Raw genomic sequence first — 57671 nt, 5'->3', positions numbered from 1 at the left:
ACAACGCCACGCTGGTCGCGGTGGGTGATATCACCATGGATGGACTGGTGCAGAAACTGGAAAACCATTTTGCCGACTGGCGTGCGCCCGAAGCCGCCCTGCCGCAGAAGAACCTGGCAAAAGTCGCGCACCCGCAGCAGGCCAGTGTCTACCTGATCGACAAGCCGGACTCCGAGCAGTCCATCATTATCGGCGGCCTGCTCGCGCCCTCGGAGAAGATCGCCGAGCGCGAGGCGCTGCATATGATGAACGATATCCTCGGCGGCACCTTCACCGCGCGCATCAATATGAACCTGCGCGAGGAGAAGCACTGGGCCTACGGTGCCTACTCGTTCATGACCGGCGCCAAGGGGCAGCAGCCACTGCTGGTCTACGCACCGGTGCAGACCGACAAGACCAGTGAGTCCCTGGCGGAACTGCAGAAGGAGCTACGGGCCTACATCGGCGATAAGCCGGCAATGGCCGCAGAGCTGCAGAAGGTAAAAGACAAGCGCATCAACGAACTGCCCGGGCGCTTCGAAACTATCGCGGCGGTATCCGGTGCAGTTTCAGACATGATCACCTACGAGCGCCCACTGAATTATATGGATGGCTACGCGGAGCAGATTCGCGGCGCAAATCTCGACAACATCCACGCGCTGGCGCGAAAGACGATCAAGCCGGAGCAGTTTATCTGGGTCATCGTCGGCGATAAGGCAAAAATCGAGGCAGGTGTTCGCGATCTGAATATCGGCCCGATCGTGGAGCTGGATGCAGACGGCAAGCAGGTTCCCAGCCTGGCATCGAATTAAACTTCTTACAGCAGCGGCCCGTGGCGGCGGTCGAAAGCGGTTTTTTACTGCGGACGACCGTGCGGCCATGGGCCGTTTTTTATTTTTGAAGTGACACCGGGGTAAACCAGAACCGGCTGGTATCAGGATGTACAAATGTACCAAACTTATCCGAGACCCCGATAAGTTCGACGATACTAACGATCTGTTCCTCAGCAAAACAGGCGCCAAAATTCCACCACATTCTAAGTTTGCCAACCCCGTCACGACTGCTAGATTTTCTAGTTGGCGAAAGCCCGCAAGTTGCTATTTTTCGATTTCCTCCACCTGCAGTCGGCACCGTTGCTCCCAATGACCCTTTAGGGAAAAAAGGTCGCCGGGTGGCCACAACATCAATAACGATAGAAATTCAGGCCTATTCTGGAGCTTTTCTAATGAGAAACACCTTGTCGATATTTGCCGCTGGCGCAATTGCGCTGGCCGTATCTGCGCAAGTAAACGCGGCAGACGAGCGTTACATCATCAAATTCAAAAATGGCAAAGGCGCTGCCGTCAAAGCGCAAATGCAGCAAAACGGTGGCCGTTCGGCCCTGGCGCTGGACAAGCACAATGCGTTCGCCGCGCACCTGCCGCAAAAAGCGCTGCAGGCGCTACAGAACAATCCCAACGTCGAATACGTCGAAGAGGACGTGAAGCGCTACCTGCTGTCCCAGGAAGTTCCCTTCGGCATTCCGATGGTACAAGCGGACCAGGTCAGCGACGGCGTAGCCGGCAACCGCACCGTCTGTATCATCGACTCCGGTTATGACATTTCCCACGAAGATCTGTCCGGCAACGCCGTTTCCGGCAGTAACGATTCAGGCACCGGCAACTGGTACGAAGACCAGAACAGCCACGGCACCCACGTGGCGGGCACCATCGCCGCGATGAATAACGGTGTCGGCGTCGTCGGCGTACTGCCGAACAGCAATATCAACCTGCATATCGTCAAGGTGTTCAATGCCGACGGCTGGGGCTACTCGTCCTCGCTGGTGGCAGCCGCAGACGCCTGTGTCAGCAACGGCGCCAATGTGATCAACATGAGCCTCGGTGGTGACCGCGCCTCCAAGACCGAAGAACGCGCCTTCGCCGACATCTACGCCAACAACGGCGTCCTCTCCATTGCCGCCGCCGGCAACGACGGCAATACCCGCCACTCCTACCCGGCCTCCTACGACTCCGTGGTTTCCGTTGCGGCCATCGACAGCAACAAGGTAATTGCGGACTTCTCCCAGCAGACAGACCAGGTCGAAATGGCCGGTCCCGGCGTCGATGTACTGTCCTCTGTGCCAGTAGGCATGGGCCTGTCCACGACGCTGACCGTCGGCGGCGGCGATATTGAAGCCACCGGCATGGAAGGCAGCCCGATGGGCTCCGCGACCGGCGCCCTCGAAGACTGCGGCACCGGCGAGTCCGCCTGCACCAGCGCCGCCGGCAAGGTGTGCCTGATCCAGCGCGGCAATATCAGCTTTGCCGACAAGGTGCTCAACTGTGAGGCCGGTGGCGGTATCGCTGCGGTGGTCTACAACAATGAGCCGGGCATGCTCAACGGCACACTGGGCGAGACTGTCACCAGCATCCCCTCCGCCGGCATCTCCGACACCGATGGTGCGGCGCTGCTGAACCAACTCGGCGCCAGCACCACACTCGCCATCGAGGCGAGTGACTACGCCTACTTCAACGGCACCTCCATGGCGACACCGCACGTGGCCGGCGTGGCGGCTCTGGTGTGGAGCCACTACCCCAACTGCGCGCCGGGCGAGATCCGCGCGGCCCTGAACGCGACCGCCGAGGACCTCGGTGCAGCCGGCCGCGATAACGCCTACGGCAACGGTCTGGTACAGGCCATGGACGCCGTTAACTACCTGGGCGCCAACGCCTGTACCGGCACCAACCCCGGTGACGGCGGCGGCACCGGTGGCGGCGGCAATGGCGGCGGTGGCAAAGGGGGCGGCAAGCCCAAGAACCGCTAACCATTTCCTGCTGAAATAAAAAGCAGAAACTTAAGGGGCCCTCGGGCCCCTTTTTCAATTCTTTTCCCTGCTCGCTCCGACGCGATAATCACCGGCAATGCAGCGGATATGGTTTAATAGCCGGCCGAATTTTCTACCGAACAACACTATGCAACTGGAATTCCTTACCGCCACCCTGTTCAACCTGGGCATCAACCTGCTGTACACATTGCTCGCCCTGTTTATCGGCATAGTCGCGCTGATCGCGATCGACAAGAAGCTGCTGAAGCATGTCGATATCGAGGGTGAACTGAAAAACGGCAATATTGCGGTGTCGATATTTGCCTCGACGATTCTGATTTTTGTCGCGATCATTATTTCATTCGGGCTGAAAGGTTAACGGCGTGCGCCACTGGATCGTTCCCTGTTTGTTGGGCGTCGCGCTGCTACTGCCGGAACTGCTGCGCAATGCCGCAGAACAGCCGCGGGAAAGCCGCGCGCCGACACAACAGATAGAAGGCGAAATACACCGCGACTTTGGAAGCGACTCGACCTCAACGGAGAACTACCGGGACCGCCAGCACGGCGTGGTACGCGTAACCGGTACCAGCCAGCCGCTGCCGGAAGAAACCATTCAACAGATTGTCGCCAAGCGCAGCACCGAACAGAGCGCCTATGTATCTGTCTGGAACTGGCAGGGCATCCCCATGGTGACCGCCTCCGCGCGCGGCCTCGACAGCAAGCACCACTTCGCCAACAGCTATCTGGTGGGCTTCCGCCCATTCAAGACCAGTCAGCTGTGGGTACCGCTCTATACCCTGGCGATCCGCAAGGAGTACCAGTACGACCACCTGCAGTACGCCGGTCTTTCCGATATCTGGCAGACCTCGCGCCAGGCGTTTTACCAGAAGCGCGGCGACTGTGAGGATCACGCGATACTGCTGGCGGACTGGCTGATTGAACTGGGGGTCGATGCGCGGGTGGCGCTGGGAACCCACAACGGCCAGGGGCACGCCTGGGTAGTGGCGATCGTGGACAACAAGGAATACCTGCTGGAAGCCACCAGCAAGCGGCGCCAGTCCAGCTGGCAGGCCATGCCGCTGGCGGAACTGGCCGAGGGCTATGAAGCGGAATTTCAGTTCAACCGCAATTTTTTCTGGGCCAAAAAGGATTCCGGCCCGACGCGGAAATATCGCGGCAGCCACTGGATCAAGAAATCGCAGTTTATCCGCAGCTGATGCCCGCCCATTTGTAGGAGGCTGTTTGCAGGCGAATATTCGCAAAGCCTCCCTGGCCTTCCATTCGCCTGCAAGCAGGCTCCTACCAGCTCTTCTCGCCTTCCATTAAATAGGCGAGCCCGGCGGCATTGCCTTCAGGTCTCCGGCTTCCACTTTTAATTCGCCATCCATAAAGGCACCGATGCGCTGCGCCTGGTAGTAGTAGTGCGCGCTGTAACCCTGCGGATCGTCACCAAACAATTTCATCCGCCCCATGGCCTGCTGGAATTTCGCCAGCTGCAGGCTCGCCTTGGCGCGCACGGATTCGGACGCTTTCTTGTCGCTCGCCAGCAACATCAGGCGCTGGATATACACGTGATTGACGCGCTGATGGATAGTCGCCTGCAGCCCGGAGTATTTGCCCGAATCCAGTGCCAGCCCGGTCAACTTGTCGAGCAGAAAATCAAACCCGGGAATTTCACTGCTGCGCGCGTGTTGCTGGCCCATGCGCGCAGCGCGCTGTGGATCGAGCAGGATCGCGAGGGTGTGACCGGCAGCGGCCTCACTCATGGCCACCGCATCGAAGGCGACACCGGTGTAGGACGGGAAGCTCTCGTCGGTGCGCGCGAAGCCATAGGACTTGGGTGGCAACAATTGCAGCACTCGTTCCGGCAACGTCAGGAATTCAGGGTTCAGGGTATTGAGCAGCGCGTCTATCGCCTGCTGCTGCCGCTCTGCCGGCACCAGCGTATAGCTGTTCTGATCGGCGCTGTTGTACAGATAGTCATAGTCAAGGCCACCGATCAGTTTGCCGACGGCTTCCGCCTGGTAACGGTGCCCGTAATAGACGGGTACCAGTGTCTCCTCGAGGGAGGAGCGCGGTGCATCCTGTGGGTTGGCCGCAGTGGAGAAGTTGTCCAGCGCGTGGCGGCGCAGCTCGACCATACGCGCGAATTCCGCCAGCGGCTCCTGGCCGTTATCCCACAGGTGGGAAACCGCGTGCGCGTTGTTGATCGCGCGGGAATCCGGATCGGAGATGAAACGTAGCTTCTGCGCCTCCGCTTCGGCAATCACGCCCGCGAGGTACTTCTGTTCGTCGGCGCCATTGCCGTAGCCACTCTCTCCATAACCATAGCGAATCGCCAGCTTGTCCCAGGCGCCGATACCACTGGCGTAGGCCTCGGCCAGTTCCAGCTTATCCCCCTGCAGCGATACCAGCGGCGCCGGGTAGTCCATCACCGAGGCGCGCGCATCGATGCTGGCGGCGAAGTTGTGGGCCAGTCCCAGCGTGTGGCCGACCTCGTGGGCCGAGAGCTGGCGGATGCGCGCCAGCGCCATTGCCTTCAGTGCCGCGGTATCGGCACTTTCGTTGCCGTACGGTTGCAGCAGGCCCTGGGCGATCAGGAAGTCCTGGCGTACCCGCAGCGATCCGAGGGTGACGTTGCCCTTGATGATCTCGCCGGTACGCGGATCGGCGATCGAGTAACCGTAGGACCAGCCGCGGGTGGAGCGGTGTACCCAATTGATGACGTTGTAGCGCACATCCAGCGGATCGACATCCTCCGGCAGTATTTCCACCCGGTAGGCATTCTTGTAGCCGGCGGCCTCGAAGGCCTGATTCCACCAGCTGGCCCCCTCTACCAGTGCGCTGCGCACCGGCTCCGGCACGCCGGAATCCACGTAGTAGACAATCGGCTCCACCGCTTCGTCACTGCCGGTTTTCTTCTCCAGGCGGTGCCGGTAGATCAAGCGCTGGTCCAGCGGCTGATCGATCGCGGTGGCGTAGTCCCGGTACTCGAACGGGAAGTAACCGCTGCGGCTGTGGAAGCGACGCGGCTGATACGCATCGTCCGGCAGCTCGACCAGGGAGATATGCTGGCGCAGAGACACCAGTGTCGGCGTCGGCACCACCTCCTGCAGGTACTTGCCCGGCTGGCTGCCGGCAAAGGTCAGCTGCGCCTCGAATTCACTGTTGTTGGGGAAGTTCTTCGTGCGCGGCAGGTAGATCGCGGACTTGGACGGATCGACGCTGTAGGCGCCCTGCTCGGTCTGCTTCAGGCGCGCGGCGATACCGTGCTGATCACTCAGCAGGAAGGGGGTGAAATCCACCAGCACACGCTCGTCGTCCAGTGCCAGCGCCTCGAAGCCCCAGAGTACCGACGACGCAAACGCCTCCGCCACCGCGCGCCGCTCGGCGGCATTGTCCGACTGGGCGCGGTACTTCAGGTTCAGCTGGTGCAGCAGCACCTTGTTGCCCGACCGCTCGAACTTCACCAGACGGTTGTCCCCCACCTGGTTGCGGTCCAGCCCCACCGGATTGGAACCCAGCCCCTGGGCCAGGCCGGTCAGCAGCAGGAACTCGCGATCGAAGTCGGCGATCTCCAGTAATATGCGGCCGGAATCGTCATCCCAGTAGAAGTCCTGGTAGCCGGCATGCTTTTCCATACCGGCGGTGTACTCGGTGATGGTTTTGGCCTGGGTGGCCAGGCTGAGCAGTGCCAGGCATGCCGCGAAGATCATCCTGCGTATCGACATATGCTGTCCCCAACTTATTAGATTTCTAGGAGAGCCCCGGCCTGAACCAGGGGGGGCATTCGGGTAGTCCGGTAGGTTAACATTTAATCTGCCATTGGTGGCATGCCCCGCCTGACCGTCCATAAGAAAGGGGGAGCAAAAAAATGCATCCGCTACTGCATCCGAATCTGCACCCCACATCGTCCATCAGGTAATAAGGAAAATCCGGAGACCAAGTTCATGTGGAAGCCACTGGCCATCTCAACCCTGATCGCCACGAGTGCCGCGGCACACGCCGGGGACATTCACCTCAATATCTCGGATGAGGAACAGTGCAACGCCGAACTGAACTACTCAGTCCGGGTCGGGCCAGACTTCTTCGAGGCGCGCAAGGACAAGGGCGACGCCGCGGTAATGGTCCGCTACCAGTCTCCAACAGAACTGGTTGTCGACGGCGAGACAGTGCAACTCAATGAACAGCAGCAACAGCTGGTACGGGATTACCAGCAGCGACTGCACGGTACCGGGCGAGAGATACTGCTGATCTCCCTGGAGGCCGTGGATATCGCGCTGAACGGCATGTCTGCGGCAATCACCGTACTCGCCGGCAAGGACCACCCGGACAATATCGAACTGAAACAGACCTCTGACGAGATCCTGCGCCGCGCCGAAGAGCGCCTGAACCGCGAGGGCGAGATCTATACGCTTGGCGACCCGGATATCGATGCCTTTATCGAGCAGGCAGTCGAAGAGGAATTCGAGCCGAAAATCGAAAAGCTGGCGATGGAATCAGCCGGCACCATTGCCTGGCATGCCTTAAAAGCGGTATTCACCGGCGGTCGCAGTATCGAGCACGAAGCCGAGCAGATGGCGGAAGAGATTGAGCAAGAGGTGGAGCAGCGGGCCGAGGGCCTGGAAATGCGCGCCGCGGGACTGTGCCAGCAGCTCGAGGCCATCGACCGTATCGAGAGCGAACTGCAACAAACCATTCCCGCCCTGGCACCCTACGATTTCGTCGCGATTAGATAGTTGACCCTACCCCCCAAGCAAGTGGTCGGCCGCCCCAGGGCGGCCTTTTTTTAAGGCCCGCACTACGAGGCGAATTTGGCCAATCGTTGAGCCACATCCAACATTCGATTCGCAAACCCCCACTCGTTATCAAACCAGATCAGGATCTTCACCAGCTTGCCACCGGCCACGCGAGTCTGGCTGGCATCGACGATGCCTGAGCGGGCATCGTGATTGAAGTCGCAGGAAGCGAGGGGTTCTTCGGTGTAGCCGAGCACGCCGGCAAATTCGTTTTGCGCGGCGGATCTGAGCAGATCGTTGACCTCGGCCTGGGTGACCGACTTGTGCAGCTGTACGGAAAGGTCAATGGCCGAGACGTTGACCGTGGGTACGCGCATAGCCTGGGCTTCGAACCGGTCGGCCAGGTGCGGCAGAATACGCTCGATACCCCGCGCAAGCCCGGTATCGACTGGAATGATGGAAGTCACGGCGGAGCGGGTCTTGCGCAGATCGGTGTGATGGTAGGCATCGCTCACCGGCTGATCGTTCATCGCCGAGTGAATGGTAGTAATTACACCGGCGTCGATACCGAACGCCTTATCCAGTGCGGCGATCACCGGCACACTGCAATTGGTGGTGCAGGACGCGGCGGAAATAATTTTCTCATCGCCGGTCAGGCTGGTGTCGTTGACACCGTAAACGATGGTCGCATCCACGTCGCGACTGGCGGGCTGTGAAAACAGCACTTTCTTCGCACCGGCTGTCAGGTGCAGCTCGGCGCGTTCGCGCTCGCTGAAGCTGCCGGTGCACTCCAGCACAATATCCACACCCTCTGTTGACCAGTCCAGGTCTTCCAGCCGCTCGCAGTGGGTCACCGCGATACGGTCGCCGTTGACGATCAGGACATCCGCCTCAACCGATACGTCGCCGAGGAAGCGGCCGTGTACGGAATCGTATTTGGTCAGGTGGGCAATGGTGGCGCAGTCGGCCAGTTCGTTGATGGCCACTATTTGCATACGATCGCGGCTGCCGGACTCATAGAGCGCACGCAGTACGGAGCGGCCGATGCGGCCGTAGCCATTAATGGCGAGTCGGACAGTCATGGGGCAGTAGCCGGTATTGGCATGGGATACAGACTCCGGTGCAATCTGGATTCCGGCCTGCGCCGGAATGACGGCTCCAATCAATATTGGGCGTCATGCCGACGACTGCCGGCATCCAGATGTACTAGAAGCAATTACTTCAGCAGTTTGTCCACAGCTTCCGCGACCTTGTCGACAGTAAAGCCGAAGTACTTCATCAAGTCACCGGCCGGCGCAGATTCGCCAAAGGAACTCATGCCGATAATAGCTCCGTCGAAGCCGACGAACTTGTACCAGTAGTCCTTGTGACCTGCTTCGACCGCGACGCGCGCGCGCACCGCGGACGGCAGTACCGACTCGCGGTAGGACTCGTCCTGTTCCATAAACAGCTCGGCACACGGCATGGAGACCACGCGAACCTTTTTATCGCCCAGCTTTTCCTTCGCCGCCATCGCAAGTTCCACTTCGGAACCTGTGGCGATGATGATCGCATCCGGTGTGCCGTCACAGTCGGCCAGGACATAACCGCCCTTCTCGATCTGCGCCAGCTGCACGTCGTCGCGCTGCTGCGGCGCCAGGCCCTGGCGGCTGAAGATCAGCGCGCTGGGGCCGTCCTTGCGGGCCACGGCCGCTTTCCAGCTCACCGCGGATTCGGTGGCGTCGCAGGGGCGCCAGGTGTGCAGGTTCGGCGTGGCGCGCAGTGCGGTCAGCTGTTCCACCGGCTGGTGAGTGGGGCCGTCTTCGCCGAGGCCGATGGAATCGTGGGTATAGACAAAAATCACACGCTGCTTCATCAGCGCCGCCATGCGCACCGCATTGCGGGCGTATTCCATAAACATCAGGAAGGTCGCACCGTAGGGCACGAAGCCGCCGTGCAGGGCGATACCGTTCATGATCGCGCTCATGCCGAACTCGCGCACGCCGTAGTAAACGTAGTTGCCGGACGCGTCGTCGGCGGTCACGCCCTTGGAGTCGGACCAGATGGTGAGGTTGGAGCCGGCCAGGTCGGCGGAGCCGCCGAGGAATTCCGGCAGCAGCGGGCCGTAGGCATTGAGCGCATTCTGGCTCGCCTTGCGGGAGGCGATCTTCTCGGCGCCCTGCTGGCACTGCTTAATGTACTCGTCGGCTTTCAGCAGGAAGTCTGCCGGCAGCTCGCCACTCATGCGGCGCTCGAATTCCGCCGCCAGATCCGGAAACTCCTCGCGGTAGTCGGCGAGAATGTCTTTCCACTCATCTTCCTGAGCTTCACCCTTGCCGCGCGCATTCCAGGATTCGGCAATGGCTTCCGGGACTTCGAACGGCGCATATGGCCAGTTGATGGTTTCGCGTACCAGCGCGATCTCGTCGTCGCCCAGTGGCGCGCCGTGACACTCCTCGCGACCCTGCTTGTTCGGCGAGCCGAAGCCGATCACGGTCTTGCAGCAGATAATGGTGGGCTTGCCTGTTTCCGCACGCGCTTCTTCAATCGCCGCCTTGATGGCTGCGGGGTCGTGGCCGTCGACGCCCGGAATCACGTGCCAGCCGTAGGATTCAAAGCGCTTGGGTGTGTCGTCGGTGAACCAGCCCTCGACCTCACCGTCGATGGAGATGCCGTTGTCATCGTAGAAGGCGATCAGCTTGCCCAGGCCCAGGGTGCCGGCCAGGGAGCAGGCCTCGTGGGAGATCCCCTCCATCAGGCAACCATCGCCCATGAACACATAGGTGTGGTGGTCGATCAGCTCGTAGCCGGGGCGGTTGAACTGCGCCGCCATCACCTTCTCTGCGAGCGCCATGCCCACCGCGTTGGTGATGCCCTGCCCCAGTGGACCGGTGGTGGTCTCGACCCCCGGCGCGTAGCCGTATTCCGGGTGACCCGGGGTCTTGGAGTGCAGCTGGCGGAAGTTCTTCAGCTCGTCGATCGGCAGCTCGTAGCCGGACAGGTGCAGCAGGGAATACAGCAGCATGGAACCGTGACCGTTGGAGAGCACAAAGCGGTCGCGGTCGGCCCAGTCGGGGTTGGCCGGGTTGTGTTTCAGGTAGTCATTCCACAGCACTTCGGCGATATCCGCCATGCCCATGGGCGCACCGGGGTGGCCGCTATTGGCTTTCTGGACCGCATCCATGGACAGGGCGCGGATGGCGTTGGCCTTTTCTGTGCGAGACGGAGTAGAAGACATAGGGGAGCTCTCTGGTTCTCAGATGGGCCGCGGACTGGCTCTTGATGGTCCCGAAGAACCAGAGAGTCCGCAACGACGAAAATGGGGGCGTATTTTCCCGTAATCGCCGGGCGGGCGCAAAGGCCGCAGGATCGATTTCTGCCTCGTGGCGACAACATTCTCCTAACCCGGCACTCAACTGCATGCTCCGCACAACTGCATCAAAATAATTTTATGCAGCTATATCAAAATATTTTGATATAGCTGAACATGACTGCTAGACTCGCGGCCATGCCCGAGTCCAATAGCACCCCTAATAGCACAGCGGAATCCAGCCCCGGCGCCGAGATCCCGCTGCTGGCGGCGACCCTAAAGGCCGCCGGCGACCCGCTGCGGCTCGAGATTCTGCGCCTGCTGAGCCAGGACTCCTACAGTGTGCTGGAGCTGTGCCGCATCTTCGACCTGCGCCAGCCGGCACTCAGCCACCACCTGAAGGTTCTGGCTCAGGCGGGGCTGGTGAGCAAGCGCCGCGAGGGCAACAGCCTCTTTTACCGCCGCGCCGGTAACAGCCCGCTGCTGCTGCAGCTATTCGCCAGCCTGGACCAGCTGCCGCTGTCCGCCGAGCGGGCGCTATCGGTGGCGCGGATCGCCGAAGAGCGCGGCGAGGCGTCGCGGCGCTTCTTCGCCGACTACGGCAACCGTTTCCGCGAACAGCAGGAACTGATCGCCAGTTATAGCGTTTACGGCCCCCAGGTGGCACAGCTGCTGAAGCCGGGCCGTCACGCCATTGAGGTGGGCCCCGGCGAGGGCGAGTTCCTCGAGGAGCTGACTTCTCGGTTCAGCACCGTCACCGCCCTGGACCTTTCGTCCACTATGCTGGAGCGCGCGCAGGCCTTCGCCGACGAAGAGGGGCTCCGCAATATCGAGTTTGTCTGCAGTGATACCCGCGCTGCGGCTGCGCGCCCGGGCAGTGCCGACAGCATCGTCGTGAACATGGTGCTGCACCACACTCCGGAGCCGGCGCAGATCTTCCGCGATCTGCACACGGCGCTGAAAGACGGCGGCCAGCTGCTGGTGGCGGAACTGCAAGACCACCGCCAGGACTGGGCGCGGGAAGCCTGTGGCGACCTGTGGCTCGGATTTACCCCGGAGCAGCTGACCGACTGGGCTGAGTATGCCGGACTGGTCAACGGGCGCAGCGTCTACAGTGCATTGCGCAATGGCTTCCAGATCCAGATTCGAGAATTTATCAAACCCTGACGGGGCACCGTCAGAGCCGGAATATTGAAATAACCGCCCGCGGCGGAATAAATGGAGCGCAAAGCAGCGCTATCAACGGAGACCATCACATGAGTGAATACAGACTGTTTACCTCGGAGTCCGTATCCGAAGGGCACCCGGACAAGATTGCCGACCAGATTTCCGACGCGGTACTGGATGCGCTGCTGGCGCGCGACAAGCAGGCGCGCGTGGCCTGTGAAACCCTGGTGAAGACCGGTATCGCGGTCATCGCCGGCGAGATCTCCACCACCGCCTGGGTCGACCTGGAAGACCTGGTGCGCAAGGTAATCACCGAGATCGGCTACACCTCTTCCGACGTCGGCTACGACGGCGAGACCTGCGGCGTGATCAACGTGATCGGCAAGCAGTCCGTGGATATCGCCCAGGGCGTCGACCGCGCCAAGCCGGAAGACCAGGGTGCCGGCGACCAGGGCCTGATGTTCGGCTATGCCACCGACGAGACCCCGACCTTTATGCCGGCGCCGGTCTACTACGCCCACCGCCTGGTGGAGCGCCAGGCGGAAGTGCGCAAGTCCGGCCTGCTGCCGTGGCTGCGCCCGGATGCCAAGAGCCAGGTGACCTTCCGCTACGACGAGCACGGCAAGCCCTGCGCCATCGACGCGGTGGTTCTGTCCACCCAGCACAACCCGGACGTCAGCCAGGATGACCTGCGCGAGGCGGTGCTGGAGTTGATCGTGCACCACGTGCTGCCGGCGGAGTGGCTGCACGAGGACACCAAGTACCATATCAACCCCACCGGCAAGTTCGTCATCGGCGGTCCGGTCGGTGACTGTGGTCTGACCGGGCGCAAGATCATTGTCGACACCTACGGCGGCTCCGCCCGTCACGGCGGCGGTGCCTTCTCCGGCAAGGATCCGTCCAAGGTGGACCGCTCTGCCGCTTACGCCGGCCGCTACGTGGCAAAAAATATCGTTGCCGCCGGCCTGGCCAAGCGCTGCGAAATCCAGGTGTCCTACGCGATCGGCGTGGCCGAGCCCACCTCGGTATCCATCAATACCTTCGGTACCGGGGCGGTGAGTGAGGACAAACTGATTGAGCTGGTGCGCGAGAACTTCGACCTGCGTCCCTACGCCATCTCCAAGGCGCTGGACCTGCTGCACCCGATGTACCAGCTGACTGCCGCCTACGGCCACTTCGGCCGCGAGCCGTTCACCCACACCTACAACTGGGTGGATAGCAATGGCGAGGAGCGCAGCGAGACTTTCACCGCCTTCCCGTGGGAGAAGACCGACAAGGCGGCCGCACTGCGCGAACAGGCAGGTTTGTAAATAAGAAATCCGCGCGATTGTGCGGTAGGAGTCTGCTTGCAGGCGAATGGTTGCGGCGTTACGCCTCTTTCGCCTGCAAGCAGGCTCCTACAAGAAAAGATTGAGTTAATTGGAAAAAAGATGAATCAGATGAGCACCGAATTCAAAGACTTCAAAGTAGCCGACATAACACTCGCCGACTGGGGTCGCCGTGAAATCGAAATCGCCGAGGGCGAAATGCCGGCACTGATGACACTGCGCGAAAAGTACAAGGCCGAGCAGCCGTTAAAAGACGCGCGCATCATGGGCTGTATTCACATGACGATTCAGACCGCGGTACTGATCGAAACCCTGGTGGCCCTGGGTGCGGAAGTGCGCTGGTCGTCGTGCAACATTTTCTCCACCCAGGACCACGCCGCCGCAGCCATCGCCGCCAGCGGTATTCCGGTATTTGCCTGGAAGGGTGAAACCGAAGAGGAATACGAGTGGTGCCTGGAACGCACCGTGGGCGCGGACGTGGCCGGCTGGCAGCCGAACATGATTCTCGACGACGGCGGCGACCTGACCGAACTGCTGCACCGCGAATACCCGCACATCCTCGACAAATGCCACGGCATCAGCGAGGAGACCACCACCGGCGTGCACCGCCTGCAGGAAATGCTGCGCGAGGGCACACTGAAAGTGCCGGCAATCAACGTCAACGACGCCGTGACCAAGAGCAAGAACGACAACAAGTACGGCTGCCGCCACAGCCTGAACGATGCCATCAAGCGCGCCACCGACCACCTGCTGGCCGGCAAAAAAGCATTGGTCATCGGCTACGGTGACGTGGGCAAGGGTTCCGCCGCCTCCCTGCGCCAGGAAGGCATGATCGTAAAAGTTTCCGAAGTGGATCCGATCTGCGCGATGCAGGCGTGTATGGATGGCTTCGAACTGGTTTCTCCGTACATTAACGGTATCAACACCGGCACCGCCGACGGCATTAACAAGGAGCTGCTGGCAAGCACCGACCTGATCGTGACCACTACCGGCAACACCAACGTCTGCGATGCGCACATGCTGTCCGCGCTGAAGAGCGGCGCGGTGGTGTGCAACATCGGTCACTTCGATAACGAAATCGATACCGCTTACATGCGCAAAAACTGGCAGTGGCAGGAAGTGAAGCCGCAGGTACACAAGGTAATCCGCAACGCGGACACCAACGACCACCTGCTGCTGTTGTCCGAGGGCCGCCTGGTGAATCTGGGCAACGCCACCGGCCACCCCAGCCGCATCATGGACGGCTCCTTCGCCAACCAGGTGCTGGCACAGATCCACCTGTACAAAGAGAAGTTCGCCGACCTGCCGGCAGACCAGAAGGTTTCCGCGCTGTACGTGCGGGTACTGCCGAAGCAACTCGACGAGGAAGTCGCCCGCTACATGGTGCAGGGCTTCGACGGCGTGATCACGCGCATGACCGAAACCCAGGCGAAATATATCGGCGTGTCTGTCGAAGGGCCCTACAAGCCGGAAAGTTACAAGTATTAATCTACCCCGGACTGGATGCCGGCCTGCGCCGGCATGACGAACTCTACGATCGTCATTCCGGCGAAAGCCAGAATCCAGAAACCCGGGGAATGGAAGTTACATCATGACCGACTCAATTCGTATCAGCTTTGAATTTTTCCCGCCCAAAACCCCCGAGGGTCGGGACAAACTGTACAAGACCCGCGAGGCGCTGCAGGAATTCCAGCCGGAATTCTTCTCCGTCACCTACGGCGCCGGCGGCACCACCCGCGATACCACGGCGAATATCGTTACCGGCCTGCGCCGCGATGGAATTTCCATAGCACCACACCTGTCTTTCGGCGGCGACAACGAGGAGATAATCCTCGATCTGCTGAACCAGTACCGGGACGCCGGTGTCGATCGTATCGTCGCCCTGCGCGGCGACATGCCGTCCGGTATGGGCGCAGTGGCACAGCTGGTGTATGCGAATGAGCTGGTTGCTTTTATCCGCCGCCACACCGGCGATCAATTCCACTTGGAAGTGGCCGCCTATCCGGAAATACACCCGGAGGCAGAGAGCTACGACGACGACATCCGCTACCTGAAAGGAAAATTCGAGGCCGGCGCCAACAGCGCGCTGACCCAGTATTTCTTCAACCCGGATGCGTATTTTTACTTTATTGATCAGTGCGAAAAGGCCGGCATCGACGCGCCCATTTACCCGGGCATCATGCCGATCATCAATTTCGCCAACTTGGCTCGCTTCTCGCGCAACTGCGGTGCGGAGATTCCGCGCTGGCTGCGCCATCGGATGGAGAGCTACCAGAATCCCGAAGATATCAAGAAGCTAGGGCTTGAGGTGGTTACGGATCTTTGCGAGACGCTGCTAGAGGGTGGTGCACCAGGGCTGCATTTCTATACGATGAACCAGGTGGAGCCCAACACCACTATTCTGCAAAACCTGGGAATCGGTAATTAGTCCTGTGCTTGGAGAGACAGTCCCTCAAACGATGACAGACTGAAAAAAATATCTCTCTCATTTCAAAAAAAGCCGCATCCAGGATGCGGCTTCTTCGTATGGGAGCCACAGGGGCTCCCGCTCTGAAGGCTTAGAAGGTGTAATTGGCTCCCAAGTAGAAGGACCTTCCCAGCGTATCGTAGATACCGGAGTCTTCACCTGTGCCGGTCTGGTGGGCCGGGGGTTCCCGGTCCTCGATATTGTTGATACCGCCGTAGACCTCCAGGCTTTCCTGGAACAGGTAGCTGGTACGCAAGCTGTTGTAGCGCACTTTGCCGGTATTGCTGATAGCTACACTTTCCGGCCGCTCATCGTCCAGCTCGTAAAGTGCCATATCATCCAGGAACTGATGGCGCCAGTTCACCGCCAGATTGCCGAGACGGTAGGTCACGTTCAGGTTATAGGCATCGATTGGATCACCCATCTCACCATCTTCGCGGTCGGCGCTGTCCGGCTCGTTCTGGAAGGAGTAGTCGTCACGCTCCAGCAGCCGGGTACCCTGCAGGGCGAAGGTAACGCCGCCCAGGTCGGATTTGAACAGGTCAGCCAGATCCATTTCGTAGCGCACTTCGTAGTCGACGCCGCGGGCGGTGAGCTTGGAGGCGTTCAGCGCCTGGCTAGTCAGGGAGACCAGGTCGCCGTTGGCACCGCGCACGATGTTGCCGCAGAACTGGTTGTCGATGGAGGACGCGTCAACACACTTGTCCAGAACGGTCTGGCCGTCGTAATAGGAGATCGCATCTTCGATTTCCATGTCCCAGTAATCTACGGTCACGGTCAGACCCTCGGCAAAGCGCGGGGTGAAGACGAGGCCGTAGGTAAAGGTCTGTGCGGTCTCTTCCTTCAGATCGACGTTGCCGCCGCTAAATCCGGGCAGGGTCGACCCCTCGTTCCACGGGGACTGGTAGTCGGCGCCGAGGCCCAGTGCGGCGCAGTTGGACGCGCGCTGGGCGGGATCGGGCGCGTAGGCCAGCTCGTCGGCATCACAGGGGTCATCGATATTGAAGAAGTTCTGCCCCAGGGGCGCGAACAGCTCGTCGATGTTCGGTGCGCGCACGGCTTCAGAAGCGGTTGCGCGGAAGCGCACGTCGTCTGTGATGGTCCAGTCCACGCCGGTTTTCCAGGCACCGGTGCTGCCGACGGTGGAGTAGTCGGACGCGCGGTAGGCGGCATCGAACACCAGGCTCTGGATACCGGGCAGGTTGGCCAGCAGCGGCGCGGACAACTCAACATAAGCTTCACTGACATCGTACTCGCCGTCAGTTGCCGCCAGCGCGTTCATGAAGGTCTCTTCATTCTTGATGATTTCATCGTAGTCGACCGCGCTGGTCTCCTCGCGATACTCGACGCCTGCAGCCACGGACAGCGGTCCTGCAGGCAGCTCGACAACGTCGCCACCGATAAAGGCTGATGCCACCAGCTGGGTCATTTCTTCATCCGAGCCGGTATTGTCCAGCATCACCCAGTCGATAGCTTCCTGAGAGCTGAGGCCGTATCCGAAGATGTTCAGCGGCAGACAGCCGTTGTCACGGGCCTCCGCATCCCGGCAGACGATCTGTCCGTCGAGTTCGACGGCGTCGATGGCCTGGGCGAAACGCTCTTCGTGACGGTTGTTGATATAGGTAATGTCGGCGCTGTACTCGCCGTATACCAGACTCGCCTCGTAATTCCAGTTGCCGCCGATATCGCCCTTCAGGCCGAGCACATAGCGCTGGGTCTCGCGCTCGGTCAGGTCGCCGCGGTAACCCAGGTCGGAGTTCATGCGATACACCACCGGCAGCATGCCGTTGGCCAATAGATCTTCGGCGACCGCCTTGGCTTCAGCATCCAGGAAGGGGTTGTCTGGAGCTACGACATCCAGGCCGAAGCTCGCCTGGCCCCAGCTTTCCGCTTCGTGCGCAACGTACTTAGCCTCACCGAACAGCTGCATGGAATCCGAAATGTCGTAGTGGCCCTTCAGGAACAGGTTGCTGGTCTCCATGCGCGGGTACATCTGGTACTGGCCGATCCACCGGTAGCCGTCACCGCCGGCGCAGCGCAGGGTAGCGTCACAATCGCCGAAAACTGAGGGGCGGGAACTACCATCGGGGTCGAATGTGTGAAATACCGGTACCAGACCCGAGGCGCCGTAGCCATGAAGCACACCGGTGTCGCTCAGAATCGGCGCGGTATAGTTTTCGACCCAGATGCGGTCGGCAATGCCGTCCTCGGGACCAGTGTTTTCGGGGTTGCGTATGGTGCCCCAGCCTCTTTTGATCCACTCGCGGTCGGTACCGTAGACGTCGTCGCGGCTGGTGTGCGCGATGCTGCCGGCGATGTTGGCGCGGCCGTCAAACAGATTCTGACCGAAAGTCACAGAGAGCTCGGTGGTCTCGGCGCCACCGTTTTCGGTGTCGCTGCCCAAGGCGCTGATCTTCACGCCCTCGAAGTCGTCCATCATGATGAAGTTGACTACACCGGTCACCGCGTCGGCACCGTAAATGGCGGAAGCGCCGCCGGTGATCACATCGACGCGCTCAACCAGGTCTTCCGGGATGGTGTTCACGTCCACCGCAGCGGTGCCGATGGAGGAAGAAATATGGCGGCGGCCGTCCTGCAATACCAGGGTGCGGGCGGTGCCCAGACCGCGCAGGTCCAGCAGGTTCAGGCCCACTGTGCCGATAAAGCGGCCGGAATTGTTGCCGGAGTAAGTGGAACGCAGTGCCGGCAGATCGTTGAGGAAGTCGCCCAGATTGGGCTCGCCGCTCAGGCTGATATCTTCAGCAGTCAGGGACGTAACCGGTGTAGGACTGACGGCGCCCGGGCGGGAGATACGCGACCCGGTAACGACAACCTCTTCCAGCGACTGCGGATCGTTGACTGCGGAATCGGTGTTTTCTTCAACACTTTGTGCGAAAGCGCTTGAAGCACCGGCGGTCGCGAAGATAATCGCCGCACTAAGAAAGTTCCTTTTGAACTTCAGCTCCATGTAACCCTCCAAGGATTATTATTTTTTACCTGTTTTGATTCATGCCCTACAGGTACGTTTCCTTACCGCCCATTTCCCTATAGAGCGATTCGATAATAACGAGAACTAAGTTGTCACTCGAGCACTTGCGGGAAAATCTTGAAAATTGAAAGAACCATCTTTTTTTGGATGTATTTCACGCCAAACCAATTACATTTGTTACGAATCTTTGAATTATTTGTCGCAACTTTATTATCGAGACGAAATTCAAAATGCTTTTTGATAGCGGACTTATAAAAGTCATTCGCCAACCCTCACCTACTAAACAAAAATATTCGACTAATCAGCCGATATCTGAGAAAAAATTAGCGATAGATCTGAGCCATAAACGGAACTTTATTAAAATTAATTCGAATACTTTATTTCTTATGGCAAGCCTCACCTGAAACAGCAGAACACAAGCCGAAGAAAGCTGGATATAAAAAATGGCCTGTAAATACTTCCGATATCAGCTCGCCCAATTGAAGATAAACCACTAATTCTGCGCTGTTGTTGCGCGCACCCCCTACAGATAAAACTCAATACGATTTGCTATAAGTGAAAACACAATAAACCGTGCGAGACCGCACATGGCCGATCAACCTCTTGTCCCACCAGAGCGCAATCTTCGCGAGCTTACCGTCAAGGCCCTGATCCTGGGCGCCCTTCTTTCTGCTGTGCTCGCCGCCGCCAACGCCTATATCGGCCTACTTGTAGGCCTCACCGTTTCCGCGTCCATTCCCGCGGCGGCCACCTCGATGGGAATCCTGCGCCTGTTTCGGCGCTCCACCATCCTGGAAAACAATATGGTGCAGACCGCCGCTTCCGCCGGTGAGTCGCTGGCCGCGGGTATCATCTTCACGTTGCCGGCGCTGGTGATGATGCACGCCTGGAGCGGCTATCACTGGGGCACCATGACGGTGATCGGCATACTCGGCGGTCTGCTCGGCGTGGCGTTCACGATACCGCTGCGCCGCGCCCTGATCGTCGAGACCGACCTCGCCTTTCCCGAAGGCCAGGCCACCGCGCAGGTGCTGAAGACCGGTGGCATCGAGACCGACAAGGATCACCCGGAGTACCGTCCCGACGCCGAAGCCAAGCGCGGATTCAGGATGCTGCTGCAGGCCGCGGCTATCGGCGGCACCATCAAGTTGCTGGAGTCCGGCATCGGCCTGCTCGCCGGCGGTATCGCCGCAACGAAAAGTTTTCTCGGCGGCCGCTGGCTGTTTACCGGTGATATCACCCTGAGCCCGGCACTGCTCGGTGTGGGCTATATCGTCGGCCTGAATGTGGCCTGCCTGGTTTTTATGGGCGGCGTTATCGGCACCCTGATCGGCGTACCGATCAACTGGCTTGTGAATGGCGACGAGCTGATGCGGCTCGCCGGTGTCAGTGGCAGCATGGCCGACTGGAGCGCACAGGATTGGGAAAGCCTGGCCGGCGCCTCCTGGCAGCAGTGCCGGCGTATCGGTGTCGGCGCGATGATGGTCGGCGGCGTCTGGTCGCTGATCTCACTGGCGCGACCGCTGGTGGACGGGGTCAAGGCCTCACTGCACGCACACCACGTGTCCAAGACGGCAGAGGGGCGTGCGCTGCGCACCGAGCACGACATGCCCATCCCCTATGTGAGCCTGCTGGTGCTGCTGTCGATCGTGCCGCTGTACCTGGTTTTTCTCTATGCCCTCGACGGCTACCCGGCGAAGTTCTCGATCGCCGCGGTGATGTCGCTGCTGATGATAGTGCTGGGGTTTATGTTTGCGTCGGTGGCCGGTTATATGGCCGGCCTCGTCGGCTCGAGCAATAACCCCATCAGCGGCGTCACCATCGCCACGGTCATCGTTTCCGCACTGATCCTATTGCAGCTGATGGGCAATGAAGGGATGGCGGCCAAGCTCGGCCCCATCGCCGTGATGTACCTGGCCGGTATGATCTGCTCGGCGGCGGCCATCGCCGGCGACAATATGCAGGACCTGAAGTGCGGCCATATTCTCGGCGCCACCCCCTGGCGCCAGCAGATATTTCAGATTGTCGGTGTCGTCGCCGCCGCCGGCGCCATCCCCCTGGTGCTGAGCGTGCTCGATCGCGGCTACGGCATCGGCCGGGTCAGCCCGCTCAATCCCGAGGCCACACCACTGTCTGCCCCGCAGGCGAGCCTGATGCGCGATCTTTCCACCGGCATTTTCGGCGCCGGTATCGAGTGGGCCTATATTTTCATCGGCTTTGCGCTGGCGGTGGTGTTGATCGTTCTGGATCAGGTCCAAAAGAATCGCGGCTCCAGTTTCCGCTTTCCTGTTCTCGCGGTGGCGGTGGGTGTCTATCTGCCTCTCGGCCTGTCGGTGCCTATTTTTCTTGGCGGATTGCTGGCCCACTGGCAGCGGAAAAAAAGTGGCGGTGTAGAGAGTGAAGGCAAGGGTCTGCTGCTGGCTTCCGGCCTGATTACCGGCGAGGCGCTGATGGGCGTGCTGGTCGCTATTCTGGCAGTCACCCTGCCAGGGAAGATTCCGTTCCTGCGTGATCTGGCCGCTGCCCCCTGGCTCGGACTGGCCGGGCTGCTGTTTGCCTACTGGTATCTGGCCAGGAAAAGCTGAAGCCGGCCCGGCGTGACACAAGGTCCTGAACCATAGGCTCAGCTCGTCAGCTCCTGTAGCCGCCGCTGCAGAAACTGCCGTTCCGCTGCCTGGCGAGTGAGAGACAGGGCTTTTTCATAGGCAGCGATCGCCTGCTTGCACATACCGAGGCGCCGATACAGGTCCGCGTGGGCGGCATGCGCCAGGTGGTAATCTTCCAGCTCGCCGCGCGCGAGCAATGCCTCTATCAGGGCCAGCCCCGCCTCGGGGCCATCGCGCATGGATACCGCCACCGCCCGGTTCAGCTCCACCACCGGAGATGGCGCCAGGCGCAGCAGTACATCGTAGAGGCCGACGATCTCCCGCCAGTCCGTCTCCTCGGCACGCCCGGCTTCGGCATGCACCGCGGCGATCGCCGCCTGCAGGCTGTAGGGGCCGAAGTCCCGGCTGCGCAGCGCCCGCTGCACCAGCTCGACGCCTTCGGCGATCATCTGCCTGTCCCACAGACTGCGGTCCTGCTGTTCCAGCAACACCAGTGCACCGGCGTCATCCGTGCGCGCCCTGCGCCGGGACTCATTCAACAGCATCAGCGCCAGCAGTCCCTGCACCTCCGCATCCGGCAACAGCTGGTTGAGCTGACGCCCCAGGCGGATGGCCTCGCCGCTGAGATCGGCGCGGGTCAGGCTCTCACCGCTGGAGGCTGAGTAGCCTTCATTGAACACCAGGTAAATGACCCGCAGCACGCCATCCAGCCGCTCAGGCAGGTCGCGTCGCGCCGGAATCTGGTAGGGGATAGCGGCGCTGCGAATTTTGTTCTTGGCGCGGACGATGCGCTGGGCGAGGGTGGCGGGCGAACTGATAAACGCGCGGGCAATTTCCTCCGTCGTAAGTCCGCAGACCTCCCGCAGGGTCAGCGCCACCCGGGCATCCATAGACAGGGCCGGGTGGCAGCAAGTGAAAATCAAGCGCAGATGGTCATCACCCACCCGGTCTTCCGCCCAGTCGGCAGGATCGCCACTTGTCGACTCGAGTTGCTGCGCCATTTCCTCGGTGAGCGGATCCTGGCGCGACTGGCGGCGCAGGCGGTCTATGGCCTTGAAACGCCCGGCGGATACCAGCCAGGCGCGCGGGTTATCCGGCATTCCCTCGTCCGGCCACTGCTTCAGTGCCGCGGCAAAGGCATCCTGCAGGGCCTCCTCGGCCAGCTCGAAATCCCCCAGCAGACGAATCAAAGTGGCCAGTACCCGACGCGATTCCACGCGATAGATTTCGTCCAGTTTACGCTGCACCAGGCCAACTTCTGGTGACATCCGCTGCCCGCCTTATTTCCCTGAAAAACAGGGCAGCTATTCAAGCACCGAAAGTCGGTAAAAAACAGCGATTAATCGGCAATCCACGGACAGGAAGCGGATGGCGCGGCCGGCACAATCCGAAGAAATTCCACTACCGCGCCTTGGCCGCTACTTTCGCAACGCTATTGTCCCGGCTTGTCACAATTCACCATCCAGGGAATACCGAAGCGGTCGGTAAACACCGCAAATCGCTGCGCCCAGAAAGTCTCTGTCAACGGCATAGTGACCTCGCCGCCCTCGGACAGAGCCCTGTAGATACGCTCAGCGTCCTCGGGTGTATCCACGCCGATGGAGATGTTAAAACCCTGCGCAGGCTGGAAATTCTTCGGCGCGTCGGAGGCCATAAAGATCTGGTTACCGACTTTCAGTTGCGCGTGCATCACCTGATCGCCGACCTCGGCGGGCATGCCAGCCTCTTCAGGCGCCTCGGCGAAGGTCGAAAGCACGATAATCTCGCCGCCGAGTACCCGGGCGTAAAACTCGAAAGCCTCTTTGCAGTTACCGTTGAAATTCAGGTAAGGGAAAAAGTTCATGGATATGCATCCTCATTGAGTGGTTATGCCTTTTTGTAGGAGCCCGCTTGCAGGCGAATTGCCGTTCTGGGTGGGCGCGGGAATATTCGCCTGCAAGCGGGCTCCTACACACTGAATTTGAGATTGGGAGCTGTTAAACCTGCAGTTCACGCACCGGGCGCACTTCCACGCTGCCAACACGGGCGGCGGGAATACCGGCGGCGATCTCCAAAGCCTCATCGAGATTTTGCGCATCCAGCAGATAGAACCCCGCCAACTGCTCCTTGGTTTCGGCAAAGGGCCCATCGGTGATGGTCATCTTGCCGCCGCGCAGACGCACGGTGGTGGCGCTGCTCACCGGCTCCAGCGCTTCGGCAGCCAGCATGCGGCCGCTGCCGGCGACCGACTCGGCGTAGGCCTGGCACTCCGAATCTTCCGGGCTGTCCGGCAGGGAGTGCAGTTTTTCTTCTTCGCTGTATACAAGGCATAAATATTTCATGCTGATCTCACTGTTAATGAATTTTTCATGTTCTATGCGCCACAGGACGGCGGCACTCCTGTTGTCCAATAACGACTCCGCCCGGCGAATGGCCAGATTCAAGTCGCGCGCGCGGATGAATGTCGCCTGGGCCAGCGGCAGGCCAGGCTCGCTGCTGCGTCGCCGGTCTGTCGGTCGTTGATATACCAGGCACAGATATTTCACCACAGCCCCTTCGCGGCGAACTCATCATGGATTAGTCGTGGTAGGACATACCATTTCGACAGCGTTAAAAAATTATTTTTCGCTGCGCAAGCGGCTGCCCCGTGCCCAGCCGCCAGCAGATAAAAGTGTTGGAAAAAGGGGAATTGCGCCGATGATGACGGCAATTAACGCGACGAGGGCACAGCCGCGGACTGGCGATCGAAATTCAGGATACGTATTACCAGGCGGCGGTTCTGCTGCTGCCCGGCGGCGGTGCTGTTATCGGCGATGGGGTCCGTATCGCCAAACCCATGGGCCTGCACCCTGTCCGCGGCTATACCGCGCTCGAGCAGGAAGCGCCGCACCCAGTCAGCCCGCCACTGGGAAAGTTTCAGATTTTTTTCGCTGTCACCTTCATTGTCGGTGTGGCCTTCAACGGCAACACGCAGCGCCGGGAAATCGCGCATGATTACCAGCAGCGCCTCCAGATCGGCGATGGTGTCCATCAGTGGCGCAAAACCGCCGGGTTCGAATTCCAGCCGCAGGGCAAAAACATCGCCACCTTCGCGGGGGGCACCGCGTAGATAACGGACCAGGTCGTCGGCAAAAGGCGCAGCCCTGCGGGCGACCTGCTCACTCTCACCGGCCTGTACCTCGGCGAGTGGATCCAGTGTGTACTTTTTATGGGGATCGTAGCAGCCACCAATGGCCAATGTGGCCAACAGGGGAAAACAGTAAACGGACGAGCGTATCCTCGCCATGAGCGGACTCCGGATTTGCTGGCGTCAGAATCATTGTAGTGTAACTGGCGCCATTGCCACCCTGTGCTACCGGAGCCGGACGGCGGACACTAGCATTCAGCGTCTGTAAGTATCGGCTGAACGGAGTTATTCACGCTTGAACTTCATGTTGCGAACCACATACTGCCTGACCCTGGCGCTGCTCCTGGGTATACAGGCAGCCAGCGCCCAGCAACTGGTGACGGTGAGTCCAGGTCAAATTCGTGTGGACGGTGAAAGAGGGGTGCGCCAGACCCTGACCTGGCGTGTCGCCAGCCGCGGCGGCGCCGGCTCCGTTCGGGCCGAGTTCGTCAATCTGGACAACAACCGGGTATTGGAAACCAGGGCCGTACCACTGGAAGTCAGTGGCAATTCCGGCACCGTCAGTGAGCAGTTGACGATTTCCACTGCCCAGGCGCGTCGCTGGTACGGTGCCGGTGTACGCCGACTCGGCTATCGACGCACCTTCAGTGGTGCCGCCGGCAGCCTGTCCAACCGCGTCGCCATCGACCTGCGCTTCAGTGCGCGCCTCGCCTCACTCAACGCTTCGCCGGCACAGCAGACGCTGACGGGGAATTCCCGCCAGATGATGCTGAAGTGGGACTTTCGGAGCAGCGGTCTTGGCGAAGTGCGCGCCGTCTCGGACAGCGGCTACTTCCTGCGCGGCGACCAGGTGGTGTACACCGTCGAGCAGTCGCTGATCAGCGATGGCCAGCAGCGCATCACCGAAGTGGTGCAACTGCCACCGGGGTTGGTGGCGAGACTACTCGCGGATGGCATAGAGCAGCTGCAATACAGCCGCACCTTTACCGATGAGAAAAAACGGCAGCGCAGCGCTTCCGTCACGGTGAACCTGCGGCGTTAGGAAACCGCTGAAAACCAGAAGTCTCGCGGATCCATTCAGAGATTCCCTAAAGAAATTCCAGCACCGCCATCAGGTCGCCGACCACCCGCGCACCGGCATTTTCCAGCTGCGGCGCGCGTACCGGGTGGGCGCTGTAACCGACCACCGGCATGCCGGCGGCGACCGCCGCCTTCACGCCGGCGATGGAATCCTCCACCACCAGACAGTGTTGCGGCTCCACGCCCATCGACTGCGCAGCGTGCAGGAACAGGTCGGGCCAGGGCTTGCCGCGCGGCACATCGTCGGCACTGAAAATACGGCCGTCGAAATAATCGTAGAGTCCGGTCTTGTTCAGGGTCAGGCGCATTTTTTCATGGGACCCAGAGGAGGCCACGCAGCTGCGCAGATTGACCTGCAGCAGATGGTCGAGCAGGTCCTCGATACCGGCCACCGGTTCCAGTTCAGCGTGAAATGCCTCGCGAATGCGCCGCTCGGTATTGCCGAAATAGTGATCCGGCAGCGGGCCGCCGAAGCGGGTCTCGATTTCCAGCAGGCAGTCCCGGGCCGGGCGGCCGCTGAACTGTTCGTCCAGCTCCTCGGCCGTGGTTTCCATACCGAGCTTGTTCATCTCTTCGGCGAGGATGCGGCAGACGATACTCTCGCTGTCCACGAGCACGCCGTCGCAGTCGAAAATTACCAGTTCAGTGGCAAACATTGGTGCGGGACTCTCCTTAACTTGCCGAGAGCAGCATCAGACCCAACAGTACGCCGATGGCGCCACTGATCCGCAGGAAAGTTTCGTTGCCCTCTGAAATTTTTATGGCCAGCGCCTTGCTGCGCTCAAACCCGATATGCAGCATATAGGCACCGGCCAGCACCACCAGCACACCGAGCGCATTGAACAGCACATTCCAGGCCCGCGTGTCGGCGATCAACAGAAGAATCAGGCCGATGACAATACGCGCCCAGGCGGAAACCGCATAGCCGGTTTCATTCAGACGCTCGCTGATCGATCGCGCCAGCTGTGGCTGCACGATGATAGCGAGGGACAGGACAACAATTGTCAGCCCCAGTACCCACAAAATCAGTTTAACCATCGTTCTCTCCCTGAGTGGTTTACATTGCGGCACAAGGATGTGCCGCCGCTGGCCACGGGCCAGCGCGAGTCCGCAAAATGCAGTCGATTCCACGCATCTGCGCCAGCATTTTGCGGGCGGCAATCAAACAGGACACGGCGAGCTGTTTAATTACCAGATTGATAGCTACAAGAATAATCCGATCGGTTACAGATCGCCCCACTGGAACTGCAGTACGGACAGCGCCGCCACCGGCGCCGTCTCGGTGCGCAATACGCGCGGACCGAGTCGCAGCGGCATAAACCCCCGCGCCAGCGCCGCGTCGATTTCCACCTGTGACAGGCCGCCCTCCGGCCCCACCAGCAACAGCGCCGATTCCGGCTTGCCCCGTTCCGCTTCCAGCTGGCGCAGGTCCAGCTCGGTGCGGTGGTGCAGCACCAGCCTTACATCGAATTCACTGTCCTTACCCGGACCTTGCAGATACTGCGCCAGCTTCAGCGGTTCGGCAATGGCCGGCAGTATATTGCGCTCGCACTGTTCGCAGGCGCTGGCGGCAATCTGGCGCCAGTGACCGAGCTTTTTCTGCAGGCGTTCGCCGCTCAGCTTGACCTCGCAGCGCTCGGTAAACAGCGGTTGAATGGCGGACACCCCCAGTTCGGTGGCTTTCTGCACTACCCAGTCGAAGCGCTCGCCGCGGGAGATGCCGATCGCCAGTGTCAGTGCCAGCGGCGACTGGCGATTGTCCGCGGAAAACTCGTTCAGACGCACCCGCGCCTTCTTGCCGGTTTCGATCATCTCCGCACTGTATTCGCCGCCGCTGCCATCAAACAGCACCACCGGACGGCCGACGCCGAGGCGCAGCACCTTCACCAGGTGGCGTGAGGCCGCCTCCTCCAGTTCCAGTTCAGTCTGTCCGGCCAGAGATTCGGGGGAATAAATACGCGGAATGCGCATGAGCAGACTCTTCCTGTGAGGCAGATATGAAAAAGCCGACACAGAGTCGGCATTTCGCTGGCGAATAGTTTAGGCGTTGAGTGCGCCCCTTCGCAACGCTCCCCTTTTCGTCAACGGCAAAGGGGAGCGGCGGGATCAGACATTCTCGAGGGAAGCCGGCAGCTCCTCGCCGCGGCCGCGCTTGCGCTGCACTTTCAGGCGCAGCACCTCGATGACCTTGTACAGGTTCGGCACCAGGACCAACGTCACCGCGGTGGCGCAGAGAACACCGAAGGCGAGGCTGACTACCATCGGGATCAGGAACTGTGCCTGAATGGAGCGCTCGAACATGATCGGCACCAGCCCCACGAAGGTAGTGATCGACGTCAGGATGATCGGGCGGAAGCGGTCGCGACCGGCCTGCACCACCGCATCCATAATCGCCATACCCTCGGCGCGCAGCTGGTTGATACGATCCATCAGTACCAGGTTGTCGTTCACCACCACGCCCGCGGCGGCGAGGAAGCCGAGCATGGACATGATGCTGATGTCGTAACCCAACAGCAGGTGGCCCAGAATCGCGCCGAAGAAACCGAAGGGCACCGCAGTCAGGATCAGCAGCGGCTGCGAATAGGAGCGGAAGGCGATCGCCAGCAGTGCGTAGATCGTAAACAGCGACAGCACGAAGAAGGCCAGAATCGCCGAGCTGAACTCTTCCTCCTCCTGCATTTCACCGGCGGTCTTCAGGCTGAAGCCGCTGAACTGCTTCTCCCACTTGGGCACGTCCTTTTCCCGCATCTGCTGCAGTATCTCGTGGGCCGAGGCCGCCCCCGGGGTCAGTTCCGCGGTAATACGCACCGTGCGCTCGCGATCATTGCGGCGGATGGTGGTATAGCCGGGCACGTAAACCGCTTCGGCCACCGCACTGAACGGGATCTCGCCGTTGCCGGTGCGAATGCGAATGCGGTCGATCTGCTCTTCGCTGGCGCGCTCTTCTTGCGGATAGCGCACCATTACGCGGACGTCCTCGCGGCCGCGGGGAATGCGCTGCACTTCCTCGCCGTAGAAACCCTGGCGCACCTGCTTGGCGACGTCGGCGAGGCCGATACCCATATTGGTGGCGTGGGGTTTCAACTGGATCTCGATATCCCGGCGCGCGCTGATCAAGTTGTCGCGCACGTCATAGACACCGGCGTAATTGTTCAGCGCGGCTTTCACCGCATCGGCGGCCCTGCGCAGCTCGTCCATGTCACCGGAGGAGGTGCTCAGGTTCAGGGACATGCCGGCACCACCGTCATTGAGCGTGTGGTGAATACGCATCTCCTCGACGCTGGCGGGTAGTTCGCCCACATATTCGCGCCAGCGCAGTGCCAGCGCTTCGGAAGTCACGTCGCGCTGCTCGCCTTCGGCCAGCTGCAGCAGCACGGTGACATTGCCGCGCCACAGGAACGCCATGGTGTTCTCGACAAACGGCTTGCCGCCATTCAACGCCAGCATTTCGGGATCGTCGCCGACTTTGACGGCGGCGCGCTCGAACTGCTCCATGACCCGCTTGGTTTCCTCGAAGGATTCGCCCGGCGCCATGGTGGTGCGCAGTTGCAGCAGGTCCGAGGGCACCGACGGGGAGAAGGCGGAGCCGATATAGCCGCCGCCGAACACGGCGAAGGACAGCAGCAGCGCCATCAGGAAGGCCATCACCGTCGTGCGGCTATTGCTCAGTGACTTCTCCAGCAGCGGCATATAGTACTTGTCACAGGCGACCTTCATGCCGCCGGCAAACTTCGCGCGCAGCTTCTGCAGCTGGAGCCCCAGGCCAGACGTGGCCTGCCGCTCCGGCTTCAGGTTCACCAGGTGCGCCGGCAGGATCAGCAGTGATTCGATCAGGGAGAAAGACAGCGCCAGCAGCACCACCACCGGCAGCGACAGCATCATCTGCGACGTGTAGCCCGGCAAGAACAGCATCGGCACGAAGAACACCATGGTGGAAACCACGGCAAAGATCACCGGTGCGGAGACCTGTTTCACGCCCGCTTCGGCGGCGGCCAGCCCGGTCACACCGCGGTCGTGGGCGGCGTGCACCGCTTCCCCGACGATAATCGCATCGTCGACCACGATCCCCAGGATCATCAGGAAGGCGAACAGCGACAGCATGTTCAGCGTCACGCCGGTAACCGGCAGCAGCCAGAAGGCGCCCATAAATGCGGTGGCGATGCCCACGGTAACCCAGACGGCCAGCGCCGGGCGCAGGAACAGCATCAACAGGATGAACACCATCGCCAGGCCGCCGATGGCATTCCCCAGCAGCATGCTCATACGACCTTCATAGGCATCGGAGAAATCGAACCAGATCTCGAACTGCATGCCCGGCGGCAGCTGTTCGCGGGCCTCCGCCATAAACGCCTTGATCGCATCCGCGGTCGCGACCACGTCCAGCGGTTCACCCTGCATCACGCGCAGGTTCATTGCCGGCTTGCCGTTGAAGCGGATCACCGAGCCCTCTTCCTCGAAGCCGTCCTCGATATCCGCCACCTCGCCCAGCAGCAGCTGGGTGCCGTCGGCGCGGCTGATCAACGGAATACGGGCGAAGTCATCGGCGGTATAGGCCTGGCCGCGGGTCTGCACCTGGATGTCGCCGCGATCGGAACGCACCATGCCGGCGGGCAGATCCAGGGAGGAGCGGCGCACCGCATTGGAAACGTCGTCGAAACTCAGGTTGTAGCGGCGCAAATCCAGCTCGGAAACCTCGATCGACACCTCGTCGGCGCGCTCACCCCAGACGTCCACCCGGCGCACACCGGGCAGCAGCATCATCTTGTCGCGCAGGTCCATCGCCGTATCTTTGAGCACATGCGGGGAGACGGGACCGCCGATGGCGATCATCATGATCTCCTGCTCCCACTCCTGCAGCGCGACAACCGGGCGCTCGATATCGGAGGGGAAGGTGTTGACACTGTCCACCTGCACCTTGATGTCGTTCAGCAGGCGCAGCTCGTCGTAGCCGTCCACCGCCTTGACTTCCACGGTGCTGTGGCTGCGGCGGGACCAGGAGTTCACCTCCTTGATACCCTTCACCTCGGAAATGGCCTGCTCCACCCGCTGGGTGACCTGCTGCTCCACTTCCGCCGGGCCGGCGCCCGGGTAGCTGATATCGACGCGCACGATGCCCGGGTTGATCGCCGGGAACACCTCGCGACCGATATGGCTGATACCAAACACGCCGCCGATGATGATCATGATCATCAGCAGGTTGGCGGCCTTACTGTTGCGTACGAACCATCCGATGATGCCCTGCATGATCAGCGCGCTCCCTGTACAGCGCCGGCGGCCGCATCGAGGTCACCGCCGCTGGCGGTATCGGCAACGGCATCGCCAGCCGCCGTGGACTCGCTCTCATCGCCGAGCAGCATGCCCGTGGGCTTTTCATTCAGGGGGTTGGCGGTGATCACCATGCCCTCGCGGGAATAGCCGAGGCTGGATACAATCACGCGCTCACCCGGGGCGATATCGCCGCGCACCCAGACATCCTCTTCCACCGCCTGCAGCAGCTGCACGTTCTTGAACACCAGCTTGTTTTCCGCGTCCAGCACCAGCAGGTGATCGCCCTCGTGCAGGGCCTGGCGCGGCAGGCGGGTAATGTTGTCGAAGGTCTTGCCGGCGATATCCGCCTCGACAAACAGACCGTTCACCAGCGGCGCCTCACCCTGGTAGGGGTTCTGCACCTGGGCCACCGCGTAGACGAAGCGACTGTTCGGATCGATGCTGGCTTCGGTGCGCACTATGGTGCCGCGCCACTCGCGCTGCTGGCCGGCAATACGCGCACTCAGGCGCACCGCGGGACCATTCTCGATCGACTGCCCCAGGGGCAGATCCACCAGGGCCAGCTGGCGATCGGTCAACGGCAGGCGCACTTCGGCAATGCCGGTGCTGTGAATTTTCGCCAGGCGAGTGCCGGGAGTAACGTACTGCCCCAGATCGACCAGGGTCTCCACCACGCGGCCGGCGAACGGCGCCTTCACCCGGGTGCGCTCCAGGTCCAATTTGGCCTGATCGCGGTCGGCGCGCGCCGCGGCCACGGCGGCCTCGGCGGCGGACAGCTGTGGCTTGCGCAGGAAAAGTGCGTTGGCAGCATCGGAACCCAGATCGCGCCACTCGCGCTTGGCCTGCTTGGCGCGGCCCTGCTCCTGGGCCAGGGTAGACAGGGCATTGGCCAGCTGCGCTTCCGCGCGGGTCAGCTGGTGGGCGTAATCCGCGGACTCGATCTGCACCAGTGATGCACCGGAATCGAAGAAGCCGCCGGGCACGAAGGCGTCGTTGACCTGCTCGATCACACCGCCGACGCGGGCCACCACTTCGATCTCGTGGCGCGCGTGCACAGTGCCCTGGCTCGGTACCAGCAGGGTCTTGCGGCCCGGCTCGGCGTAGAGAACATCGGCCACCGGCGGCACCGCCGCCTCTGCAACTTTTTCCTCAGGTTTGGGGGCAAGGCCCAACGTCAAACCAATGACAGCGACACCTGCGAGAATAACAATCCCGAGGATCTTGTTCTTCTTGGAAATTTTCACGGACACCCTCTATCCAATATCAACCCGAGTTGATCAAAATTTGACTAGTTGCGCATTCTACTGGAGTTCGACGACGAAAGATGCCGTTTTAGATGCAGACCACCGCACAGGGTTGCGCGTTAACCGCAAACCTTTCTCGTCGCGGCCACGTGACGCATAATGCCCGCCCGAATTTGTCGTCTCCGGAGTGACCGCTGGCCCGACCGGCGCCACGGAAACCGGCGAGTCAGCCCTCGACTGATCGCCACGCCGAGACGTAAAAAGCCTCCCGCAGAACGGATGTAAAAATAAGATGTTGGATATCAACGTTCGAATTGCCGAAGAACTCAATGTACGCCCGCAACAGGTAGCCGCCGCCGTGGCACTACTGGACGAGGGCGCGACGGTGCCGTTTATCTCCCGCTACCGGAAGGAGGTCACCGGCGCCCTGGATGACACCCAGCTGCGCAACCTGGAAGAGCGCCTGCGCTACCTGCGCGAACTGGAAGAGCGCCGCGCCACCATCCTCAAGAGCATCGACGAGCAGGGCAAACTTACGCCGGAGCTGGCGCAGCAGATCAATGCCGCCGACACCAAGAACCGCCTCGAAGACCTCTACCTGCCCTACAAACCCAAGCGCCGCACCAAGGGCCAGATCGCCATCGAAGCCGGCCTCGAACCGCTGGCCGATGCGCTGTTCAACGATCCGTCGCTGAACCCGGAGGAAGAGGCGCAGCAATACCTGAACACCGACAACGAGGACGCCGCCCTGCATGTGAAAGACATCAAGGCCGCTCTCGACGGTGCCAAATTTATCCTGATGGAGCGTTTCGCCGAGGATGCCGAACTGCTCGGCAAGCTGCGGGATTTCCTCAAGCGCGACGGCCAGGTGAAGTCCAAACTGCTGGACGGCAAGGAAGAGGAAGGGGCCAAGTTCCGCGATTACTTCGAGTACGCGGAAGACTGGTCCAAGGTGCCGTCCCACCGCGCGCTGGCGATCTTCCGCGGCCGCAACGAGGGCATTCTGGCAATCAGTATTGGCCTCGACGACGATGAAGAGCGCCCCGCTACCGCCGGCCACCCCTGTGAGACCATGATCGCCAGGCATGTCGGCGTCGAAGACCAGGGCCGCCCGGCGGACAAATGGCTGGGCGAGGTAGTGCGCTGGACCTGGCGCATCAAGCTGCTGACCAGCCTCGAAACCGACCTGATGGGCGAGCTGCGCGAGAAGGCGGAAGAGGAGGCGATCAAGGTCTTCTCCCGCAACCTGAAAGACCTGCTGCTGGCGGCACCCGCCGGTCACAAGGCCACCATCGGCCTGGACCCGGGTCTGCGCACCGGGGTCAAGGTGGCCGTCGTCGATGCCACCGGCAAGATGCTGGATCACACCGCCATCTTCCCCAACCCACCGCAGAACCGCATCCAGGAATCCGCCGCGGTGATCGCCGCCCTGTGCACCAAATACGATGTCGGCCTGATTGCGATCGGCAACGGCACCGCCAGCCGCGAGACCGACAAGTTCGTCGGCGAGACCCTCAAGCACTACAAGCTGCCGGCGCAGAAGGTGATGGTGAACGAGGCAGGCGCCTCCGTGTACTCCGCCTCCGAATTTGCCGCGCGGGAATTCCCGGACCTGGACGTGACCATCCGCGGCGCCATCTCCATTGCGCGCCGCCTGCAGGATCCGCTCGCCGAACTGGTGAAGATCGAACCGAAATCCATCGGTGTCGGTCAGTACCAGCACGACGTGTCCCAGACCCAGCTGGCGCGCTCCCTCGACGCCGTGGTGGAAGACTGTGTGAACGGCGTTGGCGCCGAACTGAACTCCGCCTCCGCGCCGCTGCTCTCGCGGGTTTCCGGTCTGACCGCGTCCATCGCCGCCAATATCGTCAGCTATCGCGACCAGCACGGCGCCTTCAAGAACCGCGAGCAGCTGAAGGAAGTACCGCGCCTCGGTCCCAAGGCGTTCGAACAGGCAGCCGGCTTCCTGCGCATCAACAGCGGTGAAAACCCGCTGGACAAGTCCGGCGTGCACCCGGAATCCTACGTGGTGGTGAAACGCATCGCCGAGAAGAACGGTCGCGAGATCAACAGCCTGATCGGCGACTCCGCCTTCCTGCGCAGGCTGAACCCGGCGGACTACACCGACGAGAAATTCGGTGTGCCGACGGTCACCGACATCATCGCCGAACTGGAAAAACCCGGCCGCGACCCGCGCCCGGAATTCCGCACCGCGAAGTTCGAAGAGGGTGTCGAAGAAATCAAAGACCTGCGCCCGGCCATGGTGCTCGAGGGCACCGTCACCAACGTCACCAACTTCGGCGCCTTTGTCGATATCGGCGTGCACCAGGACGGCCTGGTGCATATCTCCGCGCTGTCGGAGAAGTTCGTCAAGGATCCGCACGAAGTGGTCAAGGCCGGTGACATCGTCAAGGTCAAGGTCATGGAAGTGGACGTGGCGCGCAAGCGCATCGGCCTGTCCATGCGCATGTCCGATGAGCCCGGCGAACAGGGCAGCGGCGGCGTCAAGAAGGGCGACCACCGCGAGAGCCGCCAGGCGCAGAGGCACAACAACCGCAACCGCCAGCAACAGGGCGGCCAGGGCAATGGCCGCGGCAGCATGGGTGACCTGCTCGCCGCGGCGATGAATAAAAACAAGAAGTAACAATAAAAAGGGCGATCAACAGATCGCCCTTTTTATTGGAACCATTCCCGCTCGGGTTTGCTGGAGAAGTGCAGCCACTCCCCGGTTTCAGGATGCGCGAGCGCCAGCTCCGTCGCGTGCAGCAGCAGCCGCGGTGCGGCCGCCAGTGCCTGCGGGTGCGCGTAGAAGGGATCGCCCAGAATCGGGTGGCCGATCGCCTGCAGGTGTACGCGCAGCTGGTGTGAGCGGCCGGTCACCGGCTTCAGCCTGATCAGGCTGCAGCCGTCAGTCGCCGAGATTTTTTCCCAGCGCGTCAGTGACGGCTTGCCCACCTCGAAATCCACCTTCTGGCGGGGCCGGTTCGGCCAGTCGCATATCAGCGGCAAATCGATCTCTCCCGTATCGTCCCCCGGCTCTCCCCACACTTTCGCGCAGTAGATTTTTTCCACCTGCCGGTTCTGGAACAAGGTGCTCAGTTTCCGGTGCACCTCGGGGCTGCGCGCCATGATCACCAGCCCTGAAGTATCCATATCGAGCCGGTGCACGATCAGTGCATCCGGAAAGCGTTCCTGCGCGCGGCTGGCGAGGCTGTCGCGATGGGCCGGATCACGGCCGGGCACGCTGAGCAGGCCGCTGGGCTTGTCCAGCACCAGCAGCGCATCATCGCTGTAGACGACCGAAAGAAACGGCTCTGTTGGCGGACAGTACTCGCGCAACTCAACTCTCCAATAACTATGTACATTACCGCTAGCCGCCCCCGGGTTGTGGCAGCTGACCGACAGGGCTGCCAGCTCCCTTCCAGGAAGCGCCAGGAAATAGGTGGGCATTTGACCGGAAGGTGTCGATGACCGCAAGCACAGCGGCGATAATACCTGTCGCGGAATAAACGCCAGCCGTAGCTAGCCAGTGCGGTCAGACGTCGGACCGGCAAAGTCGGCGCGGACCGGCGCGGTGTCATAGATGATCGTCACTGACGCGATCCTGCGGCAATCCTCGGTCAGTTCAAATACGTCTACTCCCTCGATAGTGGCGGGCTCGCCGCTGCCGACGGTGCGCGTATAGGAAAAATGCACTGCCGCCCGGGTCGGATCCGACACGCCGATAAAGATATCCCTGAGTACCGTTTTGCGCGCGCTGGTTATCCGCATGACGTAGGTGTAGAAATCCCGGGCCGGCTGTCGCCCGGAAATCGGTGATATGGCAACCGCATCATCGGTAAAGTTCGCCAGCAGCGCCTCCAGGTCGCCGCCCTCAAGCGCGCTGAGATAATTGCGGCACAGCGCCTCAACCCTGGAAATCTGTTCCGAACGCATCTCGCTTCTCCCGCGGCTGCTGGCTCACCACCATGAGGTTAAGGTGCCGATTACGGGATCAGAAGGCAGCGGGCTGCCGCCGGTCGGGCTATCGGGAAATCGCTGCCAGCGCGTTGCGGATCTGCGCCGGAATAGGCACCGGCCGGTTTGCCGCCCGATCGACAAACACATGGGTGAAACTGCCCACTGCACAGGCAGATTCCTCCCCGCGCCTGAAGATCCCCACACCGTAGGTAACCGAAGAATTTCCAAGTCGCTCGACGCGCAGCCCCGCTTCTATTTCGTCCGGATAGGCGATGGGCATGCGGTAGTCGCAGCTGGAATTCACCACAAAGCCGACCACTGGCGCACTGTGGATATCCAGTCCCCCCTCCTCGATCAGATAGCGGTTTACCGCGCTGTCGAAATAGGAATAGTAGGTCACGTTGTTCACGTGGCCATAGATATCGTTGTCCATCCAGCGGGTTGTGATCGGGTAAAAGATTGGATAATCGCTGCGCGATACGTCGGTTGCTTCAGACATGGCGGTCTCGGCTTGCAGTTAATAGACGGCACTATAGATTGCCGCGGCGTCCGCCTCGGTCAGCGGGCGCGGGTTGTTGACCAGCAGGCGCTGCTGCTCCATCGCATCGGCGGCCAGGCGCGCTATAGCATCCTGCGGCACGCCGCAGTCGCGCAGGCGCCGGGGCAGGCCGACTTTTTCGATCAGCTGTTCGAGCCAGTCGATCAGTTTTCCGCTGACTTCGCCGTCGCTACCGGGGGTGAAGTCCGATCCCATGATTAGCGGGGCCAGCTCGGCGTAGAGGTGCGTGCAGGTCGGGGCATTGAAACGCATCACCTGTGGCAATACCAGCGAGTTGCTCAGGCCGTGGGGAATATGGAAGTGGCCGCCGAGGGGGTAGGCCAGCGCGTGTACCGCCGCCACCGGCGCGTTGGCAAAGGCCTGGCCGGCGAGCAGCGCACCCAGCAGCATATTGCCGCGCGCCTCGAGATTGTCACCGCTGTGTACGGCCGTGACGATGTTAGACGCCAGCAGCCGCAGCGCCTCGCGCGCCAGCATGTCCGACAACGGGTTCTTTTTGAGGGCGCTGGTGTAAGCCTCGATCGCGTGAACCATCGCATCGATACCTGTGGCAGCTGTGACATGGGGTGGTAGGCCCACCGTCAGCTCCGCGTCCAGCAGCGCGATATCCGGTTGCAGCGCCGGCGACACCACCCCGGCCTTGGTGGCCTCCCCGGTGGTGACAATGGCAATCGGCGTGACCTCGGAGCCGGTACCGGCGGTGGTCGGTACTTGTACCAGCGGCAGTCGCGGCCCGCGCACGTTGCCGACGCCGTAGAGCTGCTCCAGGGATTGGCCGCAATCCGGATGGGCCAGCACCGCGACGAGCTTGGCCACGTCCATCGAGCTGCCGCCGCCGAAACCGATGATCAGCTCGGCGGACATTTCGCGTGCACTGGCGACCGCGGCCAAGACATTTTCTGCCGATGGATCCGCCTCGACGCGAGCAAAACTCCCGAGAGTAATGCCGGCGCTGTCGAAGTTGGGCAGCACTCGATCCAGCAGTCCCGCTTGTACTATGCCCGGATCGGTGACCAGCAGTACCGATCTCACCCCCTGGTCCGCGCAGATCTGTGCCAACCGCGCGGCGGACCCCGGTTCATTGACGATGGTTCTGGTCGTAGAGAAGGTAAATGGGCGCACGGTGTTTCCCCTGTTCAGGCCGACAGGTGTTTCTTAGCATCGCCACCGGCGCGAAGCCATTACCTCACAGTTCGGTTTGCATCGCCGCCGCACCCGACTCCCGCCGCCGAGGCTGACCGCCGCGCAGTATGCGCCTGAGCTCTCTTCTTACCCATGGTACACCTCCGTGTTTGGCTGAAACCTAGCTATACAGGGTGTCTACTATTCGTGGGTAAGTCTTATGCTTAACGTCCGGCTTTGGAGCGGACTCGAAGCTGCAAAGCAGTGGAAAGGCCGTCCCAGCCCCGCAGGGGCGACAACAGCCGCTTGCTAAGCTCCGAGACTCGCATAAAAGCTCAAGTAGAAAGCAGCTATTGCAATGGTTATAGGGACTGAAAGCCACTTTCTAACTATACGTTTTTTACTCAGGTAGCTTATGGCATACACGCTAAGACAAAGCCAACCCGCAAAAATCACCAAGGACAGGACTACTTCTTTCTCCGAGAGAAGATTTACTGCCACCATCGGTGGGCCGAACATAAACACTATGATTAGCCGCCCAAAATATGAATCATCTCTCATCTTTCGCTAGATTCTGGTGTCCGTTAAAGCGGGTGGGGATCAGCATCGGCTTGGGCGACTTGTTAGGCAGCACCTGTGAGATTCTGAGCGCCGAATGCAAGAAGCGGTAAGTGCTCAATCTAGGAATTTCCATGTATCTGCCCCATCGAGTCGCCTGACCACGACCGACTCCAGGAGCCCGGGTTCGAAGTTCCTCAGGTTCACTCCATGACGAGCGCCGGGCACGGGTTCAAGCGGCTCCCAATGGGTGGCGATCCCGCAGGTCTTGCACCGAAAGTTCTTCAGGGTCCGGTCACCCCAGATGTAGCTTTCGGTGTTCTCGGGGTGGCCTTGGACTAAGACAGTGCCAAGTTCGTAGTAGGCCCATATACCGCCCGTGCGCCGGCAAAATGAGCAGTTGCAACTCGTCGCCGTTTCGGGCGCCGCCGGTAGAGTGAGGCGGACCGAGCCGCAGTGGCATGAACCGCGCAGCGGTAGTGGAGGATGTTCGTGGTCCATAGGAATGCGCCGTTGGTTTTTGTGTCGCCTAACGCCCGGCTTTGGGGCGGACTTGGGGCCGCAAAGCGGCGGAAAGGCCGTCCCAGCCCCGAACGGGCGATAACAGCCGTTTGTTAAGTGTGGACTTTATGCTTTGTAACTAGCCATGCCGCTAGCAATATAGATAGGAGACCCAAGGCGACGGGTATTGAGGACCAGTAGTGGCTAATGAGAGAGGAATTTCCATTTGATTTCCAGGCAATAATTCCTGCAAGGGTCATCATGGTAACAATGCTATATGCTGGCGTTTTAGATCTAGCGAAATAGGCCAAGAATGGAATAACCAGAATAGAGACTAAGAAATATGGGATAGTCACCGTGAATATGCCAACTAGAAGGAGTCCATTTTCAGGGCCTAGGTTTTCAACAATTATTTTTGGGATTTCGATAGCGCTAGTGTAGCCGACAACCACCTCTAAAAAGAAAGCAAGAGCAGATCCGACAATTATCGCAGCATAAGAATTTTTCATTTTTTCCTCATTGCTCTAGAACACTTAACGCCCAGCACACGGGCGGCCGAAATAGAGCGAAGCGGCGTGTAGGCCGTCCGACCCGGCGCTCTTTGCCGGGCGGGACTTAACCCGCTTTTGCACACACCATGTTGTTAGCAATTGATTTTATACTCGAATTCATGCGGTGATACATACCCAATAGACGAGTGCGACCTCTGGGTATTGTAGTAGCGCATATATTCAGTCACTGTCGATCTGAGCTGTTTTGCGGTATCGATCGCCTGTCGCTTAATTCTCTCAGTCTTGAACTGGTGAAAGAATGACTCCATGAACGCATTGTCATTCATGTTCTTTACTCGATTCATACTTTGAGTAATTCCGTAGCGCCGCAGCCGCTCACGGTACTGACCCGACAAGTACTCGCTGCCGCGATCAGAGTGAAATATGAGCTCTCGGTGGTGCCCACGGTTTCGTACAGCCCTGTCGATACTGGACAACGTCAGCGAGACATCCCTACGATCACTCAGTGACCAAGAGACAACCTTCCTGCTGTAACGATCCATGACTACCGATAGATACTGCCAGCTACCGTCCCCGAGTTTTATATATGTAACGTCACCCACCCAGAGCTGATTAGGGCGTGTCAACTTGATGCCCTCTATCTTGCATTTAATCCCATAGACATGTCTGTACGTGCCGGGCCGAGCCGTGTAAATCCTCGATTTTACTGCCCTGAGGCCGTGATTTCGCATGATTCTGGCAACTCGCTTCTGACCGACGTTAATCCCCTTCTTTTTCAGTTCTTGGGTAATTTTAGGGCTGCCATAGCAGCCATCGTGCCGGTTAAAAATCGATCTTATGTGTACAAACAGCTCACTATCTTCATGCCGACGCTCACATACACCTCGGCGACGCCAGGAATTGTAACCATCTCGGGTGACACCATAGATCCGGCACATCATAGCAATGCTGTGCCTCTCCCTGTTTTGATCTATGAACTCGAAGATTTCCCTTTTTGTTGTAAAGAGAATTGGATGGCTTTTTTTAAAAGGGCATGCTCTTCCTGGAGCAGGTTGTGTTCCCGCTCCAGCTTCCTGAGACGTTTCAGCTCGGATTTAATCTCAGGATCTATCTGTATGTCTTTCTTCTTGGCCATGATCTGCCCCCGCCGCATCTCCATGCGCCAACGATAAAGCATCACTTCATGGATATCGAGAGCTTCAGCCACATGCTTGGCTAGAACACCAGGAATCTCAGTTAGCGAGACTGCTGTTGCCTTGAAATCGTCGTCGTAACGGTTGTAACGCGTTCTTCGTCCCATAGGACACCTCCAGATCAGTTAGATGGAGGTGTGTGCAAAAGCGGGTTAGGTTCCTAGCTTACTGCTTGCGCTTGTTAAGTTTTTGGGCTCGCACATTGTTTCGATAGTCACCAATAGCTGAGGCTAAGCAAATAACACTACAAATTACAGAAAAAAACGCGAGAACCCAGAAAAACACAGGCTGCTCTTTGACCACCAGGAGAATTTCTTCCTGCCTGAAATCTCCTTTCGTTAGAAGAAATTTTCCATCCAGCAGTAGCCAAGGAATGAGACCGAACAGCAACCCCAGACCGATTACCAAATTTATTAATGGAGGCTGTTTTGACTGCTTTCGGCCTCCGAATTGTACTAATGCTTTCCAGTTCATGCGAAAAACTTAACATTTGTATCATAGTCGTCAGGACCGATAACCCGCCGACTCATATCTCAAAATTGATTTTCCGTCACAATGACGCCGGCCCCTTGATTCGTCAAGGGTTCCGCAAGGTCACACTTCCTTAACGGGCAGGGTAAAACGGCCTCCACGACCACTATCCCAGGTATCTCCCCCTCTCGGTAACTGATTGATATTGAATCAGTTTTCGGCGTATCGAAGCGCTGCCTTGGAAATCACAGTCGTGACGACTGTAATGCTAGGGAGATATTGGTCATTGGTTAGTTTTGCTGTGTAAACAACCAGCGTTTTGGCGCGGGAGTGCTTATGGATGATATACCCGTACCATTTCCGGCGCGGCCGGCTCGTTTTATGGACAGGCTTCGTGCTTTTATGCGTGGGCGGCAGCTGGCGTATAGGATGAAAAAGTCTTATTGCGGCTGGATGCGGGGCTTCATCCGATTTCAAAAGAAGCGCAGGCCCGACGAGATTGGCAAGGCCCAGGTGGATGCATAATTCGAATAATTGAGCTCGCAGCGCAATGTGTCCGTTGACACGCAAAAGCTGCGCTGAACGCCATCATATTCTTTTATCGCCAATTCTTGAGCATTGGACTTGGTAAGCTGGGCTTCGACAGGCCAGTATGGCGCTGCCCCTTTGCGGTTACAAATCGAATGGGTACCGACGCTTCATAAGCGCGATCTGGAGGAGGGCTTTGGGGCGGAGTATCTGGCGCATGCGCTGGCGAGGCCCCACCCGAAGGCGGCGACCAGCCCGGCAAATCGGTCATCAGTAACCGCTCTAACCGAATCGGTCATCATTACTTTTTGATGTAACTGCGCCTGTCTGGCCACCCTACCATCGTTCCCACTTGCTGTGGTAAATGCCGCTGCTCGCCCATTCTGCGGCGCATGCCGGAAGATACCGGTACACCGCTTTGGGGAAATCACAATCTGCTGTCGCGTCGTCGAGGCGTTCGGGAGTCTTTGTCCCGTAAAGACGCGCGCAGCGGGTGGCACTCGCAAATCGCTGTTGTTTGCAAAGCCCATTTGCAATAGAGAGGTGCGCAATGCAAAGCCGTTTTTCACTGTTTAAAGGATCGTCACTTGCCGCGTTGCTGGTACTCGGTAGCGCTTCGCTGGTAACGCAAGAAGCTGAGGGCGCCGATTATCGCGATCCAAACAATCTCCCTCCGCACGTGCGCAGCTACTACAACAACTCGCGTAGCCAGTACAACCAGTACAACCCGTACAGCCGGCAGACCTACAATTCGCGCTACTACAGCAGATCACCCTATGCGGGTAGCGGTGCCCAGCAGTACACCGGCAGGTCCTGGTGGCGTCCCGATGTTATCGGCGGCACACCCCGCATTGTGATCGATCTCAGCGAACAGACGGCCTATTTTTACAAAGGCGGCAACCTGGCCGGTGTCTCGCCGGTATCCACCGGCAAGGCCGGGCACAAAACGCCCACCGGCAATTTCCGCATTTCGGAGATGAAGTACAATCACCGCTCCAACCTCTACGGGCATTACGTAAGCAGAAACGGTTATGTACTGAGAAGTAATGTGGATGTGCGTCGCCACCGCCGCCCCCCCGGTTCAGTATTTCGCGGCGCCTCGATGGACTTTATGATGCGGATCAACGGTGCTGTCACCATGCACGCGGGCTATGTGCCGGGCTACCCGGCCTCTCACGGCTGTATCCGCCTGCCCTGGCATATGGCAAAGATCTTCTTCAGCAACGCTACCGTGGGCACCAAGGTTTCTGTCGTACCGTAACAAACCGGCACCAGCACGCAAAAAGGGCGAACTTCTGTTCGCCCTTTTTGCGTTATACCGGATCTTTCAGGCTGGCCCGTTCATTGGCCTTCAGCCGCACAAAATAATCGTGCGCGGCGCGGTTAACATGCTTCGCCAGCATAAGTGTCGACGTCATGGTCGGGATCGCCATGATCGCGTACATGCCGATAATGATGCTGTTCACCGCGTTCAGCGATGCCACCGCACCGATCACGATCAACAGGATATACATGCCCGTATAGAGCCCCTGGAAGCGGCTGCCGAACAGAAAGACAAAACACTTAACGCCGTAATACCAGAAAGTGACGATGGTACTGAACGCCAGCGGCAGCACCATCAACAGCAGCAGGATCGGGCCGAAGTGCCCGAACACCTCGGAGAATGCGTTCGCCGTCAGTGTAACGCCGGCGATGCCTTCCGCGTGCTGCCAAACCCCGGTCAGCAGAATCACCAGTGCGGTACAGGTGCAGATAATCAGCGTATCGATAATCGGCCCCAGCATCGCCACCACGCCCTCGCGAATCGGCTCGCGGGTTTTGGCTGCGCCATGGGCGAGGGATTCGGTACCGATACCGGCCTCATTGGAGAAGGCGCCGCGGCTGATACCGGTAGTGATCACCGCACCCAGCGCGCCGCCGGCCACGGCCTGGCCGCTGAACGCATCGCTGATAATCAGCGCGAAAGCGGCCGGCACCTGTTGCCAGAAATAGCCGATCACGATCAGCGTCAGCGCCAGGTAGAACAGCACCATGCCCGGCACGACGCGCACGGCGAACTTGCCGATACGCTGAATGCGCCCGGCAATCACCACCGCCGCGGCAATGGCCAGCACCAGGCCGGTGGCAAAATCGAACATCAGTGAGCCTTCCGCCGGCACCCAGCCTAGCGGCACCGCAAAAGATTCCCGCAGCAACTGCACCGTCTGGTTGGACTGGAACACCGGCAGCATGCCGCACAGGCCCGCCACGGCGAACAGCAATGCCAGCGGCATCCACCGCTTGCCCAGCCCCTCGCGGATCACATACATGGGGCCGCCCTGCAGCTCACCGGCGGAATCGCGACCGCGGAACATGACCGCCAGAGTCGCGGTGTAGAACTTGGTCGCCACCCCCACCAGTGCGGTCACCCACATCCAGAAAATCGCACCCGGCCCGCCGGTGCTGATGGCGATGGCCACGCCGGCGATATTGCCGAGTCCCAGCGTGCCGGACAGCGCGGTCGACAGCGCCTGCCGGTGCGGCACCTGGCCGGGATCATTCGGATCGTCGTACTTGCCGCGCAGCAGGTCGATGCTGTGACCGATATGGCGATACGGGCGGCCGCGGGAATAGATCAGCAGCGCCAGGCCGCCGCCGACCAGTAATACGAGCAGCGGCGTGCCCCAGACAAAATTGGCAAATGCGGCGAGGGCGGAATCGATGGACTGTAGAAATGACATGTTTTCTTGGCGATTGTTCTGGTAGCCAAGCAGTCTATGGAGGGCCGCGGTGACTTGTCAAAAACGTGCGCTATTGAAGCGGCCGGAGAAGATACTCGGGGAATAAAGAAGCCCCTCATCGAGGGGCTCTTTCATGTATCAGGCGGTAACCGCTTCCTCTACCGCGCCGCCCTGTTCGGCGCGCTCCTCGCGGACAAAGGATACCGAGACGGCGCCGAGGATCATAAACACCCCGGCCAGCACGATGATGTAGATCGCCTGGTTGTCGAAGATACCCTTCAAAATCGCACCGGCCACCAGTGCGGAAATAATCTGCGGCGCGGCGATGGTGAAATTGAAGATGCCCATATAGACGCCGGTCTTGCTGGCCGGCAGCGAGTCGGACAGGATCGCGTAGGGCATGGCCAGGATCGCCGCCCAGGCGATACCGACGCCGACCATCGGCAGCAGCAGGCCGAGCGCGCCGCTGGGCACGGTCACCTCAGTAATCAGCAGATTCACCTGGGTCGCTTCGCCACCCTGGAACAGCAGGAAGCTGATATAGCCGAGACCACCCAGCAACAGCGACAGCGCGTAGGTCGGCTTGCGGCCGAAGGTATTGGCGATGCGCGCCAGCACGATGGAGAAGAGTGCCGCAAACAGCGAATAAGCGGCGAAGATAATCCCTACCCAGTCACCGGCAGCACCCTTGGCCGCGGCAATATGTGCGGGAACCTGACCCACACTTTCCAGATAGTGCGGGTCGAACCACTTGGCCTCCACCCCCCAGACATGCTGGGTAATGGCCGGCGTGGTGTAGACCCACATGATGAACAGCGCAAACCAGGAGAAGAACTGCACCAGCGCCAGCTGGCGCATGGTCTTCGGCATGGTGAATAGCAGCTGGAAGAAGCCGCCGAGGCGCTGCGGCAGGGACTTGCGCTCGGCGCGCTCACGCGCCAGCTGGTCCGCATCGATGCCCTTGTAGGCGTTGTACTCTTTGGGGGCGTATTCCCTGGTGCGAAACACGGTCCACAGCACGCTGCCGAGCAGTACCGAGGCGCCGATATAGAAAGCCCAGATGACCGACGGCGCCACCTCACCGGCCTGCGCGGTGTTCTCCAGGCCGATCACGTTAGTCAGGATAAACGGCAGCATGGAGCCGAACACGGCACCGATATTGATCAGCAGTGACTGGATCGAGTAGCCCAGTGTGCGCTGCTCGGACGGCACCATATCGGAGACCAGGGCGCGGAACGGCTGCATGGTCACATTGAAGGCCGCATCCATCAGCGCCAGCATCACCCCGCCGAACAGAATCGGCGCGATAAAGGCTACCACGATGCCCGCGTTCGGCATAAACGCCATTCCCAGGGCGGCGGCGATGGCACCGAACAGGATATAGGGGTTGCGGCGGCCGAAACGGTTCCAGGTGCGGTCGGAGGCGGAGCCGACGATCGGCTGCACGATCAGGCCCATCAGCGGTGCGACTATCCAGAACAGCGACAGCGAATGCAGGTCTGCACCCAGGTCCGACAGGATGCGGCTGGCATTGGCGTTCTGCAGCGCAAAGCCGAACTGCACGCCGAGGAAACCGAGGCTGACATTCCACACCTGCCAGAACGGCAGTTTGGGCTGTTTCACTGGCTGCACCGTCGCGCCGGATGTTTGAGACATAGGAGTCACCGCTGATCACTGATTATGGTTATGCGGCGATTCTGGCACGGGGGCCAGCGGCGGCCATCAGCCCCCGCGGGGGAGGATGCGGGCGGCGGTCACGGCTCTAGCATAGGCTCAGGCACCGTGCGCCTGCGCGGCGCCGAGATCCCACAATAATCAGATGAAGTTGCGCGATGATCCGGAAATTCTCTCTTCTACGCCACTCTTTCAGGGGCCTGCTCGGCCTTGCCGCACTCTGCGTCGCGGTCCAGGTGCAGTCTGCCGACCACAGAGACTATCGCAGTCACCGTCTCGGTGAACACTCACTCACCATCGAGACCAGCGACGGCAGCGTAACCCTCAGCCCGCTGGGCACAGCCGCACTGGAAGTGCATTACCAGCGCGACGGCCTCAAGCAGCTGCCCTCCTTCGCGATCGACAGCAGCAGCGAACGTGCGCCGAAGGCGACGCTAGACGAAGAGAAGGACAGGCTGGTTTACCGCACCGACGGCCTTACCGCCGTCATTCACAAGTCCCCTTTCCGTATCGACTACCTGCGCAACCAGCAGCCGCTGATCGGTGAGGAGCTCGGCTTCTTCGCCAACGAGACGATGCGCGGCTTCCGCTTTGCGCTGGCTCCGCAGGAGAAACTCCTCGGCGGCGGCGAGCGCGTGCTGGGCATGGACCGCCGCGGCCAGCGCCTGCCGCTCTACAATCGCGCCCACTACGGCTATACGACCGAATCCAGCCAGATGTATTTCTCGCTGCCGGCGGTCATGTCCAGCAACAAGTACATACTGCTGTTCGACAACTCCGCCACCGGCAACCTGGACCTGGGGGCGAGCGAAGAGGACGTACTGCAGTTCGAGGCCGTCGGCGGCCGCACCTCCTACATCATCGTCGCCGGCGATACCTATCCGCAGCTGATCGAAAACTATGTGGCCGTCACCGGCAAACAGCCGCTGCCGCCGCGCTGGGCGCTGGGCAACTTCGCCTCCCGCTTCGGCTACCGCACCGAGCAGGAAGTGCGCGCGACCGTGGATAAGTTCGCCGAAGAGGATTTCCCGCTGGATGCGGTGGTGCTGGATCTCTACTGGTTCGGCCCCGATATCAAGGGCCATATGGGCAACCTGGCCTGGGACAAAAACGCCTTTCCGCGGCCGGAAAAGATGATGGCCGACTTCAACGAGCGCGGCATCAACACCATCCTGGTTACCGAGCCGTTTATCCTGTCCACCTCCGAGCGCTGGGACGAGGCGGTCGCCAACAACGCGCTGGCGAAAAATCTCGCCGGCCAGCCGAAGCGCTTCGACTTCTACTTCGGCAACACCGGTCTGATCGATGTCTTTTCTGAAGAGGCCGGCGACTGGTTCTGGAATATCTACGACGGCCTGCTGCAGCAGGGCGTGGCCGGCTGGTGGGGCGACCTGGGCGAGCCGGAAGTGCACCCGTCCGACACGGTACATGCGATCGGCATGGCGGACGAGATACACAACGCCTACGGCCACAAATGGGCCCAGCTGCTGCACGACAAGCAGACGGCGCAATACCCGGAGCGACGCCCTTTTATCATGATGCGCGCCGGCTTCGCCGGTTCCCAGCGCTACGGCATGATCCCCTGGACCGGCGACGTGGCCCGCGAATGGGGCGGCCTGCAGCCACAGGTGGAACTGGCACTGAGCATGAGCCTGCTCGGTTTCGGCTACACCCATTCGGACCTGGGCGGTTTTGCCGGCGGCGAGAAGTTCGATCGCGAACTCTACATCCGCTGGCTGCAGTACGGTGTCTTCCAGCCGGTGTACCGCCCGCACGCGCAGGAGCACATCGCCTCCGAGCCGGTGTTCCACGACCGCCGCACCAGGAACATCACGCGTGAATTCGTCAAACTGCGCTACCGCCTGCTGCCCTACAACTACACGCTGGCATTCGAGAACAGCCAGACCGGCATGCCGCTGATGCGCCCACTGTTCTTTGAAAATGAAAGCGACTCGGCACTGATCGACTACAAAGATGCCTACCTGTGGGGTGACGATTTCCTGGTGGCACCGGTGACCGAAGCTGACGTCGACGAAGTTAGCGTGAAACTGCCTGGCGGCGTCTGGTTCGATTACTGGAATGACGACCAGTACAGCGGTGACCTGGCACAGGTGGACGTGGACCTGGAAACTATCCCGGTGCTGGTGCGCGCCGGAGCCTTTATCCCCACCATCGACGACATCGCCACCACCCGCGACTACTCCAGCAAGGCACTGACGCTGGACTACTACGCGCACGAGTCGGCGCCGCAATCCAGCGCTTACATCTACGAGGATGACGGTACCACGGTGGATGCCTTCGACCGCGGTCACTACGAGAAACTGACCTTCACAGCCAACCGCAGCGACGGCGGTATCGACTTCGCCTTCGACCGCGAAGGCGATGGCTACAAGGGCATGCCGGAAGCGCGGACGATCACCCTGAACATCCACAACTGGCAGCAGTCACCCGCCAGCATCGAAGCCGACGGCGATGCGCTAACCCTGTTCCAGCGCGAGAAAGACTTTGCCGCTGCGCCACAGGGTGCCTGGTATGACAAGCGCAACGATCAGCTGCTGGTGAAGTTCACCTGGGGCAAGCAGCCGCTGCAATTGGCCGTCAAGAACTAAGCGTAGGATGGGCAAAGGAGCGCAGCGACGTGCCCATCGCTCGGAAACTGATGGGCACGAGCCCGCCATGGATGGCGGGGTGCCGCCCAGCGGGGATGCAGAAAACGCACGGAGCATTTTTCTGCCTGCGCTTTGCCCATCCTACTGAACTCTCCCTGTAGGAGCCTGCTTGCAGGCGAATGGCTACGGAGTGCCGTTCTCTTCGCCTGAAAGCAGGCTCCTACACCGATAGACAGATGCGGGAGCACACAAACCGATGAAGAAATTCCAAACACTCTTTGCCGCCGCCCTGCTCGCCACCGCGAGCGGCTGCGCGGAAAAATCCGAACAGGTTGTCGAAGCCGAAACCCAATCCGTGGAAAAGCCGGTGATCTACCAGGTGCTGCCGCGCCTGTTCGGCAACACCAACCCCACCAACAAGCCCTGGGGTACCATCGAAGAGAATGGCGTCGGCAAATTCAATGACTTTACGCCCAAGGTTCTGCAGGAGATCCACGATCTCGGCGCCACCCATATCTGGTATACCGGCTCCCTGCACCACGCGCTGGTGGGCGACTACACCGACTACGGCATCAGCAACGACGACCCGGACGTGGTCAAGGGCCGCGCCGGCTCTCCCTACGCGATCAAGGACTACTACAGCGTAAACCCTGACCTCGCCGAAAATCCCGCGGAGCGGCTGCAGGAATTCCGCGCGCTGATCGATCGCAGCCACGAGCAGGAGTTGAAAGTCATTATCGACATCGTGCCCAATCATGTAGCACGAGCCTACCAGTCCCTGGACAAGCCCGACGGCGTGCGCGACTTCGGTGCCGATGACGATACGTCGGTGACCTATGCGCGCGACAACAACTTCTATTACGTTACCGGCGAAGAATTCCGCGTGCCGGTTTCCGATGCCGGCTACCGCCCGCTGAATGGCGAAGCCAATCCGCTGGTCGACGACCAGTTTGCCGAGAGCCCGGCCAAGTGGACCGGTAACGGTGCGCGCAGTCCGCAGCCCGCCATCGACGACTGGTACGAGACGGTCAAGATCAATTTCGGCGTGCGCCCGGACGGCAGCAAGGATTTCCCGGAGCTGTCCGCGGAATTTGCCCAGAAAGACTACGCCGCCCATGCGGCATTCTGGGCCGATAAGGAAGTGCCGGATTCCTGGCAGAAATTCCGCGATATCGCCCATTACTGGCTGGACTTCGGCGTGGACGGCTTTCGTTACGATATGGCCGGCATGGTACCGGTGGAATTCTGGAGCTACCTGAACTCGTCCATCAAGATGAAGAAGCCGGACACGCTGCTGCTCGCCGAGATCTACACTCCGGAGCGCTACCGCGACTACATTCACGTCGGCAAGATGGACTACCTCTATGACAAGGTCGGCACCTACGATGCCATCCGCGCAGTGATGCAAGGCAAAGGCAGCACCAATAAGGTCGCGGAAATCCAGGCAGAGCTGCAGGATATCGCCCCGCATATGCTGCACTTTATGGAAAACCACGACGAACAGCGTATCGCCAGTCCCGAATTTGCCGGCAATGCGGAAGCCGGCAAGCCGGCCATGCTGGTCTCCGCCACAGTGACAGCGGCACCCACGCTGGTGTACTTCGGCCAGGAACTGGGGGAAGCTGCCGGTGCGGATGCCGGTTTCGGCAAGGCGAGCCGCACGACCATCTTTGACTACTGGTCCGTCCCCACTGTGCGCCGCTGGAATAACGACGGCCAGTGGAATACCGCCCAGCTGAGCGAGGATGAAAAAGCGCTGCGCGATTTCTATCAGCGCCTGCTGAGTTTCTCCACCAGCAGCGCGGCCCTGCGCGGCGAGTACTTGGATCTGCACAACTACAACAGCGAACGCGCGCAGGGCTACGATGACAAGCTGTTTGCGTTTGCACGCTGGGCCGGTGACGAGCGTTTGCTGGTGGTTGCGAATTTCGACAAGGAAGTGCGGGAAGTGGAACTGCAGTTGCCCGAAGAACTGCTGCAGCAGTGGAACCTGGCAGAGGGAAGCCACACGGTTGCGGATCAGCTCGGCCAGACAGAAGGCGAATTGCTGGTGCGCGACGGCAACGGAAAAATTGCCCTGCAACTGGCGCCGTTCGCCAGCCATATTTTCCGTGTAAACAACTAGCCTCTAGCTCGTCATTGCGGCGCAGGCCGCAATCTACCCCTCCGGATGCCGGCCCGCGCCGGCATGGCGAGCTTTAGCGTCGGGACCACTATCGCAGTCGAACAAAGGCCGCCAGGTCCGATCCTGACGCTCGCCGGCAAGCCCTGCAACCCACCCAACCTGCCTCACGCCTGTCGCCCTCAGCCCCAGCTGGCCCCGCTATACCGGTCCGAGGCCCGGCGTGCGACGCGGTCTTGATCTAGCTCAATTCATGCCTCTCAGTATCCTCCATCATGAGCGCTGAATCTGGCGCGTCAATACACATTCATCGCCGGCAAAATCACCGGTTCATTGGCGCGCCGTGATAGATTAGACCGCCAAGTCAAACAGCGATGAAAAGCCGGAGATATCCCCGGCAAGCAGGAGGAAAGATGGAGCAGCAGACCACTCTATTCGTAGTCGTGGATCCCAATGATGAACAACATGTGGCACTGGAGCGCGCGCTGACCACGGCGCAGATGCGCAACCCGCAGCCGCGGCTGGCGGTGTTCGTGGCCGTGGACGGTGAGGCCGTCGATACCCGCGCGGTCAACGATCACCTGTTCCGCGACGAATCCTGGTTTCGCGAACAGATTCGCGAACCGATCGCCGCGGCCGGGCTCGAGTGTCAGATTACCGTGTGCTGGTCCAGTGACTGGCAGGCCGCCATCGTGCAGGAGTCTAAACGCTGCAATGCCGAAATGATCTACCTGCCGGTGCACGCCAAGAGCAGCCGCCGCTTTACCTTTGCCGAATCCAAATGGCAGGTACTGAAAACCGCCCGCTGCCCAGTGGTACTGATCCGCCCCGGCGCCAAGGACCGCCGCAAGGTGGTGCTGGCAACCGTCAACTACCAGGCCAAGACCCACGAGCAGCGCCAGCTCAATCGCCAGATTAGCGAGCGCGCCAAGTACATTGCCGCGAACTACGATGCCGAACTGCACCTGGTGAATGCCTTCCTGGATTCCATGCGCTATCCGGATCGCGGCGCGCTGGCCAAGCTGGCAGACAAAACCGGCGTGCCGACCCATCGCATTCACGTAAAGCGGGGCTATACCAGTGACGTGGTGGAGGAAGTAGCGCGGGAAATCGACGCCGATGTGGTGGTCATGGGCACACTCAACCAGTACGGTGCCACCGGTTCCCTGCTGCGCGGCAACACTGCCGAGCGGGTGATCGGCCAGTTGGATGTGGATGTGATGGTGTGTAACCAGTTCACCACCACCGAGACCGACGCAAACTAAAGTGGCAATGCCGGCGGTGTTAATCTGAAGCACCGCCGGTACCTACTGCACGAGTTACTGACGCTATCAGCCCTGCTTTTTTGCAGGCGCGAGCAACACCAGATCGTATTCGCTGTCGAAGCGCACCTCGCCGTTGCGCACGGTTAGCCGCTGACCGGAGTAATAGTCCTGCAGCACGGCGCCATCGGCAAAAATACCTGCTACGGATATGCGTTTTTTGCCGCGCTCGATATCGAATGCCACCAGCACCGATTGTTCGCCGTCCAGAGTACGGGCAAAGGTATAGGGCTTGTCCGCCAGCTTCCTGTGTACTCCGGCACCCACTGCCGGATGAGCCTGGCGGAACTGGCCGAGCTTCTGCCAGAGAGTCAGTAATTCGCGGGTTTCCGCCTTTTCCAGATCGCCCCAGTTCATCGGGCTGCGCAGCTGGGCATCACCCCGGGCTTCGGGCGCGGTGAGCGGCCGGGCCAGCTCATCGCCGTAGTAGATCTGCGCCGCACCCGGTGCGAGCATCAGCTTGAGCGCAGCTTCGCGCACGCGCTTGCGCTCGCGATCAAAGGAATTCATATCGTCGTGGGACGTCAGGTAGTTGAGTACACCCACGCCCTCCAGCGGGCCGCCATGCAGAAGCCCCGAGTAGCGGGAAAAGATCGACTCCATATCTTCCCGGCCGGCACGCGCGGCGATATCGAAGTTGATCAGGCTGTCGAAGCCGTAGTCGAAGAAATCCACGCGACGATCACCGAAATCGAAATCGCGCCCACCGCTGACGCCGTAGCCATAGGCCTCACCGACCATAAAGAACTCGCGGTCGTCGAGTTTCTTATCCTGGTGTTTTGCTTTCCACTCGGCCAGGGCGATGCTCGCTTCCTTTTTGAGTGCCCGCCAGACTTCCGGCTCGACATGCTTGACCGTGTCCACGCGGAATCCGTCCACGCCGTATTCCCGCACCCAGTCGGTGGCCCACTTCACCAGGTAGTATTTCGGCGCGCGCGGGTAGCCGGTGCGCGCGAAGAATGCATCCAGCTCGGCCTGCTCTTGGTCGAGGCGCCCTTCGCGCTTCCATTTGGCGACCAGCTGCGGCGGCAACTCGACCGGCTGTTCGCTCTCGGTGCGGATATCCGGCAGGTTGTCGACCAGCATGCAGCTGACGGTACCGGCAAAACCAGACCAGTCGCACACGGATTCGGTGCGACTCCACTCCTCCGGCCACACGGGATCCTGCCCGGTCACCGGGCCGGTGTGGTTCACGATCACATCCAGCAGTACCCGAATACCCCGGCGGTGCGCCGTCTCGATCAGCTCCGCCAGCAGGCCCTCGCTGCCGAAGTTGCGGTCCACGCTGGTCCAGTCCTTGGGCCAGTAACCGTGGTAGGCGTAGGTGCGCCCGGTGCCCTCGTCGGTGGCGCCGTGTATCTGTTCGTACACCGGGGACATCCACAGCGCATCCACGCCCAGCGCGTTGAAATAACCCTGGTTCAGCTTGTCGATGACGCCCTGCAGGTCGCCACCGTGAAAGCCGCGCAACTGGTCGGCATCGCCCTTGCGCCCGTAGGCCAGGTCGTTGTCCGGATTGCCGTTGTGAAAGCGGTCCGTCAGCATGAAATAGACGGTGGCATTGCGCCAGAAAGGGTCCGGTTGACTGGTCGCGCCGGCAACCTGCGCTCCGCACAGGAGCAGCGCCGCCAGGAGGCTGGTGAGTTTTTTCATTGTTCTGTCTCTGGAGTCATCGCTCAGAAAATGGCCAGACTACTGTAATGCGCACGGCATTTCGCGCATCCTCCCGTCCCGGGGGCGTAGGCGCGGCAGGCCGCGCCGCGCATAGTATTGAAGCCCCCACTATCAATCCGCGAGGATGCCGGCATGATCACCACAATAAATTCCACCCGCGGCAGAAAAGCCGGCCGAATCCTCGGGCGCGCGCCGAGAGTCTTTAGGCTCGGCCTGTTCACTGGCTTGCTTGCCCTCTTGCTGATCGCCTGCGACGGCAGCGATAACAGTACTGCCACCTCCACCGCCCAGGCCAACGTGACCACCCTGTCACCGCTGACGATGGAGGCCCTGCAGCGCCAGCGCACCGTCCGCATCTACCTGCCGCCCTCCTACGACTCGTCAGAGCAACGCTATCCGGTACTGTATATGCACGACGGCCAGAACCTGTTCGACGATGCCACCTCCTTCGTCGGCGAATGGGGCGTGGATGAAACGCTGAATGGCCTGGCCGCCTCCCACGGCCTCGAAGTGATCGTCGTCGGCATCGATCACGGCGGCGACCAGCGCATGACCGAGCTGAACCCCTACGATCACGAGAAATTTGGCGCCGGTGAGGGCGCAGCCTATCTGCGGTTTGTCGTCGAACAGCTGAAGCCGCAGATCGACCGCGACTACCGCACCCTGCCCGACCGCGACAACACCGCCATTATGGGCAGCTCCATGGGCGGCCTGATCTCCCACTACGCCATCAATCGCTACCCGCAGGTTTTCAGCAAGGCCGGGATCTTTTCACCCGCCTACTGGGTCGGCCCGCAGATACTGCCGATGGCGGAGCAGGCAGCGCCGCAGGATGCCCGCCTATACCTGCTGATGGGCGGTCGCGAAGGCGATGAGATGGTGCAGAACTTCGAGCGGATGGGGGAAATACTGTCGCGCAGCCTGCCCGCCGGCAGCTGGCAGGCGAAGTTGGCCGCCGATGGCGAACACAACGAGAAATTCTGGCGCGGCGAACTGGCCGACGCCCTTCTATGGTTGTTTCAACGGGAAAACTTTGCGGCCCAAACTGTCGGGGAGTAAGGTAGCGGTTTCGGGCCGCGACGAAACCGCTCGGCGCAGTCGCGGTCCAATTCCGAAAGCGCAACAACAGGAGGCAGGGAATGAGGGAGCATGAATCCAGCCAGGCTTGGATCATCGGCGTCGTCGTGGTCGTCGTACTGGCGGCGGTGGCCTACTGGTATCTGTCCGCCGACAAAGCCAAGGAACTCGCACCACCTGTCGTAGAGGAACCCGCCCCGGAAGCCGAGCCCGAACCCCTGCCGGAAGTCGCGGCGCCACCGCCCGCCGAACCCGCCCCCGTCACCGAGCCCGAGAGAGGACCGCCCCCGCCGCTGAACGAAAGCGACGAAGCCGCGCTGAAGGACCTGATGAGCCTGGCGCCGGACGGCGCCCTGGCGAAGTGGCTGGTGCCCGACGAAGTGGTGCGCAAGTGGGTCGCCGCCGTCAACGCTGGCTCCCGCGGTGAGCTGATCCACAAGCACCGCCCGCTGAAAACCATCAAGGGTCCCATCATCGTTGCCGAAGATGGCGCCACCGGCATGGTGCTTTCCCCCGACAATTACCACCGCTACGACCAGCCGGTACGACTGTTCGCGCTGATGGATACCGACGCCGCCGTGGCCCTCTATCGCTACTGGTACCCGCGCCTGGCCCAGGCCTATGGCGAGCTGGGGATCCGCAACAAGAATTTTCACCAGGAAATGCTGGAAACCATTGACCAGGTGCTCGCCGCACCGGAGGTCGACGGCCCCATTAAGCTGGTGCGCCCGTCGGTCTATTACAAGTTCGCCGATCCGAAACTGGAGAAGCTGCCGGGCCTGCACAAGCTGATGATTCGAATGGGGCCGGACAATGCGGCGCGGGTCAAGGAAAAACTCGGGGAGTTGAAAACCCAGCTGGAACAGATACCGGTACAGGAAAACAATCAGGACAGCGCCGATTGAGCAAATCCGCCGGTGTGCGGAAAGGTAATAAAAAACCGCGGTTTATCCCGTGGTTTTTTATTATCCGGAAAACCTGAAACCTGGCGGGTATGCGTGGAAACCGTCAAAATCCGCCTTGCCCAATGGCACGCCGTGGCTTCTCAATATCCCGTAGGCCATTGACAGGTGAAAGAGAAAGTTGGGTATGGTGTAGAACTGCAGATACTCCCAGCCGCTGAAACACTGTTCAGCAAACCCTGCTGCAGTATTTATTTCCCTGCTTTCGAAGCCCTGCAATTTTTCTTTCGGAATTTCTTCCACGACACCGCTGACCCAGCGGATCAACTCCAACAGCTCTGCGCCGCTCTGCACCTGAACCAGCTTCGGCACCTCCAGCCCGGCGAGCGGTAACAGGGCGCGCAGTGAAAACCCTGCCGCCGTGCTGACCTGCTGAGAAAAGGAAAACATATCCGGTGCCAGGCGGGCATCCATCAGCGCATCGCCGCCGTTACCGGACGACTCTCCGCAGGCAACGGCGCGCTCCACCAGTCCGCTCAATTGCAGTAAGTAGTGCAGAAAAAACTGCCGCGGATCCTCACTGTCAGCCCGAAAAAGTTCAGTCACCGCGATCACCGCTTCACTGGCGCAGCAACTGCAGTTGCTCCTGGTGCGACTTGAAATTCAGTGCGCAGCGACGGATAAACTCGTGAATGTCTTCCATCTTGTACTTGTTGGCCAGCTCGTTACCCGGGCGCAGCTGTTCCTGCGGCGGGTAGATGCCCTTGCCGGTCAGCAGGCAGTTCCAGGACACATTGGGGAAGTAGACATCCAGTTTCTGGTCCAGCAGTTCATCGGTAATATTCTTGCCGGCCATCCACGACATCAATATCGCGCGCAGCGACGGGGATATTTTCTCGTTACTGCCATTAGCGATCCAATAATCGCTATCCGAGCGAGAGGTGATACGGTAGTGACAGACAATGTAGTCGCGCACCGCATCGAAGCGGCCACTGATACGGTCGTTGAACTCCTTGCGGTATTTATCGGTGTAGTTGCCGTTGTTATACGCCTCGATAAAGCGCGTTACGGTTTCCTGCACCATATCCAGGGCCGTGGCCTCGAGCGGCTCGATAAACCCCTGCGACAGGCCCACCGCCAGGCAATTTTTGGCCCAGTGCTGTTCGACGCGACCGACCTTGAACTTCAGGCGACGCGCCTCGACATCGCTGTCGAGCAGCCCCAGGTGCTGACGGAACTCGGTCTCGGCCTTATCGTCATCGACGAAGCGGGAGCTGTATACATAACCGTTGCCGTTGCGATTGGTTAGAGGGATCTTCCAGGCCCAGCCGTATTTCAGCGCAGTGGAGATGGTGTGCGGCGCGTAGCTCTCCTCCTGCTCGGTGGCGAACACCACCGCGGAGTCGTTGAACAGGCTCTCGGCGCAACTCTGGAACGGCACTTTCAATGCCTGCTGAATCAGCTGGCCGCGGAAGCCGGAGCTGTCCACGTACAGATCGGCCTTGAGCGTTTCACCCTCGGCGGTTTTCAGGCAGTCGATATTGCCCTGCGTATCGAGGAGAACGTCGGTTACCGTCGCGCTCTTGTACTTGACCCCTTTCTTTTCCGCGACGCGCGCGAGGAATTTCCCCAGCAGGCCGGAATCGAAGTGGTAGCCGTAGGCAATTTCAAACGGGAAGTTCTCCGGTGTTACCGGCGCCAGTTTCTGGCGAATCATTTCGGTGGCGAGAAAGAAATGATCCGGGTGTCCCTCGAGATCGACACCCTTGCGCCGCAGGAAACTGTTGTGGAAGAACGCCGGCGCGGTGAACTGGTCCGGCTGCGCCAGGAACGGGTGGACGTACTCGGTAAAGCCCGGCTTGGTAGACCAGTCCTTGAAGGTGATACCCACTTTGTAGGTGGCGTTACATTCGGGCATCCACTCGGATTCTTTAACGCCGATCACATCCATAAAGCCCTTCAGCGGCGGTGTGGAGCCCTCACCGACACCGATGATGCCGATGTCCGGCGATTCCACCAGGGTGATATCGAAGCCTTTGTCCTTCCAATGGGTGGCCATCAGGTTGGCGGTGATCCAGCCGGCGGTGCCGCCGCCGAGGATA

The 57671-nt window shown here is 60.4% G+C and carries 46 protein-coding genes (2 of these 46 cut by a window edge); 19 read left to right on the top strand and 27 right to left on the bottom strand.

All coding sequences use genetic code 11. The features are described from left to right. The 4 genes from BUC36_RS14495 to BUC36_RS14480 form a co-directional block, all read left to right on the top strand. On the top strand, positions 1–791 hold the final stretch of the coding sequence (locus BUC36_RS14495) for a M16 family metallopeptidase (protein WP_084536096.1). Its footprint begins 2038 nt before the window's first position; only the last 791 of its 2829 coding nucleotides appear in the window; its start codon lies off the left edge, out of view; its stop codon occupies positions 789–791. 413 nt (positions 792–1204) lie between these two features. After that, complete coding sequence (locus BUC36_RS14490; protein ID WP_073276407.1) at positions 1205–2782, top strand: S8 family serine peptidase; 1578 nt, start codon at positions 1205–1207, stop codon at positions 2780–2782. A gap of 148 nt (positions 2783–2930) precedes the next feature. Next, complete coding sequence (locus BUC36_RS14485; RefSeq protein WP_073276405.1) at positions 2931–3161, top strand: DUF350 domain-containing protein; 231 nt, start codon at positions 2931–2933, stop codon at positions 3159–3161. A gap of 4 nt (positions 3162–3165) precedes the next feature. Beyond that, complete coding sequence (locus BUC36_RS14480) at positions 3166–3999, top strand: transglutaminase domain-containing protein (protein ID WP_073276403.1); 834 nt, start codon at positions 3166–3168, stop codon at positions 3997–3999. 105 nt (positions 4000–4104) lie between these two features. Here BUC36_RS14480 and BUC36_RS14475 read toward each other — a convergent pair whose 3' ends face one another. Next, positions 4105–6513, bottom strand: coding sequence for a zinc-dependent metalloprotease (locus tag BUC36_RS14475; protein WP_084536094.1), 2409 nt, complete (start codon positions 6511–6513; stop codon positions 4105–4107). Positions 6514–6732: 219 nt separating this feature from the next. Between BUC36_RS14475 and BUC36_RS14470 the strand changes: the two genes are divergently transcribed. Then, positions 6733–7521 carry a DUF2884 family protein gene (locus BUC36_RS14470; protein ID WP_073276401.1) on the top strand — a complete coding sequence of 263 codons (789 nt, stop codon included), beginning with the start codon at positions 6733–6735 and terminating at the stop codon, positions 7519–7521. A 62-nt stretch (positions 7522–7583) separates the two neighbouring features. Here the strand turns inward: BUC36_RS14470 and gap are convergent, their stop codons facing one another. Together gap and tkt are read right to left on the bottom strand one after the other, a co-directional pair. After that, on the bottom strand, positions 7584–8603 hold the full coding sequence (gene gap / locus BUC36_RS14465) for a type I glyceraldehyde-3-phosphate dehydrogenase (RefSeq protein WP_073276614.1): 1020 nt from the start codon (positions 8601–8603) through the stop codon (positions 7584–7586). Between the two features lie 134 nt (positions 8604–8737). Next, positions 8738–10738, bottom strand: coding sequence for a transketolase (gene tkt / locus BUC36_RS14460; RefSeq protein WP_073276399.1), 2001 nt, complete (start codon positions 10736–10738; stop codon positions 8738–8740). A 249-nt stretch (positions 10739–10987) separates the two neighbouring features. Between tkt and BUC36_RS14455 the strand changes: the two genes are divergently transcribed. The 4 genes from BUC36_RS14455 (at position 10988) to metF (ending at position 15733) form a co-directional block, all read left to right on the top strand. Further along, entirely contained in the window at positions 10988–11977 is a 990-nt protein-coding gene (locus BUC36_RS14455; protein ID WP_234995008.1) for a metalloregulator ArsR/SmtB family transcription factor, read from the top strand. Positions 11978–12066: 89 nt separating this feature from the next. Continuing rightward, positions 12067–13287 carry a methionine adenosyltransferase gene (metK, locus tag BUC36_RS14450; RefSeq protein WP_073276395.1) on the top strand — a complete coding sequence of 407 codons (1221 nt, stop codon included), beginning with the start codon at positions 12067–12069 and terminating at the stop codon, positions 13285–13287. 120 nt (positions 13288–13407) lie between these two features. Further along, entirely contained in the window at positions 13408–14793 is a 1386-nt protein-coding gene (gene ahcY, locus BUC36_RS14445; RefSeq protein ID WP_143187003.1) for an adenosylhomocysteinase, read from the top strand. A 103-nt stretch (positions 14794–14896) separates the two neighbouring features. Then, a complete protein-coding gene (gene metF, locus BUC36_RS14440; RefSeq protein WP_073276393.1) occupies positions 14897–15733 on the top strand; it encodes a methylenetetrahydrofolate reductase [NAD(P)H] in 837 nt (278 codons plus the stop codon). Between the two features lie 130 nt (positions 15734–15863). On the opposite strand, the gene BUC36_RS14435 is transcribed toward metF, so the two are convergent. Further along, positions 15864–18740, bottom strand: a complete 2877-nt coding sequence (locus BUC36_RS14435; RefSeq protein WP_073276391.1) for a TonB-dependent receptor plug domain-containing protein — start codon at positions 18738–18740, stop codon at positions 15864–15866. Between the two features lie 608 nt (positions 18741–19348). Here BUC36_RS14435 and BUC36_RS14430 point away from each other — a divergent pair. Then, positions 19349–21346: an OPT family oligopeptide transporter gene (locus tag BUC36_RS14430; protein ID WP_073276389.1), complete on the top strand. Its 1998-nt coding sequence runs from the start codon at positions 19349–19351 to the stop codon at positions 21344–21346. Positions 21347–21384: 38 nt separating this feature from the next. On the opposite strand, the gene BUC36_RS14425 is transcribed toward BUC36_RS14430, so the two are convergent. The 4 genes from BUC36_RS14425 to BUC36_RS14410 all read right to left on the bottom strand — a co-directional run bounded on the left by BUC36_RS14425 (position 21385) and on the right by BUC36_RS14410 (position 24632). Then, positions 21385–22635 carry an RNA polymerase sigma factor gene (locus tag BUC36_RS14425; protein WP_200797287.1) on the bottom strand — a complete coding sequence of 417 codons (1251 nt, stop codon included), beginning with the start codon at positions 22633–22635 and terminating at the stop codon, positions 21385–21387. Positions 22636–22799: 164 nt separating this feature from the next. Continuing rightward, entirely contained in the window at positions 22800–23210 is a 411-nt protein-coding gene (locus tag BUC36_RS14420; protein WP_073276387.1) for a VOC family protein, read from the bottom strand. Between the two features lie 133 nt (positions 23211–23343). Then, the gene (locus BUC36_RS19250; RefSeq protein WP_234995007.1) at positions 23344–23892 is read right to left on the bottom strand and encodes a YciI family protein; all 549 of its coding nucleotides are present in this window, start codon (positions 23890–23892) and stop codon (positions 23344–23346) included. A 164-nt stretch (positions 23893–24056) separates the two neighbouring features. Further along, the gene (locus BUC36_RS14410) at positions 24057–24632 is read right to left on the bottom strand and encodes an OmpA family protein (RefSeq protein WP_073276385.1); all 576 of its coding nucleotides are present in this window, start codon (positions 24630–24632) and stop codon (positions 24057–24059) included. A 145-nt stretch (positions 24633–24777) separates the two neighbouring features. On the opposite strand from BUC36_RS14410, the gene BUC36_RS14405 reads away from it, so the two are divergent. After that, positions 24778–25515: a hypothetical protein gene (locus BUC36_RS14405; RefSeq protein WP_073276383.1), complete on the top strand. Its 738-nt coding sequence runs from the start codon at positions 24778–24780 to the stop codon at positions 25513–25515. A 46-nt stretch (positions 25516–25561) separates the two neighbouring features. On the opposite strand, the gene BUC36_RS14400 is transcribed toward BUC36_RS14405, so the two are convergent. From BUC36_RS14400 to BUC36_RS14380, 5 genes are all read right to left on the bottom strand, one after another. Next, complete coding sequence (locus BUC36_RS14400; RefSeq protein ID WP_073276381.1) at positions 25562–26209, bottom strand: HAD family hydrolase; 648 nt, start codon at positions 26207–26209, stop codon at positions 25562–25564. A 16-nt stretch (positions 26210–26225) separates the two neighbouring features. Beyond that, on the bottom strand, positions 26226–26591 hold the full coding sequence (locus tag BUC36_RS14395) for a hypothetical protein (RefSeq protein ID WP_073276379.1): 366 nt from the start codon (positions 26589–26591) through the stop codon (positions 26226–26228). A gap of 186 nt (positions 26592–26777) precedes the next feature. Further along, entirely contained in the window at positions 26778–27524 is a 747-nt protein-coding gene (locus BUC36_RS14390) for a 16S rRNA (uracil(1498)-N(3))-methyltransferase (protein WP_073276377.1), read from the bottom strand. Between the two features lie 135 nt (positions 27525–27659). After that, positions 27660–30797 carry an efflux RND transporter permease subunit gene (locus tag BUC36_RS14385; RefSeq protein WP_073276375.1) on the bottom strand — a complete coding sequence of 1046 codons (3138 nt, stop codon included), beginning with the start codon at positions 30795–30797 and terminating at the stop codon, positions 27660–27662. 2 nt (positions 30798–30799) lie between these two features. Continuing rightward, positions 30800–32065: an efflux RND transporter periplasmic adaptor subunit gene (locus BUC36_RS14380; RefSeq protein WP_073276609.1), complete on the bottom strand. Its 1266-nt coding sequence runs from the start codon at positions 32063–32065 to the stop codon at positions 30800–30802. 292 nt (positions 32066–32357) lie between these two features. Here BUC36_RS14380 and BUC36_RS14375 point away from each other — a divergent pair, with 292 nt between their 5' ends. Continuing rightward, entirely contained in the window at positions 32358–34709 is a 2352-nt protein-coding gene (locus BUC36_RS14375; RefSeq protein ID WP_073276373.1) for a Tex family protein, read from the top strand. Positions 34710–34741: 32 nt separating this feature from the next. Here the strand turns inward: BUC36_RS14375 and BUC36_RS14370 are convergent, their stop codons facing one another. From BUC36_RS14370 to BUC36_RS14330, 9 genes are all read right to left on the bottom strand, one after another. Next, positions 34742–35404, bottom strand: coding sequence for a pseudouridine synthase (locus BUC36_RS14370; RefSeq protein WP_073276371.1), 663 nt, complete (start codon positions 35402–35404; stop codon positions 34742–34744). Positions 35405–35587: 183 nt separating this feature from the next. After that, on the bottom strand, positions 35588–36001 hold the full coding sequence (locus BUC36_RS14365; RefSeq protein ID WP_073276369.1) for a nuclear transport factor 2 family protein: 414 nt from the start codon (positions 35999–36001) through the stop codon (positions 35588–35590). A gap of 88 nt (positions 36002–36089) precedes the next feature. Beyond that, entirely contained in the window at positions 36090–36524 is a 435-nt protein-coding gene (locus tag BUC36_RS14360) for an acyl-CoA thioesterase (protein ID WP_073276367.1), read from the bottom strand. An 18-nt stretch (positions 36525–36542) separates the two neighbouring features. Continuing rightward, a complete protein-coding gene (locus BUC36_RS14355) occupies positions 36543–37706 on the bottom strand; it encodes an iron-containing alcohol dehydrogenase (RefSeq protein ID WP_073276364.1) in 1164 nt (387 codons plus the stop codon). A gap of 675 nt (positions 37707–38381) precedes the next feature. Next, entirely contained in the window at positions 38382–38765 is a 384-nt protein-coding gene (locus tag BUC36_RS19410) for a GFA family protein (protein ID WP_073276362.1), read from the bottom strand. Between the two features lie 113 nt (positions 38766–38878). Next, positions 38879–39274, bottom strand: a complete 396-nt coding sequence (locus tag BUC36_RS14345; protein WP_073276360.1) for a hypothetical protein — start codon at positions 39272–39274, stop codon at positions 38879–38881. 134 nt (positions 39275–39408) lie between these two features. Beyond that, positions 39409–40251: an IS3 family transposase gene (locus tag BUC36_RS19395; protein WP_407661777.1), complete on the bottom strand. Its 843-nt coding sequence runs from the start codon at positions 40249–40251 to the stop codon at positions 39409–39411. Continuing rightward, positions 40248–40577 (bottom strand): transposase, encoded by a 330-nt coding sequence (locus tag BUC36_RS19245; RefSeq protein ID WP_073273473.1) that lies wholly within the window; start codon positions 40575–40577, stop codon positions 40248–40250. The genes BUC36_RS19395 and BUC36_RS19245 overlap by 4 nt, the downstream gene beginning before the upstream one ends. Positions 40578–40635: 58 nt before the next feature. Beyond that, positions 40636–40944, bottom strand: coding sequence for a hypothetical protein (locus tag BUC36_RS14330; RefSeq protein ID WP_073276358.1), 309 nt, complete (start codon positions 40942–40944; stop codon positions 40636–40638). Positions 40945–41277: 333 nt separating this feature from the next. Here BUC36_RS14330 and BUC36_RS14325 point away from each other — a divergent pair, with 333 nt between their 5' ends. Next, positions 41278–41466, top strand: coding sequence for a phage integrase N-terminal SAM-like domain-containing protein (locus BUC36_RS14325; RefSeq protein ID WP_073276356.1), 189 nt, complete (start codon positions 41278–41280; stop codon positions 41464–41466). Positions 41467–42019: 553 nt separating this feature from the next. Further along, on the top strand, positions 42020–42730 hold the full coding sequence (locus BUC36_RS19240) for a L,D-transpeptidase family protein (protein ID WP_234995006.1): 711 nt from the start codon (positions 42020–42022) through the stop codon (positions 42728–42730). Positions 42731–42782: 52 nt separating this feature from the next. Here the strand turns inward: BUC36_RS19240 and BUC36_RS14315 are convergent, their stop codons facing one another. Continuing rightward, positions 42783–44189, bottom strand: a complete 1407-nt coding sequence (locus BUC36_RS14315) for an alanine/glycine:cation symporter family protein (protein ID WP_073276354.1) — start codon at positions 44187–44189, stop codon at positions 42783–42785. Positions 44190–44327: 138 nt separating this feature from the next. Beyond that, complete coding sequence (locus BUC36_RS14310) at positions 44328–45845, bottom strand: MFS transporter (RefSeq protein WP_073276352.1); 1518 nt, start codon at positions 45843–45845, stop codon at positions 44328–44330. Between the two features lie 176 nt (positions 45846–46021). Here BUC36_RS14310 and BUC36_RS14305 point away from each other — a divergent pair, with 176 nt between their 5' ends. The 3 genes from BUC36_RS14305 (at position 46022) to BUC36_RS14295 (ending at position 51859) form a co-directional block, all read left to right on the top strand. Then, positions 46022–48472: a glycoside hydrolase family 31 protein gene (locus BUC36_RS14305; protein WP_073276350.1), complete on the top strand. Its 2451-nt coding sequence runs from the start codon at positions 46022–46024 to the stop codon at positions 48470–48472. Positions 48473–48728: 256 nt separating this feature from the next. Then, positions 48729–50597, top strand: coding sequence for an alpha-amylase family protein (locus BUC36_RS14300; protein WP_073276348.1), 1869 nt, complete (start codon positions 48729–48731; stop codon positions 50595–50597). A 410-nt stretch (positions 50598–51007) separates the two neighbouring features. Continuing rightward, positions 51008–51859, top strand: a complete 852-nt coding sequence (locus BUC36_RS14295; RefSeq protein WP_073276346.1) for a universal stress protein — start codon at positions 51008–51010, stop codon at positions 51857–51859. 66 nt (positions 51860–51925) lie between these two features. Here BUC36_RS14295 and BUC36_RS14290 read toward each other — a convergent pair whose 3' ends face one another. Beyond that, positions 51926–53569: an alpha-amylase family glycosyl hydrolase gene (locus BUC36_RS14290; RefSeq protein WP_073276344.1), complete on the bottom strand. Its 1644-nt coding sequence runs from the start codon at positions 53567–53569 to the stop codon at positions 51926–51928. Positions 53570–53722: 153 nt separating this feature from the next. Here BUC36_RS14290 and BUC36_RS14285 point away from each other — a divergent pair, with 153 nt between their 5' ends. Next, positions 53723–54649 carry an alpha/beta hydrolase gene (locus BUC36_RS14285; protein WP_073276342.1) on the top strand — a complete coding sequence of 309 codons (927 nt, stop codon included), beginning with the start codon at positions 53723–53725 and terminating at the stop codon, positions 54647–54649. An 80-nt stretch (positions 54650–54729) separates the two neighbouring features. After that, positions 54730–55572: a DUF3014 domain-containing protein gene (locus BUC36_RS14280; RefSeq protein WP_073276340.1), complete on the top strand. Its 843-nt coding sequence runs from the start codon at positions 54730–54732 to the stop codon at positions 55570–55572. A gap of 60 nt (positions 55573–55632) precedes the next feature. On the opposite strand, the gene BUC36_RS14275 is transcribed toward BUC36_RS14280, so the two are convergent. Further along, positions 55633–56175 (bottom strand): DUF1993 family protein, encoded by a 543-nt coding sequence (locus tag BUC36_RS14275; RefSeq protein ID WP_159436026.1) that lies wholly within the window; start codon positions 56173–56175, stop codon positions 55633–55635. Positions 56176–56188: 13 nt separating this feature from the next. After that, positions 56189–57671 carry the 3' portion of a tryptophan halogenase family protein gene (locus BUC36_RS14270; RefSeq protein WP_073276605.1) on the bottom strand. 26 nt of this gene lie beyond the right edge of the window, so 1483 of the gene's 1509 nt are visible here — the last part of the coding sequence; its start codon lies beyond the right edge, outside the window; its stop codon occupies positions 56189–56191.

Origin of the sequence: Microbulbifer donghaiensis, assembly GCF_900129095.1 — a bacterium.
Taxonomy (GTDB): domain Bacteria; phylum Pseudomonadota; class Gammaproteobacteria; order Pseudomonadales; family Cellvibrionaceae; genus Microbulbifer; species Microbulbifer donghaiensis.
Note: the sequence above shows the minus strand (reverse complement) of the source record. Positions and strands in the feature narration are given on the sequence as shown.

What these genes read in the sequence shown, in the direction of transcription:
- BUC36_RS14490 (WP_073276407.1), top strand. Translation starts at nt 1,205, where the DNA reads ATGAGAAACACCTTGTCGATATTTGCCGCTGGCGCAATTGCGCTGGCC.
- BUC36_RS14485 (WP_073276405.1), top strand. Translation starts at nt 2,931, where the DNA reads ATGCAACTGGAATTCCTTACCGCCACCCTGTTCAACCTGGGCATCAAC.
- BUC36_RS14475 (WP_084536094.1), bottom strand. Translation starts at nt 6,513, where the DNA reads ATGTCGATACGCAGGATGATCTTCGCGGCATGCCTGGCACTGCTCAGC.
- BUC36_RS14470 (WP_073276401.1), top strand. Translation starts at nt 6,733, where the DNA reads ATGTGGAAGCCACTGGCCATCTCAACCCTGATCGCCACGAGTGCCGCG.
- gap (WP_073276614.1), bottom strand. Translation starts at nt 8,603, where the DNA reads ATGACTGTCCGACTCGCCATTAATGGCTACGGCCGCATCGGCCGCTCC.
- tkt (WP_073276399.1), bottom strand. Translation starts at nt 10,738, where the DNA reads ATGTCTTCTACTCCGTCTCGCACAGAAAAGGCCAACGCCATCCGCGCC.
- BUC36_RS14455 (WP_234995008.1), top strand. Translation starts at nt 10,988, where the DNA reads ATGACTGCTAGACTCGCGGCCATGCCCGAGTCCAATAGCACCCCTAAT.
- metK (WP_073276395.1), top strand. Translation starts at nt 12,067, where the DNA reads ATGAGTGAATACAGACTGTTTACCTCGGAGTCCGTATCCGAAGGGCAC.
- ahcY (WP_143187003.1), top strand. Translation starts at nt 13,408, where the DNA reads ATGAATCAGATGAGCACCGAATTCAAAGACTTCAAAGTAGCCGACATA.
- metF (WP_073276393.1), top strand. Translation starts at nt 14,897, where the DNA reads ATGACCGACTCAATTCGTATCAGCTTTGAATTTTTCCCGCCCAAAACC.
- BUC36_RS14435 (WP_073276391.1), bottom strand. Translation starts at nt 18,740, where the DNA reads ATGGAGCTGAAGTTCAAAAGGAACTTTCTTAGTGCGGCGATTATCTTC.
- BUC36_RS14430 (WP_073276389.1), top strand. Translation starts at nt 19,349, where the DNA reads ATGGCCGATCAACCTCTTGTCCCACCAGAGCGCAATCTTCGCGAGCTT.
- BUC36_RS14425 (WP_200797287.1), bottom strand. Translation starts at nt 22,635, where the DNA reads ATGTCACCAGAAGTTGGCCTGGTGCAGCGTAAACTGGACGAAATCTAT.
- BUC36_RS14420 (WP_073276387.1), bottom strand. Translation starts at nt 23,210, where the DNA reads ATGAACTTTTTCCCTTACCTGAATTTCAACGGTAACTGCAAAGAGGCT.
- BUC36_RS14410 (WP_073276385.1), bottom strand. Translation starts at nt 24,632, where the DNA reads ATGGCGAGGATACGCTCGTCCGTTTACTGTTTTCCCCTGTTGGCCACA.
- BUC36_RS14405 (WP_073276383.1), top strand. Translation starts at nt 24,778, where the DNA reads ATGTTGCGAACCACATACTGCCTGACCCTGGCGCTGCTCCTGGGTATA.
- BUC36_RS14400 (WP_073276381.1), bottom strand. Translation starts at nt 26,209, where the DNA reads ATGTTTGCCACTGAACTGGTAATTTTCGACTGCGACGGCGTGCTCGTG.
- BUC36_RS14395 (WP_073276379.1), bottom strand. Translation starts at nt 26,591, where the DNA reads ATGGTTAAACTGATTTTGTGGGTACTGGGGCTGACAATTGTTGTCCTG.
- BUC36_RS14390 (WP_073276377.1), bottom strand. Translation starts at nt 27,524, where the DNA reads ATGCGCATTCCGCGTATTTATTCCCCCGAATCTCTGGCCGGACAGACT.
- BUC36_RS14385 (WP_073276375.1), bottom strand. Translation starts at nt 30,797, where the DNA reads ATGCAGGGCATCATCGGATGGTTCGTACGCAACAGTAAGGCCGCCAAC.
- BUC36_RS14375 (WP_073276373.1), top strand. Translation starts at nt 32,358, where the DNA reads ATGTTGGATATCAACGTTCGAATTGCCGAAGAACTCAATGTACGCCCG.
- BUC36_RS14365 (WP_073276369.1), bottom strand. Translation starts at nt 36,001, where the DNA reads ATGCGTTCGGAACAGATTTCCAGGGTTGAGGCGCTGTGCCGCAATTAT.
- BUC36_RS14360 (WP_073276367.1), bottom strand. Translation starts at nt 36,524, where the DNA reads ATGTCTGAAGCAACCGACGTATCGCGCAGCGATTATCCAATCTTTTAC.
- BUC36_RS19410 (WP_073276362.1), bottom strand. Translation starts at nt 38,765, where the DNA reads ATGGACCACGAACATCCTCCACTACCGCTGCGCGGTTCATGCCACTGC.
- BUC36_RS14345 (WP_073276360.1), bottom strand. Translation starts at nt 39,274, where the DNA reads ATGAAAAATTCTTATGCTGCGATAATTGTCGGATCTGCTCTTGCTTTC.
- BUC36_RS19245 (WP_073273473.1), bottom strand. Translation starts at nt 40,577, where the DNA reads ATGGGACGAAGAACGCGTTACAACCGTTACGACGACGATTTCAAGGCA.
- BUC36_RS14330 (WP_073276358.1), bottom strand. Translation starts at nt 40,944, where the DNA reads ATGAACTGGAAAGCATTAGTACAATTCGGAGGCCGAAAGCAGTCAAAA.
- BUC36_RS14325 (WP_073276356.1), top strand. Translation starts at nt 41,278, where the DNA reads ATGGATGATATACCCGTACCATTTCCGGCGCGGCCGGCTCGTTTTATG.
- BUC36_RS19240 (WP_234995006.1), top strand. Translation starts at nt 42,020, where the DNA reads ATGCAAAGCCGTTTTTCACTGTTTAAAGGATCGTCACTTGCCGCGTTG.
- BUC36_RS14315 (WP_073276354.1), bottom strand. Translation starts at nt 44,189, where the DNA reads ATGTCATTTCTACAGTCCATCGATTCCGCCCTCGCCGCATTTGCCAAT.
- BUC36_RS14310 (WP_073276352.1), bottom strand. Translation starts at nt 45,845, where the DNA reads ATGTCTCAAACATCCGGCGCGACGGTGCAGCCAGTGAAACAGCCCAAA.
- BUC36_RS14305 (WP_073276350.1), top strand. Translation starts at nt 46,022, where the DNA reads ATGATCCGGAAATTCTCTCTTCTACGCCACTCTTTCAGGGGCCTGCTC.
- BUC36_RS14300 (WP_073276348.1), top strand. Translation starts at nt 48,729, where the DNA reads ATGAAGAAATTCCAAACACTCTTTGCCGCCGCCCTGCTCGCCACCGCG.
- BUC36_RS14295 (WP_073276346.1), top strand. Translation starts at nt 51,008, where the DNA reads ATGGAGCAGCAGACCACTCTATTCGTAGTCGTGGATCCCAATGATGAA.
- BUC36_RS14290 (WP_073276344.1), bottom strand. Translation starts at nt 53,569, where the DNA reads ATGAAAAAACTCACCAGCCTCCTGGCGGCGCTGCTCCTGTGCGGAGCG.
- BUC36_RS14285 (WP_073276342.1), top strand. Translation starts at nt 53,723, where the DNA reads ATGATCACCACAATAAATTCCACCCGCGGCAGAAAAGCCGGCCGAATC.
- BUC36_RS14280 (WP_073276340.1), top strand. Translation starts at nt 54,730, where the DNA reads ATGAGGGAGCATGAATCCAGCCAGGCTTGGATCATCGGCGTCGTCGTG.